Raw genomic sequence first — 57,671 nt, 5'->3', positions numbered from 1 at the left:
TTTTTTTACATCTTCAACTCTTTTACCGTCTAAATCAATAAAAGGTCCTCCTCTCATTTCCGGGTTTTTTACAGCACTTGCATGAAGCTCAGGGTATTCTACATAAGAATCCATAATGCGTACGTATCTTTCAAAAAGATTTAGTGCGGCAGTTGCAGGTGAAATTAAATGTACCCATGCAAACCATTTATTTACCAATGGTTCTATTTGTATATTTTGCTTTAAATAAATTTGTTGTTCCATGTTATTTTGAATCTGTTTTTAATGTTATTTTATAATTTTATTAGTAGATTGATTTATTGACAAATCAGGTTTAAATGGTATTCATCAGTTTTTATTAAATTTTTATTTCATCAAATTCATCGGTGTTTTCAGTGATACCGGACAGTAGCCAGAGATCATTAATTATTTTTTCAGCTAATTTTTCTATGGTTGGCTCTAGAAAAATAGTTCTCAGGTCAAGGTCAATGTCAAACTCATTTTTGATTTTGATATTTAATTTAATAGCTTTTATACTTTGCCCCCCTAAATCAAAGAAATTATCTTTGACACCTATCAGCTCGGTTCCTAATAGTTCTTGCCAAATTACTGTTAGCTTCTCTTCCGTTTCATTTCTTGGTTCCACATATTCAGCTTCGCTTGATAGTGCAACTCCCTGCATCTGCATTATCTTTTTCCTGTCTGCCTTTCCACTTGCATTCAATAGGAGTTTTTCTACCTGAATAAAATAGCTCGGAAGCATATAAGCAGGGAGCGTTCTGCTAAGCCAGGAGCGTATCTCTGATGAGCTCAGACTTTTTTTACTCACTATATAGGCTACTAGTTCTTTGGATTCGTCCGGATTAGATTTAACGACCGCAATCGCATAATCAATATCGGGATAGCTACAAATAGCGGACTCAATTTCACCAAGCTCAATTCTATATCCTTGTATTTTTATCTGCGTATCCTTTCTTCCCAAATATTCAATATTTCCTTCTGGAAGCCATTTCCCGACATCGCCTGTCTTATACATTTTTTTTCCGTGCTCAAAAGGGTTCGGGACAAAACTTGTTTGTGTCAAATCGTACTGATTTAAATAACCTCGTGCTAATCCGTCTCCGGCAATATTGATTTCACCGACAACCCCCATGGGCACTAACTCATTTCTTGAATCCGTTATATAAATCTGTGTATTCCAGATTGGTTTTCCAATAGGTATCTTGAGATCTCCTTTTTTGGTTTCATAACAAGTTACTTCTATCGAAGCTTCTGTTGGCCCATACAGATTAAATATTGGAGTGTCTAACTTGTTATACCAGCTTTTTACAGTCTCAGCAGACAATGCCTCACCACTTGCTGACACCCTTTTCAAATATTTCAGTCGACTTTTTAAGTCATCATTCTCAAATAGCGGAGAGGAGATAAAAGCATTTAACATACTCGGTACAAAATGAACACATGTAATTTTATGATTTTCAATCAAAGACAAAAGTCTGTTAGGTGAACTAACGTCTTCTTTATTACACATTACCATCTTAATTCCCCAGCATAAAGGCATGAAAAGTTCCCAAACAGATACATCAAAAGTAAACGTGGTCTTTTGCAGGATGATATCTTCTGCATTATAATCAAATTCATTCCACATCCATTCAATTCTATTGATTACCCCTTGATGCTGCACCATACATCCTTTAGGCTTGCCAGTTGAACCCGAAGTATAAATTACATAAGCTAAATCACTTGATTTACCAGCTGTTTTTATAACATCATTTGGTAAAAATGACTGCTCTTCTTCAAATTTTCTGAACTGTATTTCATCTATTAAAACTTTACAATCACTATCTTCTAAAATGTAATCAATACGTTCCTGAGGATTTTCAGGATCAATAGGAACATAGGCTGCCCCTGTTTTTAAAACTCCCAGGATTGCAACAATCAGCAATTCGCTTCTTTCTAATTTAATTCCCACTAAATCCTCAATTTTCAGATCATAATGCTTCATTAAATAATGCGCCAGCCTGTTTGATTTCTCATCCAACTCTCTGAAGGTAAATTCTTTCTCTTCAAATACAAGAGCGATACTCTCAGGTCGCTGCGTTACTTGATTTAAGAATAATTCAATAAGTGTTTTATCTTTAGGATAAGCCATTTTGCTACCGTTAAACTCGTTAAGTAGTTGGTCTTTTTCCTTAGTACTCAAATAATCCAAGTTCTCAATTGGCATTTGAGGATTTTTTAATGCCGCCGCAAGCAATTGTTCAAAATGATGTAATAGCCTTTCGATAGTCGATGCTAAATAGATATCGGTATTGTATTCGATATTAAGTTCTATTTTGTCTTCAACTTCAGTAAAAATAAGGGTTAAATCAAATTTACTTGTATGGTTTTGAACATCGTTGTAAGTGCTTACTTTTAAACCACAACTGTCGGTCTCTGCTGAAATTCCGGCATTTTGCAAAATAATCATTACATCAAACAAAGCGCTTCTACTTGTGTCACGATGAAGTTCTAAATCATCCACTAGTGCATCAAAAGGATAAATTTGATGTTCATATGCCTTTAAGGTATTTTCAATGATATTACTCAATAACGTTTCATAGCTATCACTTCCTTTAAATTGTGTTCTTAAAGCGAGGGTATTAAGATAAAAACCTATTTGTTGCTCAAGACCTATATGCTCTCTTCCGGCAATTGGACTTCCAATTATAATATCTTCCTGTCCTGTATATCGATGGAACAAAGCATTTACGATTGCCAGTAAGGACATAAAAAGAGTACTTCCCTGCTCCTGATTTAAAGCTTTTAACTCTTTAGATAACTCCCCAACAATTATCCTACTTCTATTTGCGCCATTGTATGTTTTTACTAATGGTCTTGTTTTGTCTCCACTCAACTCGAGAACTGGAAGATCTCCTTCAAATTGTTTTAACCAATACTCCTGATGTTTCTTCAAAGATTCACCTTCCAGCTGTTTCTGCTGCCAGATCACATAATCTTTGTATTGAATAAGCAAAGGTTTCATCGGAAAAACCGACTCTTTGATAGAATTATTATAAAATTGCAAAAGGTCCCTAATTAATACACTCATTGACCATCCATCACTTATAATATGATGCATGTTACAGTTAATCAAAAACTTGTCTTCATCCATCTGTACAAGAACAGCACGTATAAGTGGACCCTGGCTTAAATCAAAAGCAATATTGAATTCTTGTTGAACAATTTGCCTTAATTGTTCTTCCTTGTCTTTCTCATTTGTAATATCTATTAAAGGCAATTCAAATTCTACGTCATTAAAAGGCGTAATATACTGGTGAATTTCCCCATTTTCGTTCTCTCTGAATGTTGTTCGGAGGCTTTCATGTCTTTCTATTAATTTTTTAAAAGAATCCTCGAAAGCATGAAAATTTAAATTGCCCTCTAAAACATAAGCTCCAGGCATATTATATGCACGATTTCCTTCAGAAAACTGACTAAGAACCCATAATCTACGCTGTGCTGCAGATAAAGGATAAGACGTTTGATTGTTTACCGGCAAAATATCATGAAAATCTGTTTTCTCTTCCAAACGAATTAAATGTCCCAGGTCCTCAAGTACAGGTGTGGCAAATAATACTTTTAATGAAATTTTTACATCAAATTCCTTATGTATCTGACTTATCAAACGGGTTGCTTTCAAACTATGCCCGCCAGATTCAAAAAAGTTATCTTTTATCCCTACTTTATTCGCTCCAAGTATCTCTTTCCAAATTAATACCAGCTTTTCTTCAATTTCATTTCCTGGAGCAACATAAACTGTACCTGATGATAATCCCAAGTCGACAGGATCTGGTAAAGCTTTTTTATCTACTTTTCCATTTGTCGTCACAGGAAATTCTTCCAATTGAACAAAGTGGCTTGGAATCATATAAACCGGCAAAATTTTATTAAGCTGTTCTTTTAAATTTTGCAGCACTAAAGCTGTATCATTACTTTGTATATAAGCAACTAATTCTTTTTCGTCTGGGGAATTGGAACGGGCAACAACAACAGCAGAATTAATTTGAGGAAAACTCTTTAAAACACTTTCTATCTCCCCTAATTCAATTCTGTATCCACGGATTTTAACCTGATCATCTTTGCGTCCCATAAACTCAATATAACCATTAGCTGACCATCTTCCCAAATCACCTGTTTTATAAATTAATCCTTCTTTATTAAACGGATTAGTTACAAAACTTAATTTTGTGAGCTGTTCATTGTTAAGATAACCAACAGCCAAACCTGTTCCGGCAATGCATAATTCTCCAACGCAATTAATTCCCTGTAACTGCATCGCCTCATTAAGTATATATATTTGTTTATTATCGGCCGGATACCCTATAGGTACTCCAGGATAATTACCTTTTGAATCTAATCTAAATAAAGTACTGTTCACGGTACATTCGGAAGGACCGTATCCGTTATAGAACTTCTTAAAATCTGCATAGTAAAGAGCATCTTCAACATAAGCTGCCTCTCCCGCAGTAATTATAGTTTTTACCGTATTTAAAGGATTTTTATCTAATGCTCGTAAATAAGCTGGCGGAACAGTCATTACTGTAACATCATTTTCAGTAATATATTCAACAAACAAATCAATATCACCAATTATATTTTTGCTCAACAAAACAAGACTTCCTCCAGATAATAATGTCATGAATATATCTAGTACTGAACCATCAAAAGAAATTGACATAAACTGCAGTACATTATCAGATGGGGTTAATTCAAGTTTTCTAATATGATCAAAAGCCATATTGACAAGCCCGGAATGCTCAATTAAAACTCCCTTTATTGTACCGGTAGAACCAGAAGTATAAATTACATAAGCTAAATCAGTTTGTTTGATTGCAACATCATTTTTAACTTTAGATATTTTATAATCTTCAATGTCTTCAAGAACCAAAGATGTGCCATTAAAATAACTAAGTTCCTCAATATAATCACTTTGTGTAATTAGGGTTTTTAATTGGGTATCATTTAAAATATACTCTTTTCTTTGTTGCGGAATTTCAGGGTCAATTGGGACATAAGCTGCTCCAACTTTAAGTACTCCCAGTATAGCAATAATCATTTTCTCAGAGCGATCAAGCATTATACCAATGAAATTATTGGCTTTTACTTGCAATTTATCACCTAAATATTGAGCAAGCTGATTTGATTTCTCATTTAGTTCAAAATAAGTAAGTTTAGTTTCCTGAAAAATTACAGCAATTGCATCCGGGTTAATATTTACCTGATATTCAAACAAGTCCAATATCGTCTTATCAGATGGATAATCAATTTTAGTACTATTAAATACAGTCAGTATTTCCTTCTTTTCAATCAGGCTTAAATAATCTAATTCATTTACAGCCAACATTGGATTACCTAATACTGATTCAACCAAACTTTCAAAATGAGTAATCATTTTGGCTATTGTTTCTGACTGATAAATATCACTGTTGTATTCAATACTTGTAATAAAATCTTCACTTGTCTGAACGAAATCAAATGTTAAGTCAAATTTGCTCGTGAAGCTTTCTAAATCTTCATAAGAACGCACAGAAAGATTATTATTCTCATTATTATTAACTTCACTGAAATCAGGATCCTGAAGTGTTACCATTACATCAAATAAAGGACTTCTTCCTGGGTCACGTTGTATATTTAAAGAATCAACCAATTGATCGAAAGGATATATTTGGTGTTCAAAAGCTTCAAGCGCAACCACTTTGATAGTATCAAAAAGTTGATTAAAACTCTCCTTACCCTGAAAAATGGTTCTAAGTGCTATGGTATTTAGATAAAGACCTACCTGTTTTTCTAAATCAATATGGTCTCTTCCGGCTGTTGGAGTACCAAGAATAATATCGCTTTGATTACTATATCTGTATAGTAAAACATTAACTACTCCAAGTAATCCCATAAAAAGCGTACCGCCGCGAGCTCTACTATATTCTTTAAGTTTTATAAAATTTTCAGCTTTCATTTTTTTTGTCACAGTTCCTCCGCTGAAAGTCTTTATTTGAGGACGAGATTTATCTATTGGAAGCTCCAATACTGGCAATTCTCCTGAAAACTTATTAATCCAGTAATTTTTATGCAATTGCAAAGCATCACCTGTCACTTGTTGTAATTGCCAACTTGCATAATCTTTATACTGAATACGAAGTGGCAGTAAGTTTCTTTGTTCCCCACCCGAAGCATATAATTCAAAGAGTTCTTTGATTAATATCCCCATAGACCATCCATCACTAATAACATGATGCATTACATAGCTTAATACCCATCGAGAATCTGATAACTGATAAAGAACAACTCTCAATAATGGACCTTTTGCCAAATCAAAAGAATAAAGAGAATCTGTAATTAACCGATTTTTAATTGTCTCATCCTGATTTGAATTTTGTCTTAGATCTAAATTATTAATCTCAAAACCAATCTCATTACTAGCAAGAATATGCTGTCTTACTTCTCCTTCTAAAGTTTGTTTAAATACAGTTCTGAGAATTTCATGTCGTACGACAAGTTTATTGAAAGAACTATTTAAAATTTCATAGTTAAGATCACCTTCAAACCAATAGACACCTGGAATATTGTAGGCTGCATTACTTTCTTCAAACTGACTTAAAAGCCATAATCTTTGCTGTGCAGAAGAAACTGCGTAATCTGGTTGTTCTGCTATTTTAGGGATTGCAACAAATTTTGATTTAAGGCTTTTACTGATTAATTCGGCCTGATCCTCTAAAATGGATACTTCAAACAATTCTTTGATGCCTAAATTGACTTCAAACTCTTTGTAAATTTGGCTTAATAACTGTGAAACCTTTAAACTATGTCCTCCCGATTCAAAAAAATCATCTTTAATACTTATTTTATCATTTACCAAAATATTTTTCCAAATCTGAACTAGTTTTGATTCTGCTTCGTTTTTAGGCAAAACATACTCTTTTCCACTTTTAATAGCATTATATTCCGGAAGAGGAAGACTTTTTTTATCTATTTTTCCATTTACAGTCAATGGAAATTTTTCCAACTGTATGAAATAAGTCGGGTTCATATAAACAGGCAATGTCTTATTCAATTGCGCTGCTAAATCTACTGTAGCTGCATTTTTATCCGAAATAATATATGCAACCAGCTCTTGACTCCCCGTAGGATTTAAATAAGTAGTTACAAAAGCAGAAATAACTCCAGTACATGCGCATAACGCTCGTTCGATCTCCCCTAACTCAATACGATATCCTCTTATTTTTACCTGATCATCAATACGACCAATAAAATCAATCTCACCATTTGGCAGCCATCGCGCCAAATCTCCGGTTCTATACATCCGTTCTCCCAAACGATAAGGATTAGCAACAAATTTTTCTGAGTTTAATAAATCATTGTTCTTATATCCTCTGGCAAGGCCTCGTCCCCCAATATAGATTTCTCCAATAATTCCCTTTGTTGCAAGACGTTTCTCTTCATCAAGTATATAAACAAAAGTATTTCCTATTGGTTTTCCAATTGAAATAGAATTACTTACCTTTTGACTTCCCTTTGCAATCTTAGCAATAGAGGTACAAATACATGATTCGGTTGGACCATAAGCATTAAAATAATCAACATATTGTGCTATTTCGGCCACAGTTTCAAAATTCACAGCTTCACCACCAGTCACAAGCTTTTTTATAGAAGGCAGACGCTTAATATTTATTTGTCCTAGATAAGCAGCAGGAAGTGTAATAAAATCAATCTTATTCTTTATGACAAAATCTTCAAGTAACTCCGGATTTTTCTTATCCGAATCTTTAATTAAGTACAAAGTTGAGCCTGTAGTCAAGCTAATGAATATTTCAAAAACAGATACATCAAATGAGCAGGAAAAAAACTGAAGACACTTTTGCAAGGGCTCAATCTCAATTACTAACTGCTGAGCCTGAATTGAATTTGTTAAAGCCAGATGCTCAATCATAACTCCCTTTGGACGACCTGTCGATCCTGAAGTATAAATAACATATGCCAAATCACTACCGCTTACTCCGGCATCAAGATTTTCTTTTGCGTATAAGTCCTTAGATGATTTAAAAAGTAATAATTCCTGATCATCAATAATAAGTGCGCAGTTACTATCCTCAATCATATAATCAGTACGCTCCTTTGGATAATCCTTATCTAAAGGAAGATAGGCAGAACCTGATTTTAACACCCCAAGTATGGTGATAATCATCCAATCATTTCTCTCAAGCTGAATACCAACTAAATTATTTGGACCAGCATTATAATTTCTACGCAGATAGTCACCTAATTGATTAGATAACGCATTTAATTCCTGATAACTATATTCTTTATCTTCAAAAACCAAAGCAAGACTATCAGGACTTTTCAAAACCTGTTCTTGAAATAAATCTAAAATACTATTCTCTTTTACAAAAGATACTTCGCTTGTATTAAGTTCTATCAACAATTGATGTCTTTCACTTTTAGACAAATAATCAACTTCTGTAATAGATGCCTGTGGCTCATCAATTAATTTTGATAACAGATTTTCAAAATGAGCAAACATCCTTTCAATTAATTCCGCATCATAAATATCAGTATTATACTCTATTTTTAAATCTAATCCTTCAGATTCAGTAAACACAAAGCTTACATCAAGCTGTGAGCTACTTCCAGCAAACTCATATTGTTCAAATAAAATATTCTGTAATTTGTTTCCATCGTCAAAAGTATTTAGCTGGCCCTGATTCTGTAATATAACCATCACATCAAACAAAGCAGAGCGGCTACTATCTCTTTTTAGATTTAATTTTTCAATCAGTTTATCAAATGGATATCCCTGATGTTCATAGGCATCGAGTAAATTCTTTTTTAGCAATGCAGCAACATCCTTCAGACTATTTCTTTTGTCTAATTGAGTTCGTATAGCCAGTGTATTTAGGTACAATCCTATCTGTTGTTCCAAATCAGGATGTTCTCTTCCAGCAATAGGAGTTCCTATTATAATGTCATCTTGTCCGGAATACCTGTATAGCAAGGCGTTTATTCCAGACATAAGAGTCATAAACAAAGTGATATCTTGTTGTTTAGAAAAGTTCTTTAGCTTTTCTAAAAATTCTTTTGAAAAATGGTGCGAAATATGATTCCCTTTATGGGTCTGAATTATTGGACGTGTTTTGAAACTCGGTAAATTTAATACCGGTAAATCTCCTTTAAATTTATTTTTCCAATATTGCTGAGATCTTTTGTTTTTGCTCTCCTCAAGTCCTTCAATAAGCCACTGAGAATAATCTTTATATTGAATTCTTAACTCTGGAAGTTTTACATCTCTGTTATCTACTAATGCTTTATAAATTTGATAAATTTCGTCAATTATTAATTTTAAAGACCAACCATCACCAATAATATGATGCAGTGACAAAAAGAATATAAATTCTTCGTCATTCATTTTAATCAATGAAGCTTTTATTAAAGGGCATTGTTCTAAATCAAAAGGTATATTGTTCTTTTTTTTCAAAAAGTTAACTACCATTTCTTCTTTATTGTTTTCTCCACAAAAATCTTTTACTTCTATAACATTCCTAAAATCATTGTTAGGCAAAATAAACTGTCTCAACACCCCATTGAGATCCATTTTAAAATAGGTTCTAAGGCTTTCGTGACGCTCAATTAGTTTTTGAAAGGATAGCAAAAATTTATTCTGATCAAGCAGTCCCCTAATTTTGATACCATTATGAATATCGTATGCAGAAGTTCCTCCGTCTAAATAACTCAATATCCAAAACCTGTTTTGAGCTGGAGTTGTTAAATAAGACTCTGTTATCTTGACTTGTTTTATCGGTTCATAAATAACATTGGAGGTTATCTGGCTTTTTAAAAGCACTATAAGATTTTCCTTGTTATTTCTTATTTCTTCTAAAATTGTATTTGATATTTCATCACCATCAAATTTTAATTTTAGATTTTCATTTTCTAAAGTAATATGAATATTATTTTTTCTTAGTCTTGCTAATAATTCTCTCATTAGATCGTTATTTCATTTTTCATATTAATACTGCTGTTCAGCCAGTTCTTTTCTTCAATTAAATTGGCAATTCCCTGAATGTTTTTATTAGAGAAAAAGTCACTTATAGAAATTTCTATATTAAATTCTTTATTTATTTTTTTCAGAAAAACCATTGCTCTAAGTGAATCACCTCCAAGTTCAAAAAAATCATCCTGTACTCCAATATCAATTATTTCGAAAAAATCTTCAAAAATTAATTTTAGTTTTTTCTCAACATCTGTTTGTGCAGACAGATAATCAGTTTGCAAATCCGGCCTTTCGGTTTTTTCAGCATTAGGCTTGATCTCTTTTCCCAGCTTATGACTGGTTTTATTAAAAAGATTGAGTGTTAGATTTATATCTTCTTTAGAAACATAAATTATATTAGAGTTTTGAAGTTCCAACGTTTTTTCAAAAACTTCGATTACCTCAGAAGAACACAGAACATTTTGTTTTCTTAAAGGAAAATCTTCGTCAAAATTTATAGCTGGTAATTCAACACATTTTAAATTTCCTGATTTGCTTAATGCAAAATATTCCAAATATGTATTTGAAGAGATATAAGCTGACAATCCCATAGTACCATAAGTGGCAGAAAGACTTGAAGCTGTCCAGATAAAATCCAGACTTTTATCTTTAAATGCCGTATACAAGTTTTCTATTCCATTGACTTTTGGAGCTAGCATACTTATGGTTTTATCTGAAGACAAATAATCAATGAGATCAAGATCATTATCATCTCCTCTGGATAAATGTATTATACCATCTAAACCATCAATCAAATCATTATTTTGACTGATCGCAGTAGTAAAATTCTTTAGGCAGGAAACATCAGTGCTAATATAAGTAGTGCTTGGATTTAACTTCTTCAACTCTTTGAATCGTTTTAAACTCGCACTTTCATTATCAACAGTAGTACTTAAATCTGTACGTCCTGCCAAAATAATATTTGCCCCGTATTTATTAATTAAGTGCTTCGCAAGTACAAAGCCCATTTTCCCCAATCCTCCTGTTATTAAGTATGAGCCTTTATTTTTTATTACTTGCTGCTCATTTTCATTTGTTCTCTGAAGACTTCTTTGAAACTCCTGAACCCAACGATGTTCAAGACGAAAAGCCACAATTCGATCTGAATCTGAACCAATACTTAAGACTTCAGATATTAAATTCTTCACTAGGATTTGATCCCAATTTTCTGAAATAACATCAATATTTACTGCCGGTATTTGATTTTCAAGCGGTATAGTTTTAAGAAATCCTAGTACTAAAGAATGTCCATAATTCACCTTTTCGTTCCCTAAAACGCTATAAAGAGAATTTGTAAACAGGAAGATATTTCGGTCTATTCCGTTTTTCCATGATTTTAGAATTCTGCCTACAGCGAAATATGTCAAATTGAACTCCAGGTCTTCGTCTGCTAAAGCAATGGTTTGAGAGTCTAAATTTAAGCTCCATAGATACATGACATCAGAAATAAGCAATCCTTCGATTTCTAAATTTCGAAACAATTGATCGTATTGCTCAGTCCTTAAAGGGTCTATTGAAAATAGAACAGACGAATGTTGAAAATAATTAGTTCCTACCAATACCTGAATTATGGTATTTCCCTTTTCTTGCATTTCATCAATTATCGCTCTTGTGAAATCAGAATTATCAGAAAACACTAAAAAAATTCTATTTTTTAATTCTTTAGCTGTGTTTATATTTAGCATGGATCTTTTCCATGAAGGAAAATAGAAACTGTCTTCCAGATTATTTATGGCAATTTGATTTCCTGCATTAAACATTTTATGATGGTCGATTTCAGCAATAAATTTGGTTTGGTCAAACGCATAAGTTGGCAAAGAAATTTTGCGTCTTTTCTCATTTGAATATACTTTTTTCCAATTTAGATTAAGACCGTATTCCCACATTCGACCTAGATTCTCTAAGAAAAAAGACGCATCATTCTCCAGACTTTTTGCTGATTTTAAAATGCTTACAGTCTTAATTTTTTTATCTGATTTATGTTGCTTAATTAGTCCTGAAAGTGAACTCCCTGCGCCTACCTCAATAAAAACAACATTATCTTCCAATAGCAAATTGCTGATTCCTTTTGAAAACATAACGGTGTTTCTAAGCTGACTAGTCCAGTATTTACTTGAAGTCGCTTCATCAATGCTTATAATCTCACCTGTTATATTAGATACAAATGGTATTTGAATTTTATTAAATTTAAAATCACTAAATTCATTTTCGAATTTCTCTAAAATAGAATCTTGCATAGCGGAGTGAAATGCATGAGAGGTATACAGTTTGATATACTGCAAATCACTCTCTGTCAATCTGATGATCAATTTTTCTATTGCTTCATCATTACCAGAGAAAACAACCTGACTTGGTCCATTTATCGCAGCTAAGGAGATTTTATCACTTAAAAATTTCTGAGCTGTTAACTCGTCAATCGATACACTAATCATCGAACCTTTGGGTAGTGCTCCCATAAGTTCACCTCGTTTTACTACTAATTTTAAAGCTTGTTCGAAAGTAAAAAGACCGCTTATACAGGCTGCTGCATATTCGCCAATACTATGACCAATCATATAACTAGGCACTATTCCATAATTCATTATTAATTTTGCTAATGCATATTCAATAAGAAAAATAAAAGGTTGGGCATTTGAAGTCAAATTTATATCTGATGCATTACTTTCAGAATCCTGAGAAAATAAAATCTCTTTAAAATCAATATTTGTTATTTTACTTAAATAAAGAAATCCATTATCAAGATATTCTCGAAATTCTGAATTGGATTTGTACAAATCCAATCCCATATTTTTATATTGTGAGCCTTGACCGGGAAACACAAAAACGACAGAATTTTGGACATTTCTTACTTTCTCAAAAGTCTTCTGACTTATAACGATCTGCTCCAGTTTTTGCTGTAAATCAATTTTATTTTTAAAAGATATAGCTATTCTATTTTCAAAATTCTGCCTTGCAGTTTGAAACGTATAGCACATATCTGATACATTTAGATCTTCTTCGGTGGCTATGAATTTTATCAATTTATCAAAATAACTTCGCAATGAAGTTGGTGTTTTTGCAGATAAAACAAGAAGATTATGCTCATTTTCATCTAAATTTTTCTGAATAGCCGGAGCTTCTTCAACAATTAAATGTGCATTAGTACCTCCAACTCCAAAAGAGTTTACTGCAGCTCTCAAAGGTGACAGGTCTTTAGATTCCCATTCAGATAATTTATTATTTACATAAAATGGTCCATCCTGGAAATTTATATTGGGATCCGACTCATTAAAATGCAAACTTGCCGGGATCTTTTTATTTTTGATGCTTAGAACAGTTTTTATAAATCCCGCTACACCAGATGCGGTATCCAGATGTCCAATATTTGTTTTGACTGACCCAATTGGACAAGAAAATTCTTTATTATTATTAAACGCAATATTCAATGCCTCAATTTCAATTGAGTCTCCTAATTTTGTTCCCGTACCATGTGTTTCAACATAGCTAATACTGTCAGGTTCAACTTTTGAAAATTTTTGAGCCATTTTGATACAGGCTACTTGACCTTCAATACTAGGCGCAGTAAATCCAACTTTTTTATTTCCATCATTATTTACTGCACTTCCTTTAATAATTGCATAAATATTATCCTTGTCTTCTATTGCATCTTTTAATCGTTTTAATACAACTACACCTGTTCCCTCTCCATTGACAGTACCTGTGGAATCTTTATCAAAAGCCCTACAGTGACCATCTTTTGATACAATGGATCCTTCTTCATAAATATAGCCCTTCTCACTTGCAGTAACCAAAGAAGATGCTCCTGCCAAAGCCATTCTGGTTTCTCCAAAAATTAAGGCTTTACATGCTGTGTGAATAGCTACAAGGGAGGTGGAACAAGCAGTATTAATAGCCATTGAAGGACCTTTCAATCCTAATTTGTATGAAACTAAAGTCGACAGGTAATCTTTATTATTTATGGTGTTCAAAAAGAAGTTATTAACTTTTTGATTTTCTGAAGAAAGATTAACAAATGACTTCCAAATGATATCTTCTCCGGCACCGGCATAAATTCCAACAGGCTCATTTATATTTTCAGGAATATATCCTGCATCTTCCAAAGCTTCCCATACACACTCATGAAAAAACCTGTGCCCAGGATACATCATCTTGGCTTCGTCATTTGAATAACCAAAAAACTTTGAATCAAAACACTCTTTGTTTATTAGATCAGTGGTACAGTTAACATAATTTTTATCATTAATAACTGCCTGATCCATTCCGGCATCGATTAACTCCTTAACATTCAAAAACCTTAAAGATTCTTTTGATAAAACCAGGTTGTTCCAGAATTCTCTCCAGTTTGCAGCTCCCGAAGTTCTAATTGACATTCCTACTACTGCAATCTCAAATCCCGAATATTGATTATTTTTCATCGTTAACAAAATTTAATAAATTGTATGACTCCTCCATTACGCTGTACAGCTCTTCTATTTTACTTTCTTCGTCTAATACCAGATTATCATTGCCGTTCGAATTTATCTGCTCCGAGATAGCAAGGATATTAGGTAAATTGTATCCTTCTAATAAGGAAATATTGGTTTGAAAACTCTTATTCAGATTATTGAGCATCTTTATCATCAAGAGAGAATTTCCGCCCAGATCAAAAAAATTGTCTTTAAGCCCAATTTTTTCTACTCCCAGAACTTCCTGCCATATTGCAATTAATTTATTCTCTATTTCATTCCTTGGAGCCAAATAATCATTTGCAACTGGTATTTCTTTATTCATATCTGGTAAGCTTTTTCTATTTATTTTGCCATTTGGAGTCAATGGAAACTCCTTCAATTGAGTAAAATAGCTCGGAACCATAAAATGAGGTAATTTTCTCTTTACATAATCCCGTAATTCCATAGGATCGATTGTCTTACTGGCTATAAAATATGCAGCTAAATTTTTAATTCCGTTTTCCTTATATACAGCAATCACAACCACTTGATTTACAAAACTATAACTGGAAATAATACTTTCAATTTCTCCTAATTCTATTCGGAACCCATTAATTTTTACCTGATTATCGAGTCTCCCTAAATGTTCAAGAGTCCCATCAGGAAGCCATCGGGCTAAATCTCCAGTTTTATAAATCTTTTGATCAACTATTGAAGCAAACTGAAAGTCTAAAAATTTGTCATGAGTTAAAGTTTCTTCCTTATAATAGCCCCTTGCCAGACCTTCACCTCCAATAAATAATTCCCCTTTTACTCCTATTGGACAAATTTTTCTATTGCTGTCCAGTATATATATTTGAGTATTTTGTATTGGTTTTCCAATATTTAATAACCTGTCTTTTTGTGCTTTTTCAAAAGTTGACCAGATTGTAGTTTCTGTGGGGCCGTACATATTGTAGAATTCCGCATTTGAATTCAATCTCAGCTTAGTCAACAATTCATTCGAAAATTTCTCTCCTCCTACTATAATATTTTTCAAAGAATTAATAAATAATGCTGAGTTATCATCTTCTAATAATGTTTCTAAATATGAAGGTGTAATTTGCATAGAAGTAATAGGCCCAATTTTGGAATTTGTGACAATTCTATCTTTACTATAATTATTCTTAAGTTCAGTTAAAAAATCCAGCCCTTTAATAACCTGGTGGTCATCTATTCCAAAATCTAGTAAACAAGCAATTTCAGTAACTCCCGCTGAGTAGATTCTGGAAAGTATATTTTTACATGATTCTTTTGTCCCGAGTAAAGCTGCTGTTTGCCAATATCTTTCAAATGCGAGTTCTAATAAATCTTCCAGATCATTTTCATTAATACTTGCAGCATCTTTGCCAAAATCTTTAAAAAGGTTTTGTATCAATCCTAGACTTGATTTCAGATATGACTTAAAAGGTCCGCGTGATATACTTTTTACTTTATCCAGATCATCTCCTATAAAGGTGTGAAGCATTAACGAAATCTTTGCTTTTGAATCGTCATATCCGTTTTCTCGGAGTGCTTGTTTATAGATTTTTATATTAGAGGCAAGTACATTTATTTCCTGCCCTAAAAGATGTGTTAATATATTGGCTCCTATTTTACCTGCACTCCTAAATGTTTCAGAGTTTCCTCCAGAAGTAATGTATATATCTATTTCAGTGTTAATTGGCCTTGGAAAAACTTTTACATCTATATCCTGCTTTAGTCCATTAACTCTTTTTAAAGAACCTCCTTCCCAAAGTGTTTTAAATTCTTCAATTTGATTGTACATGATCTTTTGTCTTTCCAGATAATTTTCCGGCTGCAAAACAAAATCATCAGCATGCCAACCAGATGCGATAGAAAGAGCTGTTCTTCCATTAGATAGATTATCAACAACAGACCATTCTTCTGCTACTCTCACAACATCATGTAGCGGCAAAACAATACTACCCGAACGAATCTCAATCTTTTTTGTAATTGTAGATAATGCGGCTCCTAAAACCGATGGATTAGGAAATATTCCTCCAAATTCATGGAAATGTCTCTCCGGTAACCATACCGCAGCAAAATCATTTTTATCAGCATATACTGCAGATTCTTTTAAAAATTTATACTTATCAGTATTGGAACTTTCCTGGCTCGAAAAATAAAAAAAGCTAAAATCAAAAGATTCCTGACTGCTGTTTAAAAAATGATTAAAATTACTAAGATGACTATTATCACTTTTTAATGTAATTACTATCCCTTGTGTTAAGGTCCAAAAAAGTTCTAAAACAGAAATATCAAAAGAAATTGAAGTAATCGCTAATAAATGTTCTTTATCATTTACAGAAATAGAATTACTCATTCCATAAAGAAAATTCACTACACTTTTATTCTCGATCATTACTCCTTTAGGATTTCCTGTGGTTCCTGAGGTGTAAATAACATAGGCAAGATCATTAGCCGTGTTAATTTTTAAAGGATTGCTTTGCGAATAATTACTCTGAATCCCAAAAAAGGTTTCAAGTACTGATTCATCTATAACAACCTTGCTTTCACTGTCTTTCTCAATATAAGAAATACGCTCCTGAGGATAACCCGGATCTATTGGCACATAAGCTCCTCCTGATTTTAAGACTCCTAAAATCGTAATAAGCATCCATTCGCTTCTTTCGAGTTTTATACCCACAAGATCATCGGCCTTAATGCCATAATGATCTCGTAAATAAGAACCCAGCTGGTTGGATCTTTCATTAAGTTCTCTATAAGTTATCTCTGTATCTTCAAATATCAGGGCGATGTTATCAGGGGTGCGAATTACCTGATCCTCAAACAAATCTATTATTGTCTTATCCTGCGGATATACTCCATCGGTAGCGTTAAATGATACCAGTAACTCTGTTTTTTCTGCTGCCGTTAAATAATCAGCTTCACTGACTGCCATTTCTGGTTGTTCTAATAAAGCTGTCAGTAAATTTTCAAAATGAGAGAATACCCTCTCCACCAGATATAAGTCATATATATCTGTATTATATTCAATTGTCAGGCTCAATCCATCTTTTTCCTTAAAGGCAAAACTCAAATCAAATTTTGATGTTCTGCTCTTCAAATCATAATCCTGAACCTCGACGCTGATTAATTTCTCGTTATTAATATTATTAAGCTGCTCCTGATTCTGAAGTATTACCAAAACATCAAACAATGCTGAACGGCTTGTATCTCTTTTTAGATTCAGCTTATCTATTAAAGCATCAAAAGGATAATTCTGGTGCTCATAAGCCCCTAGCAAGGTTTGTTTCTGTGCTAAGACCAAATCAGTAAAACTGCTTCCCTGTTTGAATTGACTACGAAGGGCAAGGGTGTTTAAATATAATCCAAGCTGGTTCTCCAGATCAGGATGCTCTCTACCTGCCACGGGCGTACCCATTATTATATCATCCTGACCTGTGTAACGGTGCAGCAAGGCGTTGATACCTGCCGTAAGGGTCATAAATAATGTAGCCTCACAAGACCTGGAAAAATCTTTGAGTTTGTTTAAAAATTCTTCCGAATATTTATGCGTCAGGCTCTCTCCATTATACGTCTGAATTAAGGGACGCGTTTTAAAACTAGGAAGTTCCAGTACAGGAAGTTCTCCTGAGAACTGATCCAGCCAGTATTGTTCAGATACCTGATATTTTTGCTCGTCTTTTTTGCTGTTTATCCATAAGGCATAGTCTTTATACTGGATACCAAGCTCTATAAGTGGAGCTACTCCAGACTCAATAAGACTGTTATATACTTTTATAACCTCGGATATTAATAATTCCAGTGACCATCCGTCACCAATAATATGATGCTGGGAGAGAAAAAATATAAATTCATTGTTTTTTATCTTCAGCAAAGAGGCTCTTACCAGTGGTGCTTGTTCTAAATCAAACGGTTCTCTGTTTTTTTGTTCAAGGTAATCTGATATAATTCCATCAGAATCATTGATTTGACTAAAGTCCTTCTCTAAAATCCTAAAATCAATCTGATCAGCAGCAATAATAAACTGCGTAAGGTCTCCTTTTGAATCTGTTTTGAAACACGTTCTCAGAATCTCATGACGCTGAATCAATAACCTGAAAGATTTTTCAAGCTGTACACTGTCAATGTCCCCCACCACCTTAACAGCTCCAGGCATATTATAGGCCAAAGATCCACCTTCCAGCTGGCTAAGTACCCATAATCTGGTTTGTGATGCTGTTAAAGGATATGAGTCGGATAAATTGGCTCTTGGAATAGTTTCATAGTGGTTATCCTCAAGTATACCACTTAATTCTTCAATCGAAGGATGATTAAAAAATTCTCTAAAAGATACACTCTTACCTAGTTGTTTATGAATCCTGTTAATGACCTGAGAAATAATAAGGCTGTGTCCTCCCAATTCAAAAAAATTACTGCGTATACCAATGGTATCAATACCCAATACTTCCTGCCAGATGGCTACAAGGCTTCTTTGTGTGTCGGTTACAGGCGCTGTATAGTCCCCTAAAATAAGATCGGATCCCTGAACTGACGGAAGTAATTTTCTGTCAATCTTGCCATTGGGAGTCAGAGGCAGCTGATCCAGTTCTATGTAAAAACCTGGTACCATATACTCTGGAAGTTTCCCGGTAAGAAAAACCCGCAATTCTTTTTTGTCGATGTTTGACGAGACAATATACGCTACCAAAGATTTTTCGCCATTAACATCGCTAGCCAAAACTATAACCTGGCTTATCGAATCTGAAAAATCAGCAATCGCACTCTCTATCTCCCCAAGCTCAATCCTATATCCCCTGATCTTAACCTGATGATCTCGCCTGCCTAAAAATTCAATATTGCCATCTGGCAGCCATCTTCCTAAATCTCCGGTATCATACATGTATTGACACGATTTAAAAGGATTTTTAATAAATTTTTGTGAAGTAAGTTCCCCCTGATTTAAATATCCTCTCGCCAAAGCAACTCCGGAAATATATAGTTTTCCTGTTACACCTACAGCAACCGGATTTAAATTGTCGTCTAATAAAAGTATTTGAGTATTAGAAATAGGAAAACCAATAGCTGGACTAGTTCGTAAATTACTCCCCTGCAATACTATCGTCGTAACTACATGTGTTTCTGCCGGGCCATAGTGATTATGAAGCTTAGTATCTGACTTTTGTAATATATTTATTGCTTCATTACTTAATACTAATTGTTCTCCTGCAACAATAATATTTTTAATATTATTTAACGTTATTAAAGTATTGAAAGCCTTAACATCCATTAATATCTTAAAATAGGATGTCGGTAAAAAAACCGTATCAATACTATTTCTTTTTATAAAAGCTGATAACTCAGCAGAATCTGCTCTAACCGCTTCAGGTACAGGATATAATGTCGCACCACTTACTAATGTCGAAAATATTTCTTGAAATGAGACATCAAAACTTATACTTGTAAATTGTGATACCCTTTGAATAGAATTGGCTGGAAATTGTTTATTATGAAAAATAATCAAATTGTACATACTTATATGCTCCATCATAATTCCCTTTGGAATACCTGTAGAACCGGAAGTATAAATAAGATAAACTAGACTACTATTTTTAATACAAGCGTTACAGTTATAATGAGAATACTTTGCTTGAACCTTATCAAATCTTTCGAATTCTTTTTCATCAATAACAAATTTATTATTGCTGTCCTTTTCTATATAAGTTATTCTCTCTTGCGGATAATTGATATCTATTGGAACATACGCTGCTCCTGACTTTAGTACTCCTAAAATTGCGATGATTAATTTTTCATTTCTTTTTAACTTTATCCCTATTAAATCATCGGGTTGAATAGTGTGTTTTTCTGTCAAATAAGACGCTAATTGATTTGTTTTTTCATTAAGCTCTTTATACGTTAATGATACATCTTCAAATACAACAGCAATATTATTTGGTGTTCGCTCTACTTGCTCATAAAATAAATCAATAATGTTTTTATCATTTGCATAAAAAATATCAGTGTCATTAAACTCTAATAACACCTGATTTCTTTCAGATTCTTTTAGATAAGCTAATGAACTTATAGAATCGTCTATATTAGAAACTATACTGTCCATTAATACTTCAACATGACTTAATATATTCGCAACAAAATCTGTTGAGTAAATATCCGTATTGAAAGTAAGTGTTAAACCCAATCCTCTGTCTGTTTCTCTAAAAGCAAACTCTAAATCAAACTTACTAAGAATTTCATCTTCTAATTCAAGTTCTCTAACTACAACTTCTGGTAATTTTTGTAAGTTCTCACTAAATAAATTAGCACTTTGAAGTCTAACCATAACATCAAACAATGGATTATGGCTCATGTCCCGATTAAGTGGTAAATGCTCTACCAACTTATCAAATGGATAAATTTGATGTTCATATCCCCCAAGCACAACTTCCTTAACCTTTACTAATAATTCCTTAAAAGTGTCTTCGCCTTCAAATTGTGTTCTCAAGGCTAAAGTATTTACATAAAAACCGATTTGATTTTGTAAATCTTCATGCTCTCTTCCTGCGATAGGACTCCCTATTACAATATCCTTTTGATTGGTATATCTATAAAGCAACACTTTAACTGTTGCCAATAATCCCATAAATAATGTGCTTCCTTGAGCTTGACACAAAGCATTAAAATCTTTTAGAAGCTCCTTTTTATAAAATTTCTTGATTGATTTCCCCGCATAGGTTTTAATCGTTGGTCTTGTTTGAAATACAGGTAAATCTAATATTGGGATTTCTCCTTGAAATTGTCTCAACCAATAATTTTCATGAACCTTTATACTATCATTATTTAATTGATCTTGTTGCCATGCAGCATAATCTTTATACTGTAACTTTAATATTGGTAATGGGTTGGAATTTCCTTTTACATACGCTTGATATAATTCAAATAATTCATTGGTCATTATTTCTGATGACCAACCATCGCCAATAATATGATGCATTACACCAATAAATATATGAGTATCGTTTGATGTTCTAACTAACTTAGCTCTTAGTAAAGAATCGCTTGATAAATCAAAAGGATATTCTATTTCTTTTTTTATAATTTCTTTGATTCTTTCAATGGAATGCTTTTCATCTCTAAAATCTTCATATTGCAATTCGAATTTTATTTCTTCCAAATTCAGTATAATTTGGCTTAATTCTCCTGATTCATCTTCCTTAAACAGTGTTCTTAAAGACTCATGACGATCAATAAGAGAAAAAAAAGCATTCTGGAAAGAAATAATATCCAAATTACCTTTCAATTCATAGACACTTGGCATGTTGTATGCAACATTACCACCTTCAAATTGACTTAACAACCACAATCTGCGCTGGGAAGAAGACAAAACGTAACCCGATCGTTTTGTTACTTGAGGGATCAACATACCCTTATTCTCTTTAGATTTATGTAAAGTAATAAATTCTATTAATTCATTTTTATATAACTTAATCTCTTCCAATATCTCATCAGTCATAACTCCTTTAGGAGCTTGAATATCTAATTTTCCATTAAATAAATCAAGTCTGACATTAAGTTTATTTAACTTCTTAAGCAATGATAACATTTCTTTCGGCTTATTAAAATTTATTAATTAACAGTTCTATTTTTTTCATCTTGATTACCTGTTTCTCTCTGTATTCCCCTAATTTTTTTATTCCCAAACTTATAGGAAAGAGAAAGTTGAAAAGATTGTCTGTCAAAATAGTATCTGCTTTCTTGATAAATATTATTAACCGTAGAGTTTATATATTGGATTTCGTTTCTGAATATATCGTCCCCTTTTAAGGAAACTTTCAAATCTCTATTCAGTAAAAGATACTGAATAGCTAGAGAAAAAGAACTCATCGATTTATTATTATAAATACCATCAATACCAGGGAAACTATACCAATAACTTAAATTAAAAAGTAGCGTTTTATTTGAATTTAAAATAAAATCATTATTGGTCGACACTCTTGAATTAAAACCTTTTTGTTCTTTCACAGTAGTAGCTAAACTTGACTTAGAAATAGCATAATTCACATCAATTGAATTATTACTTGTCCACCATTTAAATTTATCAAACACATAATTTTCCGCCATTCCAAAGCGTTGTGTGTTGACATAATTCACAATTGTGGATCGAATAATATTTGTATTAGGATCAGGTATTGCAATAGGGCTAAATAAGTTCTCTTCATTACTAAAGTAGAATTTACTTTCTAATTTTTTATAAGTATAAGTGAACTCGGTATTGTCAATAAACGCAGGTTGTAAGAAAGGATTACCTTCCATAGTTTGAAAAATATTAGTATACCAGATATTAGGATTTAAATCACTAAATCTAGGTCTATCAATTCTTTTACTGTAGCCAAAGGTAAATGTAGAATTATCGTTAGGCACATAGGACAAATATGCTGTTGGGAAAAATTTGACATAATTATCTTTGACCAATAAATCTACACTATGCGTAAAGGATTTGGTTTGAGTAGATTCCATTCTTAATCCTAATTGTGATTCCCAATGATCATTAAATTTTTTATTACCAGAAATATAAACTGCTTGGACGTTTTCAGTATATTCAAATTCATTCTGTACTAAAGGCATATCTGAAACTGGAACATCCATTAGGCCACTATTGAAAGCTAATATATCATTATTCGTTTTTGAATTTGACACTTTACCACCAAAATTAAATGTTGCCCATTTTAGAGGATAATCAACGTCTAATTTACCTGATACATTTGTGATGTCTTGATTATTACTATTTATTCCTCCAAAATACTCACTTGAATATGGGTTTTCAATAACAGAAATACCTTTATATTTTCTAGTATCTGTATTATTAAAATTAAAATAATCAAAATTTAAAATGATTTTTTTTCCAATCGTGTCAATTTTGAATTCATTATAAAGATTTGCTGATTTAATGTTTGGAGAGCGCACAGTTTCTCCATTAGATTTTAAACTTCGAATAATATCACCTTTAGTATAATCATAAACAGTCGTAGTCGGACTGTCTGTTCCTGTAGGTTTGTTATTGTTAATTAAAAATTGACTCCCAACAGTCCATTTTGATGAAACTTGATAATCAATACCCAATTTTACATTTATTCTACTGTAATCAACTTTAATTGGTGAATTAGAGTGCCATAAGCCATCTGAAAAATAAGAATAATCATCACGGTTAATATACTGGGTTCCATTCTTATAATTACCTAAAGCAGAAATACTTAATCTATCCTTATTATAATTAAAATTCCCCATTAATGAACCATCACTATATTTTCTTTGAAGATAGGTAGCACCAATTAAGGCATTCCATGAATCTTTCTTACCCTTTTTTAGTATTATGTTTACTAACCCACTATTGCCTGCGGCTTCATATTTTGCAGGAGGATTTGTAATTACTTCAACACTTTTGATAGCATCAGACGGAATTGATTTTAGATAGTTGGTTAAGTCTTCACCTGAAAGCGTCACTATTTTTTCATCAATCATAACGGCTAAAGTACTTTTGCCAATCATAGAAATAATATCATTTTGAACCCTTATTCCTGGTGTCACTTTAAGTGCCTCAAATGCATCGCCTCCAGCGGCATTTATCGAATTTTCAACATTGAAAACCAATCTATCAACTTTTCTCTCTATCAGTTTCTTTCTCCCTCCAACTATAACAGATTCTAATTGGATTACATCATCAACTGTTAGATTACCCATATCCAAATCTGAATTAAATTCAATACTTCTTGATATGACAATTTTTTTCGCCTGTCGAACTTGTAATTTATACTTGCCAAATTCTGATTCCAATAAAAAATTTCCTTTTTCGTCTGTAAGTTCACTTTTAATAGCTGTGGAATCCCGAGCTATTAATATAATTTCAGCAAAAGGAACGGGATTGTTATCTTTTGTTATAACTCTTCCAGTAATTTTTCCAGTAATTTTAACCTGAGCAGACAATGTTACACTTAACAATACTAACAAAATAAGTATGAGCTTTTTCAATTTAATTTTAATTTTTAATTTATATATCTATCCTTGTTATAATGTAAGTTTTAAAAAAACTCACAAATAAAAAATTTCAGTTTCAATATTAATATCATCTTGCTTAATATCAATCTTATTAATATTTTGAATATTTTCAATCAAAAGCGCTTGATCCTCCAATACCAAATTTTTAAACAAATCATTTATTGAAATCTTTACTTTAAATTCTTTATGCACGAGACTTATTAATCTTGTGGCAATCAAACTATGCCCCCCTAATTCGAAAAAATTATCTGTAACTCCAATCTTTTCAATTCCCAATACTTCTTCCCATATTGAAACCAAACACTCTTCTATCTCATTTCTGGGCTTAAGATATTCCCTTTTTATCAGATCTTCTCCATCTACATTAGGTAACCCTTTTCTATCAATCTTCCCATTTGGAGTTAAGGGCAATTCTTTTAGTTCAATATAAAAACTAGGAACCATATAGTCTGGTAATTTTTCTAGCAAGAAACTCCTCAATTCTGATTTATCTATGTTTGTAGATACCAAATAAGCAATCAATACTTTATCTCCATTTACTACTTTTGGTTCTACTATCACCTGATTTAACGCCTCTGAGTATAGTAATATGGAATTTTCAATTTCACCAAGTTCTATTCTGTACCCTCTAATTTTTACCTGATTGTCTTTCCTTCCTAAAAATTCTATGTTTCCATCTGGTAACCAACAACCTACATCACCTGTATTATACATACGCTCTCCCTCTATGAAAGGATTTGAGATAAATTTCTCTGATGTAAGATCTACTTTCTTTAAATACCCACGCGCCACTCCAGCTCCTGAAACATATAAATTCCCCTTTGTTCCTATTGGCACTAGTTGTAATGACTCATCCAATATGGAAACCTTAGTATTGGAAATTGGTCTACCGATTGAAAAGCCTGTATTTTGATTGTATAATAACTCAATCGCAGTTACTGTAGTTTCTGTAGGTCCATATTCGTTATAAAAATAATTATACATATGCCATTTACTAGCTAATTCTATAGAGCAAACATCTCCTCCAGAAATTACACGTTTTAAAAAAGGATATTTTCCTGGTGTAAGTTTTTCTAGTACAGAAGGAACTGTATGAAAATGGGTAATCTGTTTAATAGTTATAAACTCTTCTAATTTTTTACTATCTAACATCACATCTTTACTAAGGATACTAAGACAAGCGCCATTTAAAACTGCCAAAAATATTTGTTCTACGGAAGCATCAAAGGATATATTAGAAAATTGTAAAATATTCTCGGTCTCCTTAATATTAAATTGGATTGTTTGAGAAACAATTAAATTAATTACACTCTTATTTTCCACCATTACTCCTTTCGGGTTTCCTGTCGTCCCTGAGGTATAAATAACATACGCTAAATCATGCGCTTCATTTATTTTTGCAACATTCTCTTTTGTATGTTTTTCTCGAACTTCATTAAACCTATCTAAGATAGATTCATCTATTACGAGTTTACTATCACTGTCTTTCTCTATATAAGCAATCCTCTCTTGTGGATAATTTGGATCAATCGGCACATAAGCTCCACCCGATTTCAATACCCCTAAGATCGCAATAATCATCCATTCACTTCTTTCTAGTTTTATTCCAACTAAATCATCAGCTTCAATAACATAGTACTCTCTTAAATAAGAGCCTAATTGATTTGATCTTTCATTAAGTTCCTGGTACGTTAATGCTACATCTTCAAATACAATGGCAATATTATTGGGGGTTCGCGCTACTTGATCCTCAAATAAATCTACTATTGTTTTGTCTTGCGGGTAATCCGATTTTGTATCATTAAACGATACTAATAGTTGAGTCTTTTCTTCTATTGTTAAATAATCAACTTCTTTAATAAGTATTTCCGGCTGTTCTATTGATTGCGTAATTAGATTTTCAAAATGAGAAAACATTCTTTCTATCAGACACAAATCATATATATCAGTATTATATTCAATTGTTAAGTTTAACCCTTCTGTCTCTGTAAAAGCAAGGCTTATATCAAATTTAGACGTCTTGTTTTTAAAATCGTAACCACTAACCTCAAGACTGATCAGTTCTTCATTATTGAAATTATTTAATTGTTCCTGGTTTTGTAAAATAACCAAAACATCAAACAAAGCAGAACGACTAGTATCCCTCTTTAAATTCAGTTTATCTATTAACTCATCAAAAGGATAACTTTGATTTTCATAAGCTCCTAATAAAATCTCTTTTTGTGCTGTAACCAAATCTAAAAAGCTGCTTCCTTCTTTGAGTCGACTACGTATTGCGAGCGTATTCAAATATAAACCCATCTGATTTTCCAAATCAGGATGCTCTCTTCCTGCTATAGGAGTTCCTACTATAATATCATCCTGACCTGTATACCTATGCAGCAAAGCATTTATCCCTGTCATTAAGGTCATAAATAAAGTTACATCATGCGATTTGGAAAACTCTTTTAGTTTATTTAAAAACTCTTTTGAATAGGTAAATGTCAGATTGTCCCCGTTATAAGTTTGAATTAATGGTCGTGTTTTAAAACTAGGCAAGTCTAATACTGGTAGCTCTCCTGCAAACTGCTGCAACCAATATTGTTCCGATAATTGATGTTTCTCTTGCTCTTTTTCTCCATTAGTCCATACAGCATAGTCTTTATACTGAATGCTTAACTGAGGTAAATTAGCATTTTTCCCTTGCCTTAGTGCATTATAAGTTTTTACTACCTCTGATATTAATAACTCTATTGACCATCCATCTCCAATAATATGATGCAGAGATAAGAAAAATACATACTCTCCCTTTTTCATCTTGATCAAAGAAGCTCTTACAAGTGGTACTTGCTCTAAATCAAAAGGTTCATTGCTCTTTTCTTGTAAATAATCAGCAATTACTTCTTCTTGATTTTCTACTGAACTGTAGTTTTTCTCTGAAATCCTAAAGTCTACATGTTCAATAGGCACAATAAATTGTCTAATATCCCCCTCTTCATTTGTTTTAAAATAAGTTCTTAGGATTTCATGTCGATCAATTAATAACCTAAAAGATTCTTCCAATTTATTCACTTCAATACTCCCTGTTAACTTAACAGCTGCAGGCATATTATAGGCCAATGAACCTCCTTCCAATTGACTCAGTATCCATAATCGGGCTTGAGAAGCTGTCAAAGGATAGGATTCTAATTCAGGAGCTATGGGAATAACTATATATTTATTTTCTTGCAACTCATTGCTTAAACCCGCTATAGTCGGACTTACAAAAAACGCTTTAAAGGATACTGTTTTTCCTAACTGCTTATAAATCCTATTGATTACTTGAGACACAATCAAGCTATGCCCCCCTAACTCAAAAAAATTGTTGGTTATACCTATTTTTTCTACTCCCAATACTTCTTGCCATATTCCAACTAAACTTCTTTCAATCTCATTTCTTGGTGCAACATATTCGCTTCGGATAATGTCTGCCCCATCAACACTCGGCAAAGATTTTCTGTCTATTTTTCCATTGGGAGTTAATGGCAATTCTTCCAATTCGATATAAAAATTAGGAATCATATATTCTGGCAATTTTTCTTTCAAAAAACTCCTTAATTTTGATTTGTCTATATTTCTAGATACGAAATAAGCAACCAATGATTTCTCTCCATTTACCTCACTTACTAATACTACAACTTGATTTAAATCCTCTGCATATTCTAAAATTACACTCTCTATCTCTCCAAGTTCAATCCTATAACCTCTGATCTTGATCTGGTGGTCTTTCCTTCCTAAGTACTCTAATTCACCATTTTCCAGCATCCTCACTATATCTCCAGAACGATATAACCTCTCGCCTGTTTTAAATGGACTATCAATAAATCTTTCACTTGTTAAAGAATCCCTGTTTAAATATCCTCTAGCTACTCCTTCCCCTCCTACATAAAGCTCTCCAGAGACTCCAACTGGTACTAAATTTCGATCTTGATCAACTACATAACAGGTTAACGTAGGTATAGGTTTGCCTATATTACTAATATTTTTTTCGATCTCTTCTCTTGTAATTTCTTTATAAGTCACATGTACAGTAGTTTCTGTAATACCATACATATTTACAAGTTTTGTGTTAGGATATTTTTCGTTCCAATCTCTTAACTTTCTAGGTATTAAAGCCTCGCCTCCAAATATTACATAACGCAATTGAAGATTAGCTTCCACATTTTTCAAATCTTCGCTTAAGACATTATAAAAAACGGATGGTGTCTGATTTAATACTGTTACTTTTTCTTTCTTTAGAACAAGAAGAAATGCCAAGGGATCTCTCGCTACTTTTAAAGGGATAATAATTACCTTACCACCATTAAATAATGCGCCATACATTTCCCAAACCGAAAAATCAAAACAATATGAATGAAACATACACCAAACATCATTTGAGTTAAAATCAAATAATGCCTTATCAGTCTTTAGTAATCGCACAATATTATTATGCTCTACCATGACTCCCTTCGGATTACCTGTGGTTCCCGAAGTGTATATGATGTATGCCAAATCATTAGGCTGATTGATTTTACCTATATTTTCTAGAGAATACTTCTCTTGTACCTTATTAAATCTATCTAATTCTTCCTCATCTATAACAAGCTTACTGTTGCTGTCCTCTTCTACATAAGCTACTCTTTCTTCTGGGTAATTGATATCTATCGGAATATAAGCCGCTCCTGATTTCAATATCCCTAAAATAGCAACAATCATATTCTCACTTCTATCTAACTTTATTCCGATTAAATCATCAGGCTTTATATGATAAGTTTCTATTAAGTAACGCCCTAATTTGTTAACCTTTTCATTTAGTTCTTTATAAGTTAGTCTTGATTCTTCAAATACGACAGCTATATTATTGGGCGTTTTCTCTACTTGTTCTTCAAATAAATCAATTATTGTTTTTTCTTTCGGATAAGCTACATCAGTATCATTAAAATCAACTAATAACTGATATTTTTCTCTTTCTGATAACAATGAATACTCAGATAAATAAATTTCTAGATAATTATCTAGATTAACTACAAACTGTCTAAACTGCTGAACTAAACATTCAACAACTTTTTCCTTCACAAAACCTTCTAAATAAGTAACCTCAATTTCTATATCTTCATTCTCATTTAATTTTACATCAAATAAAATACCATTACAATCTAACTTAGAGCCACAGTTGATATTTATACTATAATTAGATAAGATAATTAAATTATTAATTCCCCTTGTTTCAGATATAAGATCAGAATTATAGTCGGAATGTTTTAATGTCTCTAAAATTTCGTGTTTTGTCTTTTGAAGATATTCTTTAAATGATATTTTTAAATCTATAGGAAATGACAGAAGCAAAGAATTGTGATGATTCTTATAATTTGACACAACATAACCATCAAACTCATTGATTAGTTTCTTTAACAAAAAAGAATAAATAGCACTTATAACAGTATATTGAGCTATTGGATTTTTATCGGTAAGGCTATTAAAATAATTTAGTTCATTAGCATTAATAGTGACACAAGGCAGACTATTTTGCTTCTGATTCACTCCAAGAACTTCCTCTCTATTTAATATCTTTTTCTTCCAATATTTTGAAACCAAATTAATATTATTTGACACCGTATTTTTATTCATAAATTTAACATCCATATTTTCTGTTCACAACCGGAATTCTATTGTACAACCTTAATGCATTGACCACTTTAAAGGACTAAATAGGGCTCTTTATTTCTATTCTAAACATTTTATACAAAGTTAAAATCTCCCCCTAAATCATCTAAATATTAATTTCTAATATTTAAGCATAATCAGTTTTGAGCGAAAATAAGAGTAACGCTGATCTAAAAATTACGGCCTTTTCACATAAAAATTACGGACTTTTACTTACAATACACAAAACACTAATAATGAACCAAATAACTACATGAATTATTATATTAAAATAATTTATTCCTTTGAAACCTATAAAAAAATAACATCGCTACGTCTTATTCAATAAACACGTATGTCTATGCTGTTTCGACTCAGTTACCTTTTGAGGGCGCTGAGGCAAGGTCTTTTGAATTTTAATAAGTTTCGAGTGGTACAATACCAAAGTACGTATGCAGTTTCAACTCACTTTCCTTTGGGGTATTGAAGCGGGGTTGTATAATTTAAATTTATTTGTGTTTTTTTAATCTAACTCGAATGGAGTGAAAAATTATATTAGTCACAAAAAAGGTGACGAAATTATTTTTTAAAGAGTTGTATATTAAGGATCTAACTGGTAAGTAGAGTAAAAGTTTGATTGCAAAATTAAAAAATAAAGCATACATCGAAAATGCTATTTCTAAAAAAATTACATAAAATTGCAAAATGAATTTGAAAGACCGATTTGAAGTTTATAAATATCGAAAGAAATATCAATGAAGCGTAACGTATTGTAAATTTCTACAAAAAACCAACTTCAATCTGATCATTTTTGAATAACCCTTTTCCGAGTTACATACTTAAATAATCTGTAAATTTATAGTAAAACAAGGGTTATGGAAGCTATATTCAAGGGGGAGAATATTTTAGAGTTCTCTCAGACGTTTTTTAGTGATGAAAAGTGTAGAGAGTTTATTACACAAGAAAAGTGGAAGAATGGCTATACCTGTAAGCATTGTGGCCATAAAAAGTATTTTGAGGTCAAGAAGTATTGTTCTCGAGAATGCACAAAATGCAAATATATTGAAAGTGCGACAGCTGGAACTTTATTTCATAAGTTAAAGTTTGGATTGCAAAAGTCATTAATGATACTTTTTGAGATGAGTTGCACCACAAAAGGGATCTCAAGTCCTCAAATAGCCAAACAGTATGGAATCACTCAAAAGACAGCCTGGTTTTTTATGCAAAAAGTAAAATAGCCATGGAATCGAGTAAAAAACAACCCATGACTGGTACTGTGCATGTTGATGAATTCGTAATTGGCGGTAAGGAAACTGGAAAGCAAGGGCGAAGTTATGATAGCAAAAAGTCTAAAGTTGTTTGTGTAATTGAACTAACTGAAAAAGGCAAATTAAAAGAGGTTATGCTACAGTTATAGACGATTATTCTGCGAATTCGCTAGAACCAATCTTTAAAGAGCATATTTCATTGGATGCTTATATAAAAACAGACAAATGGACTGCTTATAAAAAGCTATCAAAATAATATTCAATAGTTCAAGAAAAGAGTAAACCCAATGAGAATTTCAAACAAATGCACACCATAATTCAGCAAATAAAATCAGGAATACGAACGATTCAAACACATGTAAATCGAGGGCATCTACAAAAGTATTTAGATGAATACTTTTTCCGCTTAAATCGTTCTATTTATAAGGAAACCATTTTCAATAAGCTATATGAACGAATGGTAAATCACAGGTTTGTTCTTGAAAAAGATTTGGTATTAACTAAGTGAGTAACTCGAACCCTTTTTAAGATAATGTCTGAAAATTAAACATAACTTCAATTTTTGTTCCTTCTCCAATTTTTGATTCGATATTAAATTGACCTTTTAAAGAATTCGCCCTTTCTTTCATATTGTTTAATCCAATGCCCCTTTTTTTATTTTTAATATCAAATCCTTCCCCGTTATCACTAATACTTAGTTTTAAAACATTGTCATTCCTCTTCTGAATTCTTATTTCACAATTTTTTGCATTTGAATATTTATTAGTATTTAAAATGGCCTCTTGAATTATACGATATAAATTTATCTTGTATATATTTTGAATAGCTGTCCATTCAAACGTTTCATCATTTAGATATTTAAACTGAGTACTACTTATATCTTTTTGATTTTCAATTAAACTTGATAGCAACACATTAAAATCATTGCCTTCCAAGAAAGAACCTCGACTTAAGTCATGTGATATCGTTCTAATCTCATTTTCAATATTTTGCAATTCAAAAATATATTCCTTTCTTTTTTCAATTATTTTTGTGTCAATTTTAGAATTGAAAAAACCTAAATTCATTCGGACACCATAAATTTTATTCATTACGCCATCATGCAATTCTTTTGCTATTTTAGCTTTCTCATTCTCTTTTGCAACATTTATTTTTTCATGTTGCTCAGTTAACAGTTGGTATATTTCTTCATTAGCTTTTTGTTGTTTCTTTAAAAACCGTAACTCATTATTTTTATATTTTAAATATCTTATAACAATAATTATTATCAATAATAAAATTAATCCAAATGAAATAATTAAAATGTAAAAGTTCTTTTTTGTCAAAACTTTATTTTCATCCTCTATCCTTGAAGTTTCATATTCAATTCTGGCATACTTATTATGAGTATTTTTTTGAACTGTATTAATACTGTCACTTACTTTAATATATTCATTTGTATAAAACAAACTTTTCTTTTTATCTACTTTGGAAAGTAATTTTAATGAAGTTAAAATTTCATTACTGCTTTTAATTTTAATTGCTAATTGATTCGCTTCTTTTAAACTTTGAATTGATTTTATAGTATCCTTCTGAGTTAAAAAATATTCTCCAATATGTATCTTTTTGTATAAAATATCAGACTCTATTCCAATACTATCAACAATTTTTAAGGATTCAAAAAACATTGACTCTACATTTTCATAATCTCCATTTCTCATCTTGGAATAAGCCAAATTGCTCAAAACATTGGCATATAATCTAGTCCATTTTTTTTTTAACTCTTCTGAAAGTAAAGCTTGCAATTTTTTTATTGACTTCGGAAATTCGCCTTTTAAATCATGTAAATTGCAAATATTAATAATAGAAGTTACATTGTAATTATTTATTCCATCTTTATCATTATCATTAATTTTCATTTTTTCTAAATCACTTAATGCCACCTTGTGATACCATAATGCCTTATCGTAATTAACCAATTTCTCTAAACAATTACCCATTAATGTATTACAAGAATAAATCAACTGGTGATTTGTAGATTTTTTTAAATACTGCAATGCTTTAGAAATTTCAACTTCGCATTCTACATAATTTCCATCATAAAATAAAACATAAGCTTTATTGAATAGCATTCTACCAACATTATCATTGTCCTGAATTTTTTCGTATACTTTTTGAGCTTTCAAATAATAAAAATAAGCTGTATCTTTTTTTGAATTTTCATAACAATCACCCACATAATATAGTGATTTTGCAATTCTAATACTATCATTAGAATCCTTTGATAATTGCAAAGATTTCAAACTTACATCTAAAGATTTTTTAGGATTATTTATATAATAATATTCAGAGGCTATCTTTAAATACAAATCTCTGACAGTAGCATCATTTTTTTTAGATTTTAATGAAACTACTAAAGAATCTAAATATTTCTCTTTTCTATTTCCAGATAAATCATCAATATGACTTTTATCAAATAAAACGGTTGTACTTTTTTTACAGGAAAAAATAAAAAAAATTAGAAATAGACAAAAAAATTTAGTTCGAGTAATCAAAATACAATTATTATTTTAAAATTTCAAATATAGTATTTTGAAATAAAGAAGACTATGTAATTCATAAATAAATCTCATAGTCTTTCTTCAATTAATTATAATTAAATAATTAGTTTCTCGGTGGTTTTGGATTACTTGGATCTCCTTCTACAGCGCTTTCCTCCATACTAAAAATCACAGTAGTTGAATCAATTGTTTTTTCATTTAATCCATTTTTAAAAACCGCTTGTGGTGTAATTTGAAAATTATTATTTTTAACTTCTGGAATCTCGTAAACATCATCATTGGAACATGAATAAGTTAATAAAGAAATAGAAACAAGTCCTGCAATATATAATTTGCTTTTCATAAAAAATTAATTTAGTTTAATATTCTCTCAAAAAAACAGCTATAATTTCTTTCAATTTTACGGTATAACCGTAATATTTAATTATTTTTGTGTGAAATTGGATAAAAATGAACATGTGCCTTAATATTTTGATAGTCGATGATCACCCTATGACAGTCGATAGTTATATTAACCTGCTATCTGATACCGATTTTCAAAAAAACGACCCGACTTTTATAAAGAGCTATAATTGTGAAGATGCTTACAACAAAATAAATTTTCAACTAAAACAAAATACAAAAATTGATTTTGCTTTATTAGATATTAGTCTTCCTCCTTATAAAGACTTTAATATTAATAATGGCATTGATTTGGCTATACTCATTAGAGAAAAATTCGCAAATTGTAAAATAGTTCTTCTTACAATGCATAGTGAACCCTTAATTGTAGATAAAATCATTAAAGAAATAAAACCTGAAGGATTCATTTCAAAAAGTGACATTAACTTTGAATTATTTCCTATTATTTGTAAAAAAATTCTTGAAGGTGATATATTCCGAAGTAATACCATAATAGAATCTCAAAGAGAATTATTTAAAAGAAACATAAATTGGGATATTCATGACAATCAAATTTTAACCTTAATTTCTCAAGGAGTTAAAACTGTTAATCTTCCTAACTACATTCCTCTTTCTATGAGTGCTATAGAAAAAAGGAAAGCAAACATAAAAGATCAACTTTTAAAAGGAAAAGGCAGTGATAAAGATTTAATTGGTAAAGCTAAAAAACTAGGATTATTATAAAACGGCTTACTAACGGTGCTGAACAGAATATTCGATTTAGGATTCCAGATTGGAAGTTATTCTCAGTCAGTTGACCTTGCTAATGGCTTATTGCTCTATGCAAATGGTGTTACTTCTAGCGTTAAAGGATATTTTAAGTGAAGTAATACGGGCGTAAACAAGCCTCTGGCCTATTCAGTAAGCTATATAGGCCAATTAAGAAAAACCAGTATTAATGGTTACTTTATATATAGGGAGCAGCGCTATGCCAATCACCCACAATGCATAAATGAAGATAAACTACTACCTGTTTTAAGTATAAAAAAATGAATAGCTACCTAAAAGAAATAGCGGATATTTGTGGCATTAAAAAAGAATTAAGCTCACATGGCCAGACATACTTTTTCAACCTCTGTAACACTTACAAATGGAGTGCTAATTAAAACCGCAAGCAAAATGTTGGGTCATAAAAATATTCAGACTACTCAACATTATGCTAAAATACTTGATAAAAAAGTGAGTGAGGATATGATGATTTTAAGAGATAAATTTGAAGCTAAAATTTTAATTTAAGTTCCAATGTAAAAATTGTATTAAGTGAATTACCTCCTAAAAACATCCCTAAACTGATACAACAATCGTTCTATTAATCTTAAATCTTCAGTGACAATTTCGGCTGAACCCTTCATTTCTTGTTGAAAAGGAATTGTCTTGTGGTAGGAAGTTTCAAGTTTTTGCGACAAGGCTACATCAATCAATAAATTACCGGCTGAGTCTGGCGTAAGTGAAATGTTTTTAATTTTTCCTTTCAACATTCCAAATTCTCTGTCAGGGAAATTTGATAATCTAATATTTACGACTTGCCCTATTTTTATTTTTCCGGAATTTAGTGCTGGGGCTTTTAATTTTCCAATATATCCTTTCTCTAATCTGGGAATTATAGAAAAAACATTGTCACCCGCATTTATGGTTTGGTTTTCTGTCCAAATTTGTAAAAACGAAACTTTACCGGAAACAGATGATTTTAATACATAAGCCAATTCCCAGTCTTTTATTACTTTCTTTAATTGATAAAAAGATTGCATTTTACTACTCTCCAGATTAACTTCTTCTTTAGTTCCTTTGATTTTTGTGCCTTTACTGGTTCTGTCATTTTCAATCAAAGATGATTTTAATTGCGAAATACTACTCAATAAGTTTTTATACCCTTTCTCGGCTTGAAGATATGCTAATTTTTTACTCTCAAAATCCTGCGCAGAGATAACACCTTTACCAAACAAAGTTTCATACCTATTTATATTACTTTTTTGCAATTGCAATTCACTTTCGTTGAGAGTTTTTTGTTGCTGCAAAAGGTTTAACCTTTCTCTAATTTGAGTATTTTCTGAATTTTGCGCATTATTTTCTACCTGAAAAGGTTGTAAATTGGTGTTTAATTCATTGGCAATATAGGCTGAATGAAAAAGAGCAAAGGCACTTTCTATATCTCCGAGTTGTACATTTTTTATCTTTTCAAAATCAAATTCATTTCCTTCCGAATGGTCTTCTAGGATGCTTTTAAGTAAAAACACATCTTTATAATCAGCCGTATTTTGAATAATAGCCAATGCTGCATTTTCTTTGACAATAGATTTGTCCTGTACCAAGATCGTTTCTATTCTTCCTGAAGTTCTAGCCACTAACTTTTCGGGGGGAATAGTCGTTGTAATGACAATTTCAGTCGACACGATATCTGGATATTTTACAAACCAGGAGACAAAACATAACATTAAGATAATCGCAAAAATCAAAACAGTTCCCCAACGTATCATCCAATGCGGGACACGGGTAAGTATATCTTGTACTTCTTCACTTCGTAATTCGAATGTAGTTTTGTTATCTGCCATCTTATTAATTTCCTAATTGCAATTGATTTCTAACCAATTCAAAATAATTTCCTTTTTGTTCCACCAATGCGCAATGATTCCCCATTTCAATAATTTTTCCTTTATCCAGTACAACAATTTGATCTGCATTCATAACCGTACTTAATCGATGAGCAATCACAACCACTGTTTTGTTTTTAAAAAAAATATCCAGTTTCCCCATAATTTCTTTTTCATTGTTAGCATCTAAAGCCGAAGTGGCTTCGTCAAAAAATAACATTTCAGGATTTTTATAGACCGATCTCGCAATCAACAAACGCTGTTTTTGTCCCGTACTCATGCCTACTCCTTCTGAGCCTATTTTGGTGTTATATCCCAAGGGCAAACTCGAAATAAAATCTTTTATGTTGGCAACATCAGCGGCATAAATCAATCTCTCTTTATTAATAATATCTACTCCCACGGCAATATTATTGGCAATGGTATCATTAAAAATAAACCCTTCCTGCATTACGGCTCCAATGTTATTTCGCCATGTCTTCTGGGAAACATTCTTTAAAGAAGTATTACCTATGCTAACTTCCCCTTTATCAGGCTCATAGAATTTAAGCAACAATTTCATTAGAGTGGTTTTACCGCTCCCGCTCACCCCGACAATTGCAGTTACTTTATGAGCAGGAATGGTCAGATTTAAATTTTCAAGTACAGGAATAATCGAACCCAAATAGCGATACGACAGATCTTTAATTACAATATCGCTATCTTTTGGAATATCATGCGTTTGATGAATTTCTTGTTGCGCTTCGTCTTCCTTGTCGTGAATTTCAGATAGACGGGTTAACGATATTTTGGCATCTTGTAGTTCCCGAACAAACTCAATAAGTTGAGTAATGGGACCATTCAAACTCCCAACGATAGAAGTTATTGCCATCATCATCCCCAAAGTAATGGATCCATCAATAACCAATTTTGCCGAAAGGAAAATAATAAAAATGTTCTTTAATTCATTAATTACAGAAGAACCAATGGTTTGTGTTTGTTCTAAAACCAATCCTTTTATAGAAACCCGAAACAATCGTGCTTGTACATATTCCCATCCCCAACGCTTTTGTTTTTCGGCATTGTGCAATTTTATTTCTTGCATCCCGTTGATGAGTTCGATGACTTTACTTTGCTCTTGGCTTACCTGTGAAAAACGTTTGTAATCCAATTCTTTTCTTCGTTTAAGAAATAGAGTAATCCATCCAAAATAAAGAATACTGCCCGAAAAAAACACAAAGAATATTTGAAGATTATAATAGGCCAGAACGCCTCCCATAATAAACATATTGATTACCGAAAACAATACGTTTAAGGAAGAAGTAGTCAATATTTTTTCTATACGATGATGATCATTAATGCGTTGCATAATATCGCCAGTCATCCTGACATCAAAAAAGGAGATCGGCAAATTCATTAATTTGATAAAGAAATCCGAAATCAGGGAGATATTTATTCTTGTCGAAAGATGTAACAATATCCAACTCCGGATGAGTTCTAACCCCGTTCTTCCAGTAAATAGAAACAATTGCGCAAACAGGATTAAATAAATAAAATGAATGTTCTGATTTTGAATCCCTACATCTACAATACTTTGTGTCAGGAAGGGAAAAATAAGCTGCAACAAACTGCTAGCTACCAAGCCAATGCTTAATTGCATTAAAAAAGATTTGTACCGCAATACATATTGGGATAATAAGCCAAATCCTAATCCTTTTTGATCTTCCTTATCAAATTCCGACTGAAAGAATTTTGGCATAGGATCAAGTAATAAGGCAATCCCTTCTTCTGTGATTTCATCTGCATTATTTCCTATCCAGAATCTTATAAAATCAGTTTGATTGTATTCAAGCAATCCAAATCCAGGATCTGAAATTTTAAATACATATTCTGTATCGACATTTGTATAATGTTTCTTCTTTTTAAAAATATTTTTTACAGTACGTTTTTTATATTTTTCAATTTCATAAAGCACCACATAATGCTCTTTATTCCAATGCAAGATACAAGGCAAAGGTGCTTCTTCTAATAGTTTCAGGCTCACTTTTACACCCAAACTACGAAAGCCTATTTTTTCAGCTGCATCACTTAGAAACAATAAATTACTTCCCTGACGAGTGGTTTCGCTAAAGTCAAGCAATTCTTGTATATTAATAACTTTGCCATAATATTTTGCAATTATTTTCAGACAAATTGGCCCGCAGTCTTTAAAGTCGCGTTGTGTATAGTGAGGAAAATCAGACATAGAATTTTATAAGGGACATAAAAACAAACTGGATAATTAGAAATCAATATTTCAGGTATTTTGATAGGTTTAATTCACGTGATTGAAAAATTATTTTATTCACAGCTTATTCAAATGAAAGAATTGAATGGGTTTCACTATCTAAAAATCTTAATAACTGGTATCCAATTCCGGAAGAACCGTTAAAAAAACCAGGCTTATAGAACCTCTCTAATTTATACCCATAATCCCAACCTTCTTTCGTGCTTTTTCTAATAAGTAATTCTAATTGATTAACGATCTCTTTGTGGTGAGATGTGTTTATCAATAAATCAATATTACCTAAATTCCCATAAATGAGTATATCTTTATTATTATCAAAATTATATTGAATAGTTTTACTAATTGACAAATTCATATCATCCAATAATAGCTTATTAAACTCTGAATCATATAGTTCACTCTTCAATAATTTATTTCGGACTAAACCTATTCCGGGAGCACCATGAGACCAGGCGACAGTATTTCCTTTCATCTCATTAGGAACGAAATCCCTGTTGTCTACCCAATTATTCGTTTCTTTATCAAATAATGTATTTTCAAAAAGAATGCTTTTTTTAACAATTTCAAGATAAACTATATTTTTTGTAATTATGTAGGCTTCGTGAAAAGCCAAAGCATATCCAGAAGATCCGTGCGCAACACCGGCAAGAGGCTTTTCATGATGCTGAGAAAACCAAAAAAGATGATTTGATGTCGATTTTGATAAAGCAATTAATTTATCACAGCAATCGTTTATTAGATTTAAATTTTTCTTTTTGTCATAACAATGTTTGTGATATTTACACAAAGAAATTACAAGCCCTGCATTTCCTCTTACTATAGAATTATATGTGTCATCAACTATTAATTTGCTTATATTTACTTTTCTTAGAAATCTCTCCAAGTCATATAAATTTTTAGAATCTAAAGTAATTTCATAAAGTATTGTCATAGAATAAATAACGCCTCCCAATCCGGTAAGAAGTCCAGTGTCTATATTTTCTAAATCAATATTTTCTAAATAGGTAAGGAAGCTTTTATATATTTTGTCGGCAAATTCGTAATATTTATCATCACTTACCTTTTTTGAAAAAGCAAAGAAAAAAATAGCATCTCCTAATACTCCATTAAGTAAGCTAAAATTTGACTCTCCTATAAATGTAAAACTCTTATCAGAATCAGACCCTGACAGAATGTTTATCCATGTTGCACTATCATTATTTTGAAATGAAATCTCAATCAAATTATCTGCTATAGTATAAATTTCATTTAAAACTATATCATTTAGGTTTTTCATTTATCGATAATTTTTAATTAATATAAGATATTATGGATGCTTTAATTATCCATATTTGCCTTTTTTTATCCTCTAGGCAAATATTTTTTACGCTTTTTTCAATATTTTCCTTTGGAGAAATGTCAAAAAAATTACCGATTTCTTTATTTTCAAAATCAAAAATACTGTTCGAATTATAAAATGTATAGAAATAAGGTATATCGAGATTTAAAAGGCTTTTTTTCTCAGAAATTATGACTTTTTCTAAATATGAGGTGCCATTAACTTCAAGCCATAAACCATCTAAATGCATTTCCAGTAAAAATCCGTTTGTCATCAGATAAGGATGATATGATTCTCGTAAAAGATGCGAAAATGTCAACGTATTACGGGTTATAAAACGAATCTTTGACATTGAAAAAAAACCATTAATGATTTCAAAAAGATCTTTTTTATTTTCTAATAAGATTTCATAAGAATCACTAAATCCATCTATAATATCATTTAAAAAATGCTGTAAATTAATATCATTCTTATACGGTAAATTTTTACTTTCATCCATATAATCATCTTCGTCCATTATTCTACCTTCTTTTATACTAATTGTGTTCTTTTTAAATGGTGATTTCTGTTTTTTGCAATTGGTTAGTCCGCCAAACTCCAAATATCTATCACCTCTAAAAAAACCAAATGGAAGTAATCCCACATCAATAACACTTTTTAAGGAAACATTTTTAGTCTTATTAATTGTTGGACTTAGAAGTGTTTCCATGTCAATTATCATTGGAGTTCTCGAAACACTTATGATATTTTCATAATGCAAATCGTTTCCATTCAAAATGTAGAATAATGAGAGATGTACGCCCGCTTTATAATAAAATTCTTTTAATTTTAAAGTATCGTCAGTTTTCTTTTGGACTATATATTCCTGCCATCCGTAATTATTCCTAACAATTACTTTTGGATGTTTTATTATATGTTTAAGTCTCTTATTTTTGTTAAATAATAACTCTATAATTCTTGAGTATGAGTCATCAATTAATAAAGAATGTGGTTTATAAAGCAATTTTAAGTTATCATTAAAAATGACTATCGTAACTGATTTTCCAAAAATATGCCTGTCTCCAAGACCAAAATTTAAATCTTCAAGAGTTTTGTTTTTTCTAACTATATCTTTTATATCCTCCCAATCATTCTCTAAAGCCGATAAAATTTCGATAAGAAAGTTATATGCTCTTTTAATCTCATCATTGACAAGCCTTATTAATAAGGGGTACTTATTATAAAAATAATATTTATAATGGCGATTGGATAGTTTTGAAATAAACACTGCTAAATCACAACCGAATTTTTCTTCAAATGACTTATACTCATGAAATATAGTTTTTTCAGATATTTTAGAGATTAATCCTAACAAATGATTTCGATAAGACTGTAAAATCTTCTCCTTATTTATAGAAAAAAAAGTATTGTAATAATTCAAGTCTTCAGCAACTTCAGCAAAGTTTTCATGTAAAAAATTATCAAAAATCAGCAGAAAATTTAATTCAAGATCATTTTCATTTCCAGCTTTCTTAATTTCAATATTTGAAATTATATTGTTTTTTGATGAGATGATAGTTTCTAATATTAACTTAAAACTTTCAATTGTAATATTTTCTTTTAATAATTTTCGTTCAAATAAGCTTGTATCACATAATAACAGCTGCTCTTTCCATTCATCAATTAGTAAATTGACCTCTTCATTGTCAATCCTTTTAGTTTCATTTTTATTAAACAAAACTTTCTCTTTAACCTCTTCAATAAATAACTGCCTCATAACTTTTTAATAAATATTTAAAAATTAAATCAAATAAAGGCTGTCAAAACTCAGACAGCCTCTATTCAAATAGGATTTAATTCTAGTATAACCACTTCCAGCAAGACTCTCCTGTACCATTACAATCTCCACTATATGTGGACCAAAATCCTTCTCCAGGGTAGCCTCCTCCAACATTAGAAAGTAATTTTTTATCCATTTCTAATTTACCGGCAAATTTTTCAAAACTTGCTTTAGAGTTTTTTACAACATTTTTTTTCTTCATAACTATAAATTTAAATATTATTACCTACTCTGTTTAAGGTTTTTCGGTTACCGCCTATAAAATTCGCATTTAATGATGCAATATATAATTTGTACACTCCTGAGTACATCAACACATAATTCCAGAAAATAAAGTTTACAGCCTATAATAACTCCGCCACCTACTTTTTCAGTAGCTTTTAATTTTATAGAGGATTATTTTTGGTTTCACGTTCCACAACAATCAACACTTCAGTGCAAGTGTATATTATCATTTAGGCTTTAAAATACTACTAAAGGCATTGCAGTAAAAATCAGTTCCTGTGATCGATTTAATCAAATTACCTTCTAGCTCATTTATCAAGGTGTCCATTTTACTTTCAAGAATTTCCAATGTACCATATAACTTCATCGCTACTTTATCTTTCATCAATTGCCCAACTTTTTCTACTCGGTCCAATTTAGGACAATAAGCAGAAAATATTATTAGTCTTATATTTGTCGGTTGCACTATGTCTTTACTTAAGTGAAATCCAGTATTATCGATTACTATTATTTTAAATCCTTTATGTTTATGCTTAATTCTTATCCATAAATTTAACATTCATATTTTCTAATCACAACCAGCATTCTATTGTATCGCTTAATTTAATCACTACTCTAAAGGACTAATAGTGCTCTTCATTTCTATTCTCAATATTTCATACAAAGTCAAAATCTTTCCTTAAATTATCTAAATATTAATTATTAACATTTAAGCATAATCGATTTTAAGCGAAAATAAGAGTAACGCTCATCTAAAAATTACGGACTTTTTAGATAAAAATTACGGGTTTTTACTTACAACACACAAAACATTAATAATGCACCAAATAACTACACGAATTATTATTTTAAAAATAATTTCTTTCTTTAAAACCTATGTAAAAATAACATCGCTATGTCTTTGTTCAATAAACATGTATTTCTATGCTGTTTCGACTCAGTTACCTTTAGAGGGCTGATGCAAGGTCTTTTGAATTTTAATAAGTTTAGAGTGGTACAACACCAAAGCACAAATGCAGTTTCAACTCCATTTCCTTTGGGGTATTGAAGCGGGCTTGTATAATTTAAATTTATTTATATTTTTTAAATCTAACTCGAATGGCGTGAAAAATTATATTATTCACAAAAAAGGTAACGAAATTATTTTTTAAAGAGTTGTATATTCCGTATCTAACTGGAAAGTAGAGTAACAGTTTGATTGGAAAATTAAAAAATAAAGCATACATCGAAAATGCTATTTCTAAAAAATTACATAAAATTGCAAAATGAATTTAAAAGACCGATTTGAAGTTTATAAATATCGAAAGAAATACCAATGAAGCATAACGTATTGTAAATTTCTACAAAAAACCAAATTCAATCTGATCATTTTTGAATAACCATTTTTAGGATAATATTTAAAAATTAAACATAACTTCAATTTTTGTTCCTTCGCCAATTTTTGATTCGATATTAAATTAACCTTTTAAAGAATTCGCCCCTTCTTTCATATTGTTTAATCCAATGCCATTTTTTTATTTTTAATCACTGTTTTCCGATAAAAAAAGAAGCCAAATTAATGGCTTCTTAGTAAAAATCGTATTTTAGTTTTGCAAAATTAAAAAGACGATGGGTAAAAATAGGTATTTTTCGACTAAATCTGTTTTCGGACAGCTGATTTCTTTACTAGACGATTCGATGATAAAAGAAGCTGTAAAGAAGCATAATTCGGATAGGTATGTTAAACGCTTCAAAAGTCAAGACCATTTATTTAGTATGATTTTTTGCAGCTTGGTGAAGTGTAATTCTTTACGTGAAGTTGCAGCAGGAATGCTTGGCCTGTCTGGGAAGGAGGGGACTTTAAAATTGAATTGCATTCCTAAAAAAAGCACTTTGGCGGATGCTAATAAGAACAGAAAGGTTGATTTTTTCGAAGAAGTCTATAATTTGTTACTCAAGAAATATAGCTATGTTTTGTCGGACAGCCGAGTTAAGGATGCCTTAGGAAAAGAAGTTAAAATTGTAGATAGTACAACAGTTAGCTTGTTTAAAGATATTTTAAAATGCGTTGGTAGGAAGCCTGCTAACGGGAAAAACAAAGGTGGAATAAAAGCACATAGCGTGATTAATGCCGATGAGAAAGTGCCGAATTTAGTTTGGTTTAGTTCTGCGGCAACACATGATCATCAGTTTTTAGAAAAGTTGAAATGCGATGAAAAAACTGTCTATGTATTCGACAAAGGCTATAATGATTACAAGGCTTTCGAGCATATTACAGAACAAAAAACAGGTTTTGTAACCCGATTAAAAGACAATGCAAAGTACGAGATAACCGAAATAAGAGCGATTTCAGAGGATATTCACAGTGGAGTTTTGTCGGATGAAATTATCGAAGTCGATGTAAAGAATGGCAAGTCCATATCGAAATTAAAATTAAGAAAAATAAGGTTTTATGATAGAGAAAATAAAAGAGCGTTTGAATTCATCACTAATTTATTTGATTTTAGAGCCGACACAATAGCTGCTCTCTATAAAATACGTTGGCAAATAGAATTGCTTTTCAAGCAAATTAAACAAAACTTTCCATTGAAATATTTTTTAGGAGACAATGAAAATGCAATTAAGATTCAAATTTATTGTGTTTTAATTGTTAATCTTTTGATGGGAGTGATAAAGAAAAGTTTGAAAAGAAAATGGGCTTTTTCTAATTTGGTTAGCTTTTGCAGAATACATTTATTCAATTATATCCATCTAACTAAATTTTTAAATAGCCCCGAAAACGACTGGGAAATGGATACAGGGGAAGATGGACAACTTAGTCTTTTTGAGGACAATTCAGAAGTTGTATTTTTGAATACGGCATAAAAAATAACTCCTGAGAATTCAGTAATCGGAAAAAAAATATGTTTTTTCTCAATTATCAAATTCTCCAAAGTGTAATAAAAAGTAAGCTACTACGAGATAAACTCTCGCTAAGCCCCTAAATATATAGGATAATTAACTTTTAATAGTTTTTTACCGGACAACAATGATTTTTAATATCAAATCCTTCCCCGTTATCACTAATACTTAGTTTTAAAAGATTGTCATTCTTCTTCTGAATTTTTATTTCACAAAACTTTGCACTTGCATATTTATTAATATTTAAAATGGGCTCTTGAACTATGCGATATAAATTTATATTATATATTTTTTAATAGTTGCCCATTCAAGTGTTTAATCATTTAGGTATTTAAAATGGGCAGGAGTAGCCTATAATTTAGAAGCGCAAGTACCAGGTAAAAAAGAAGGGATTTTAAAACCTTTTTCTGAGCTTTCAAAATCTGGTAAAGTAGTCAATGCATATATCGCCTTGTTAAAGGCAGAAGATTTTAGTGAAAAAAAAATATCTTTTTTAAATTTTTAATTTAACCTCATAGTTTTTCTTACGGTTATTACAAAATTGAAGACCACTTAATAATTAACCGATCATTTACTTTTTCTAAAGTTACTTTTCTATTAATTGAAACTAAAAATGTCACTGTTTTTTTAGTTATTTCAATTATAAACTTTGACTTGTCATGCAGGCAATTATTTAATAGATATTCAATTCTAAAACAAGTATTTTTAAGAATCTTATTTTTAATTTCAAGTTGTTGCTTTTCTTTAATTTAAAATTTTAATTTAATTGTTAAATAATATTCAGCTATTCTTAATACTACAAAGAGAATAAAAGCAATAAATAATTTTACAAAAAACTTCATTTTAGCTTGTTTAGGTTTATTTGAATTAACCAATGTTTTTATGCTTTGAATAAGTCTCTCTCTATTTAACCATAAAATAATTAAAACTAAAGATTGATATACTATAGCAGCTTTCAGTGCTGCTAAATGCACTTCGAAATATATATCCTGAAAAATAACGTTAACGAGTATAGTAGATACAAGTAAACAACCAATAATCCGTGTTTTTTTGACCAAAATCAGAATTCCACCAATTATTTCTATAAGACCTAAAGTCAAAGCATAGGATTTGGAATAACCATAAAATGCCCACATCAATTGCATTCCGGTCATTTCAGAAACAGTTTTATCAATTTCTACTGCTCCATCAAACTGATTAATTTTAGCTGCTCCATAAACGAACATAGCAAGTATTACAATCCAACTTATAGCATTTTCAAATATTTCAGTTTTGTCTTTTTTATTAAAATTCATCCTTTTGTTTTTTTAATTTGTTACCATGTCAATCTGCTTAAAAACTCAAAAAGTTTCTAAATTCGTTAGTAATTCTGTAAATGTAATTGATTTGTCTTATAAAAAAAAAGTTATCTAGAATACTTGAAATTTATTCTAAAAAAATCCTATACAGAATTATTAGCCAATAAATCCTTCTCACATTCTCCCTTAATTACCACTTCGCTTTAATAAATCTGTATTATTTTTAATCTGAGTAGTTCACATACTTTTTTACTTTACTCGAAAATTTGCGATATGCGTAAAAGTTTTAATGGTTTGTGTGGGATCGTGACTAATGAATTAGGAAGATTGGCACATAGACACCATATAATTTTTAAAAGAAATTGTCATGACAATTTCTTTTGATGTAAATTTTCATCTAAAATATCTAAATCTTCCGATACAAAAGTATTCTTGATATAATACAAAATTTCATATAGCACATTCAAATGTATAATTTGTAGGGTTTTTTAAAGATCTCATAATGCAGAAAAGACTTAGCTCCATCTTTAATTAAATGAATAATTCTAAAATATAGTATTCTAGCAGTAGTTGGAAAATAAGCGGTTGTGCTCGATTGCGTTAACAGCCCACAAAAGTATGTTCACGCAATCGAGCACAACCGCTTAGAACGCCCCGTAATTACCTGACGAAGGGAAGAGGAATTTCGGGGCGGCGGGTATCAACCCACCATAATTGGCTCTAACCTGAAGTTGGCAAGGTTGAGAAAAAATCCCCTATGTGCTGTCATACCCTCACGAAACAATTTCAAAAGTAATGATGCTTCCATGTTGGCAAGCGTTGAATTAATAAACAAATTCTGTTTTTCCAATGGCTCGGCAAGGGAACAGCTCGGCTCATTTTTATCGGCCTGTGCTTCGAGTAGTTCCTTAAATTCATCGATAACCATTGGAAGATTGGAGACAGTCCTGTATAGTTTTGAATTCGGCTGTTTGATTTCTCCTATTGTGGGGAGCAGGGCTTGTCCTATATTTCTAGCGTTGCCTATGTCGAGCCAATATAAGGATTTGGAGCATTCCCAATTGATAAGTCCTGCATAATCCTTTAAGAAACTTGCAATATCGAACCGCGCCGATACGGTATCTACACAACTAATGTAAATGTTTGACCTGCCACGATTGGGAAGGGATTTCAGATTGGGAGTACTTAACTGTTCCGTGACAGCTTTACAGTAGTCTGCCTGCTGTACCGCTTCGGGTAAGTTGGTAACGGTTATGTTTTTTCTGTCTTTATCTTCTATTTGTATCATGGTGCAAGAATTTAAAAGAACAGGCAGGTTACTGCCTGTCCCAGTTAGTTAATTAAGAATTAAAGCGTCCGAACCTTTATTGGCAAACTCCAAACAAAGATTAAAAGCCGACTGTGTACGTATCTGACCTGTACCACCCATCAAAAGTGAGGTTAACTTGGCTTCATCATTTTTATAATTTCTAACATTTTGAAAATACCCCGTCACGGCATTGTACGCTCCGAATACCGTTCCTTTTGTCGTATCCATTAATTGTGTAGGGTCGCTCATGGCATATTCGTAGGCACTGTCTACCATGTTAGTAAAACAGGTTGAGAGTTCCTCCTCCCTACCCTCCTGTATGGATTTCAATACTTCCTTATTGGGAACTAGAGCAGACTGTATCAATTTTTTTACTTCGCCGTCCGTAATGGGCACTTTTGTCCAATGATTGAAAATGGTTTCCAACTGTGCCGATAACATGTCGGATATCCCCATAACTTTGTGAGCCTGTTCCAAACGTTGTTTAGCATTAGAGGTATGACGAATGCGCACCGTATTGGTTTTGTTATTCATTGCTGCATTAAGGGTATTGGCGCATACGATGCGAATTGGTGTAAATGCGGCGGTTATGCTTCCGCTTCCATCATGTGAGGTAGAAAGGAAAAGATATTTTTCAATTAAATCGTCATTCCCCACCCGAATGTAATCAGGTAATTTTGCGGTTATAAAGATGCGTTCTCCTTTCCCCAAAGCTCCTGCAGTCTCATATAGGATTCCGTCACCGCCTACTATGCTGTCGAAAAAAGAAAAGGCATCTCTGTTTTGTACGATTTGATAGTCTTTGCCCACCACACCCAATACCGTATTGTTGTCCGTGCGTATGGTACTAAAGTAATTAGGTACTTCGATTTTGCTGTCCATGGTTTCATTGGTCAAATTGATTCCCTCTGAACTAGACGTAAACAACTTGCGTTTTTCTACTTCATAATCCAATCCTGCGAATTTAATTGCTTCTGCACTTTTGGGATAGTCCGAAATTATTTGCCCTAGATTGTGCCAAGCTTTTTCCTTAACGCTGAAAAAACTGTGTTTCTCTGTTTGCTCGTTGTAATTTATATTATGTGCCATGATGTTAAAAATTTAAGTGATTAGATTATTGTTTGGATTAAAAAGACAAATCGTCTGCTGTTTCAGATTTCTTCCTCTTTGCTATGGAAGACATCACACCGTTTTCTATTAGCTCGGTTTTTTTTGCAAAAGTCAAAATTTTGATGTTATTGGTGTGAAACGTGAGGCTACTTATTGGTTTACCTTCATGGTTACAATACACATTCAACCCGATAAGCCCAAACAATTGTACGAGTACTCCTTTTTTTAGCCACTCCGCTGTCTTTGCATTAAACCAATAAGAACAATTGATATAGGTAACGACTCCCTTTACCTCGGTACTCCCTCTGGGTTTATAATTGTCATTGATGGCAATACTAAAATTGACCACCTGTTTGTCGTTGCTCACTTTGTGAACAGTTGAATTTGCTGTAATTCTGCCTGTAATTTCCATAAATTTTAATTTTTAACGATTGCTATTATTTACTTTGTCTTTAACCCTCCGCTCTGCAAAAAATCTTTTCAAAACGAAAAAACTGGAAAAAAGAAAGCAAGAAATAAGTGGACTAAGGATGCGGAGCGCTATAAGTCCCAAAGGGTGGCGCAGCCATTATGCGCGTGCAGCATACGACGGACACTATCTTAGCTGCCCTTTTAATCTGTTTCGAGTGGAAATTTGATTAAAACTTCTTAATAGAATTTAATTGGAATGGAATTCTACTGCAAGTATGAAACGGCGAAAAAACATAAGGCAGTCTTTGGTGTTCCTTGATTTAAGGCAAAGTGCTAACGGAGCCAACCCCGATGACTGTGCGAAGAGCGACACCGCTGAAAAAATAAAGGGCGACAGACATCATACGGCTGGAATGCAGTGGAGCGTAGCCTGTGGAGTAAAACGGAATGAAGCGGTATTGTGGATGTAGTAGCCCTGCCGAACTTAGGGTAGAGAACGGGTGAAGATGAGGAACGAAGCGGCGCAATGAAAATAACTGCTTATTTTCAAGCTGCTATTTTCATTGTGCTGCGTAGTGTCTGCGTAATGGAGGGAGGAGGCTTTTTCTGCCGACGACCGCCTGGAGCTGCCGAACGGAACAAAGAGAACGACCGAAGAGAGACCGCTTGATTGACCGTGTTGATTATTAACTGAAAGTTGTTTTAAAACTAATTTCACTTTAATGAGGCAATTTATTAAACTCATAAAAAGTACTCGAGCCATTTGATCCAAAGATTTTTAAAACCACTAATTCTGTTAACACTTTAAAATCTCTACTCGTGTTGCATCTGATTCTAATTTTTATTCTGTAAATTTTATTGTCTAAACTTTTCAAAGGCTTTATAGATATTGGAATACGAAGGGCTTTCATCTCCAAAACTTTTTGATCTCAGAATAGCTGTTTCTAATTTGTTGTCGGAACATAGGTCAGACACCCATTTTTCTTTTTCAAGAAACATGGTCTTTTTGTCATAATTTTCCATAAACGCTTTCAACCCTTTTTCAACATCTTTCGAATTATTAAAGTGTCTGTTTGTGTTTTGATAATGGAGTAAAAACCAAAACTCAATTGAGGGTAAACTATCACAAAAAATAACATTTTTTTTCTTTTCGTGTTTTTTGAGTAAAGCAGTAAATTTCTTCTTTTCAGCTTCTACACGTTCTGAAACATCAGTGTCAAAAACACATATTGCAATACCATTGCCATCAATTACTTCCGATATTTTACGATCCATATCTTGCAATGAAGTCGTACCGAAAAAATACGGTTTCAAAGTATATCGATAACCATACAAAGTACGAATATGCTTGAAATAATATTGTTCTGTGATGCCTTCTCCAATCAAAGTGATAATTGGTGCTTTTTGAGGTCTCTTTCCTATGCTTCTACTCATTCCTTGACTTTATAGATTTATTTTAGGAACACCACCAAATCTACCACTTCGATAGGCTTTTTGTAAAGATGCAATTCTATTCAATCCCGTAAACTCAACCAACGAATAGAGTTCAGTTGCTCCTGATTCGTTTTTTTCTGTAAACCAAACTGAATCTTTTCGGAATAGCTGATCTATTTCATTCAACAAAGGGTCGTAATGAGTTGTTATTAATAATTGTGAACGATTGTCTTTTTTTTCAAGAAATTTTTTAAGTACAAACTCTATCAGATTTGGATGAAGAGACGATTCAATTTCATCAATTACCATTAGTGATTCTTCTTGTAGTGCAGAGTAAATAACCGATTCCAGACCTGTAATACGACGTGTTCCTTCAGATTGCAAACTTTCTGATAGATAATACTTTTCTATACCTCTATCATTTGTGACTGTATGTTCAAAATCAGTTTTTAGATGGGTTATGTTTTTTTCTTTTTTCAAACGTTCTTTTTCATCATCAGGTAATCTATCTGACTTTAAAATCATGTCTAAGAATTCTTCTGGAATATCTTTTTTTATAGATGTAGTTTCAATATTAGAGATATTGAAATCTGCCTCTTTTATAAATTCTAAAAGATGTCCTTTTAAATCATTGTCTTTAAGAATTGTATGTTCGGCATAATCGAATAGGCTTGAATTTGGAGTTACTACATTCATGACGCTTTGTTTCAGCCATTCACGAGCTTCATCAACAATAGGAAGAGCCACATTTACCTGATTTCGGGCCGCAAAAAAGGACATGTTAGGTAAACATTTTAGGTTTATCTCCTCTCTTGCCACAGCACTTATTTTTACTGCTGGTGTATTAAAATTAACAACTGATACGTTTTTTACTATTGTACGATCGAAAAGTAAAGTAGGTTGTACGCTGCTGTAATAATACAATTTCTCGGAAATGACCTTGTGCTCATCAAGTTCCAATAGATACCAATATTTTACATCTTTCACGTAAAATTTTAGCGAAAAATTAGAGGGTTGCTTTGGAGTAATTTTATCGAATTTAAAAGGAACAACACCTGTTTCTGCGGTGACATCATTCTTTCTATCAAACCAGAAGTCATGGAGAAACTCAATAGCATTCAATAAATTAGATTTTCCAGAAGCATTTGCTCCATATACCATCGCAAACCGTAAAAGTCGTACATCGGGAGCTACTTCTACAACTTGATATTCTTCAAAGGTTTTATCTTTGGTTGCTTCGAAACTAAATGTAACTTCCTCTTTGAACGAGAGGAAGTTACTTATTTTTAATTCTTGAATCATTTATAAAAGGAATTGTAATTTAATGCAAAAGTATGGATAAATCCTGTAACTATTTAGGTTTAAATTGGTTTTTTGACAAAAACACGCAATACTTAAAAATAAAACTACAAATAATCAATTATTATATTATCATCATAAGCTCCATTTTTGCTAATGAGTGTTTCAAGTGTTCCTTTAAAATTTCGAAGCTCATGTTGAATCCATTCAACTTTTTCAATATTTATACCCAATTCAGAAGATGGAACAAAATAATCCATTAAATTGTCAATCGTCTGTAGTGTGGTTGGGATATCCCAATATTTGTTCTGTTCATTTTTATATTGAAAAGCTATTGGTCTATCTCCCGTAGTTTGAATGCTTTCATTTTCAGTTTTATATTTCGTAATTTTAGCATTAACGTCAGAAATATTTTTTGGTATTAATATTTTGATTTGAAATGTAGGAGACAGTTGATAATGTTTTTTAGCGAAAGGCATTATAAAGCTTTGAAAATATCCTAAAGCAAGCGCAGCTGATGGAACTGGTTTTAAATTAAAACTTTCTTTCGTTTTTTTTATTTCCGAGATTACATTAGCTATTGTAGTAGAGATGTTTTTATCATTATATTTCACTACAGTTACACCGTTAAAATCCGAAGGAAGTGAAGTCCTATCATGTGTAATTAAAAATGCTCTTTGTAATCCTAAACTCCCTAAGAACAACCCCATTTCAAACAAAACATTATCTCGCATTACATTGAATATTTTCATGCGTTTGATAAGAACATCGTCTTTTGATGCTAGCATAATACCATAGTCATACTTGCGCGATGCTTTTACTAAACTTTCTAATGTGCCACCATTCAGTGAAAAAACTTTACCATCTCCCCATGTTTCACATTCAATCCAATCTCCTAATTCTATGTTAATTTGATCTTTAACTTGATTTGCAATTTTAATTCCCTCTGCTGATGATCCAATAAATATTTTTCGTTTCATGTTGTAATTGTTTTAATATCTGTTAATACTTTATCTCTCCCTAGAATTTGTAATTTATCTTCAACTGGAAGATGACAATTTTTAAATTTTTGTCCGCTGTTACAATAGCATTTGTCATTACGTCTTGCTTTGCATTTTATAAAAGTACTTTCACAGCATTTTAACCACAATGAAACGTCATCACCTTTGAAAAGGCCCACATAAAATACTTTAAATCCTTCTAATCCGTGAGGATATTCATTTAAGAACCTTCCTTCTCTCTTTCGGTAAAGTTGATTTGCAAAATAAGGTTTTGCAATGTCTTCAATAAATTGTAAAATGGTAATGCCGTACTTACATTTGATAATTTCATCTTGTTCAACCGTCAAACAACAAGAGGTATCATTGTATTTATGCCAATCTGGATGATTCGGTATATCACCACCAACCTCATATAATTTAGGAAACCGGTAGGGAAATTTTTCTGTTGGATAAATCTCAACAGAAAAACTCCCTACAATATCCCCATTTTCATCTGAGACATCCAATATTCCTTTCAAAAAATCTCTTCCGTTTTTGTTCCGGATATTTAGATTAGGATATTTTTTTAATACAATTGGTATCTCATTTTGGAATGACTGATTCATTTTACAACTTGAAGTATGGCATTGAAGTACCAATAGCGGCTTTTAAACTTGCACTATTTGTCGTTTCCTCGTCTTCATCTTTTCCTTCAGGGAATCTATTACCTAGATGTTTCTTCCATAAACGACTTGCAGTTAGTTTATTCTTTTCGTCTATAGCCTTTTTTGCATCATCAATAAATTTTGACAAATTGCTCATAAAGTTTGTTTTCTTTGTTTCAGAATAATTCCCGAATAAGTCATCTTTAGGAGTCGTTGGCATTATACAACTGAACTTTGCTTTTAAGTCTGTTTCAATTTCAATTAAAAGGAACTTTAGAGCAATATCATCTCTTAAATTGGATTGAAAATTTTTCATCGTAAGTACAGTCATGGATAATCCGCTCGGCATATCTTGTCGCTTATAATCACACCATGATTTAAGATACTTAACCATACGAACCATTTGGTCTGATTTTTCTTCATTGAATTTAGTCATAAATTCTTTAGGATCATCTATTTGAAATCCAGAATCTTTTACCGCCAAATTAGGATGAGAGTCTTTTTCTTCATTAAAAACCAAAACAGGTAAATCAATATTGTATCCTGCTTTGTAATCAATTGTAATGCATTTTTTTCTGTGTTGAGGAGTTGCATCGGTTGTTCCATCTACAGCTTTCTTTACCCAGCTTTGGAGAGTAGTCCCAGTAACATTATCTGGATTTTCTTTGAAATAAACACCATCATCTAAATCGCAAGTATCATCTTTTGTTCTGATTAATGTTTTTAATTTGTACGAACCTTGGATATAAAATGTTGGTTTGTAGTTTGGATGATTTACTGAAAAATAATCTTTGATTTTGATTCGAAGATTATCTTTTGAAGTCATTAAAGCTTTTTTCTTGCTTGCAGTAATGTTCAGTTCACTGTCGAACTGTTTGAATAAATGATCTAAATTTGCCACAGGCGTTTTTTTTTTGAATTAATAATTGTTTTTTAAAGGTTTTTAATGAGAACCTTTTTTAAAACTCCCTTTGATTACTTCTTGTTAAAAGGACTAGCACCTTTCGATGTGTTCGGTGTTGATCTATAATGAGCAGGTACTTTAGTACCATCATCCTTTTTGTGAGGATGTACATAGACCTTCTTTTTACCATCCTCTGTTTGAGCCATAATATAAGATTTAGCGAATAATATTCAGGAGAACCTCAGATCTCTCTCTTGATCTTTTTGTTGTTTTATATTCTAAATCAACATTTTTTATGCAAATATAAGAAATAAAACATATAAAACAATTTTATTTCCAAAAAATGCTTTTTTTATGTAAAATTTAAACATAAAAATAATAAGTAATATGTTTTTATGTTTAAAACAAACAATTATGTGCTGGATCTAGGACTATTCATTGCTAATTTTTTTTTTCCTCTTGATTAATTCTTAAACAAATCTTCCTTACCATTCTTATCCGCATAAAATGCTTTAACTTTTTCAATTTCCAAACCATTTATTAATTCATCAATTTCCTGTGCTGAATTGAAAACAAAACGGAAGCCGTCACTTTTAATATATTGGTTTGAACTGGATTGCAAGGCATCGCTATCAATAATCAACAAGTATTTATCGTTTATTATTCTAAAGCGTGCTGAAATGTTAACTGAATAATCAAAATTCCATTTGCCATAAAGGAATGCACCTCTGTAATTCAAATTCTTGTATTCAATTTTCTTGTCAAGTTCAGTTACTTTATTTTCTATCGCAGTTTGTTTCCATTTTAAAAAATTATCTTTTATACTTGAAAGAAATTCAATGAATTCCGGAACTTCTTTATTTTTTAGCATTAACGATGCTTTGCTACTTGAAGTGTCTGAAGAGAAGCAATCAATATAATAATCAAAATCTCCTTTCTCGTTAGGTTTACCAGCTTGTATTTCAAAGTTTTTTGACAAAAATGTCGAATTATAGGTGGCAATTTTTTCCTGTCCAAATACATTTCCATTAAACATAAAAGTCAAAATCCCTGCGATAATCATAATTTTCTTGTACATACTATTTTCTTTTTAAATTAGATTACAAAACTATTTGCTATTGGTGCAGTCTATTTGCATAGTTTAGTTTTAAATTTACCCTATCAAATTTTTCAACTATGGCTATCAACAAAAATGCTCTTATTCGTTTTCACGCTTTGGACAAATGCTTTAGCAATTTCAGTAAGAAATTTTATTTAGAAGATTTGCTTGAAAAATGTAATGATGCTTTGCATGAACTCAATCCTGAAGGGGATGGTATAAAAAAGCGACAACTTTTTGAAGATATTAAGTTTATGGAAAGTAGTCAGGGTTGGTCTGTTCCGTTAGATCGAATTAAAGAAGGTCGGAAAGTATACTACCGTTATGAGACTTCCGATTTTTCTATTAACAAACAACCGATGAATGAATTGGAGGCCGAAAAATTGAAATCGGCTTTATTGGTTTTGTCCCGTTTTAAGGGAATGCCACAATTTGAGTGGGTTAATGAATTGATTTTAAAATTACAAGAAGCTTTCAAACTGCAATCGCACGAAAGGGAGATTATTAGTTTTGATGCCAATGAATACCTTAAAAACATTCACTTTCTAGGTGATTTATTCAATGCTATTTTGTACAAAAAAGTATTGCATGTGGATTATCAATCCTTCAAAAGCGATGTGATAACTACATTAGAAATTCATCCTCATTATCTGAAACAATATAATAATCGCTGGTTTTTGATTGGAAATAATCCGGAATTTGAGAATTTAACCAATTTAGCTTTGGATAGAATTGTTTCTTTTACGGAAATAGACAAAAAGTATCAGGTTTCCTCAATTGATTTTAATGCCTATTTTGATGATGTCATTGGGGTTTCTATTTCGCCAAATGCGGTAATTTCAAAAATCATCATACAGGCAACCGCTGATTTAGCACCTTACATTATAACCAAACCGCTGCATGGTTCACAGAAAAGAATTAGTATTGATAACGACGGTTTTACTTTTTCTATTGAAGTGATTCCCAATCATGAATTGGAAAAACTAATTTTATCTTTTGGAGAGGGATTGAAAGTGATTACGCCCGACTTTTTTAAAAACGCCATAAAGCTACGGTTAGTTAACAGTTTGGCAAATTATTAGGCAAACATAGCATTTTCATTGACCTGATTGATGACTTGAATCACTTTCATGACTTTATCTTCTTCTGGGAATATCCCAAAAACCCCTTGATCGTGTTGCTCATTAAAAGGGGCTTGTGTCAGTAATTGTTTTTCTATTACTCCTTTTTGGTTGAGGTAATTGATTATTTTTTGGATGAACGTAATTTGGTTGGCATTCAAATTCCCTTTAGAGATAAAGTCGGCAAATAATTGATTGGCGACCTCGATGTCTAAACCAATAATGTTTCGAACAAATTTACCTAATGGTTGTTCACCGTATTCTTTAATAAAACGATCTTTGCTTTCCAAAGCTTCTCTCAACAGAAATTGTTCCAATGCCTCCAATTCATTTACTGTAATAGGTAAATTTTTATACAATTTATCAATTACCAAATGGGATTTGTTTTTTCTAATAAAAGCTTCTACACGGTCTTTATAACTTTGTAAACTGGTGTAAGTAGCCAAAAGATCTACTTCTTCAACGCCATCTTGTGAAAGTTCATCTGTGAATGAAGTATAAACAGGATCGAGTTTCTTTTCATCTTTTAGGAATTGGATTAAATCACGA

28 protein-coding genes and 2 pseudogenes (1 of these 30 running past the window's edge) are annotated in these 57,671 nt (G+C 31.7%); 5 read left to right on the top strand and 25 right to left on the bottom strand.

Annotated elements, in window-relative coordinates; translation table 11 throughout:
* From QLS65_RS13980 to QLS65_RS13955, 6 genes are all read right to left on the bottom strand, one after another.
* On the bottom strand, nucleotides 1-243 hold the 5' end (the start) of the coding sequence (locus QLS65_RS13980; protein WP_282712748.1) for an MBL fold metallo-hydrolase. Its footprint begins 1,383 nt before the window's first position; the window shows 243 of its 1,626 coding nt (coding positions 1-243); its start codon is at nucleotides 241-243; the stop codon falls past the left edge of the window.
* 94 nt (nucleotides 244-337) lie between these two features.
* Entirely contained in the window at nucleotides 338-9,994 is a 9,657-nt protein-coding gene (locus tag QLS65_RS13975) for a non-ribosomal peptide synthetase (RefSeq protein ID WP_282718430.1), read from the bottom strand.
* Entirely contained in the window at nucleotides 9,994-14,457 is a 4,464-nt protein-coding gene (locus QLS65_RS13970) for a type I polyketide synthase (protein WP_282718429.1), read from the bottom strand. Before QLS65_RS13970 ends, QLS65_RS13975 begins: the two co-directional genes overlap by 1 nt.
* Nucleotides 14,447-22,054 (bottom strand): non-ribosomal peptide synthetase, encoded by a 7,608-nt coding sequence (locus QLS65_RS13965; protein ID WP_282718428.1) that lies wholly within the window; start codon nucleotides 22,052-22,054, stop codon nucleotides 14,447-14,449. The genes QLS65_RS13970 and QLS65_RS13965 overlap by 11 nt, the downstream gene beginning before the upstream one ends.
* A gap of 23 nt (nucleotides 22,055-22,077) precedes the next feature.
* Nucleotides 22,078-24,477 carry a TonB-dependent receptor domain-containing protein gene (locus tag QLS65_RS13960; RefSeq protein ID WP_282718427.1) on the bottom strand — a complete coding sequence of 800 codons (2,400 nt, stop codon included), beginning with the start codon at nucleotides 24,475-24,477 and terminating at the stop codon, nucleotides 22,078-22,080.
* 60 nt (nucleotides 24,478-24,537) lie between these two features.
* Entirely contained in the window at nucleotides 24,538-30,132 is a 5,595-nt protein-coding gene (locus QLS65_RS13955; RefSeq protein WP_282718426.1) for a non-ribosomal peptide synthetase, read from the bottom strand.
* An 890-nt stretch (nucleotides 30,133-31,022) separates the two neighbouring features.
* On the opposite strand from QLS65_RS13955, the pseudogene QLS65_RS13950 reads away from it, so the two are divergent.
* Nucleotides 31,023-31,923 (top strand): annotated as a pseudogene (locus QLS65_RS13950) (IS1595 family transposase).
* Nucleotides 31,924-31,939: 16 nt separating this feature from the next.
* Here QLS65_RS13950 and QLS65_RS13945 read toward each other — a convergent pair.
* Both QLS65_RS13945 and QLS65_RS13940 read right to left on the bottom strand, forming a co-directional pair.
* The gene (locus QLS65_RS13945; RefSeq protein ID WP_282718425.1) at nucleotides 31,940-33,949 is read right to left on the bottom strand and encodes a tetratricopeptide repeat-containing sensor histidine kinase; all 2,010 of its coding nucleotides are present in this window, start codon (nucleotides 33,947-33,949) and stop codon (nucleotides 31,940-31,942) included.
* A 109-nt stretch (nucleotides 33,950-34,058) separates the two neighbouring features.
* On the bottom strand, nucleotides 34,059-34,298 hold the full coding sequence (locus QLS65_RS13940) for a hypothetical protein (RefSeq protein ID WP_282718424.1): 240 nt from the start codon (nucleotides 34,296-34,298) through the stop codon (nucleotides 34,059-34,061).
* Between the two features lie 107 nt (nucleotides 34,299-34,405).
* Here QLS65_RS13940 and QLS65_RS13935 point away from each other — a divergent pair, with 107 nt between their 5' ends.
* On the top strand, nucleotides 34,406-35,080 hold the full coding sequence (locus QLS65_RS13935) for a response regulator (RefSeq protein ID WP_282712756.1): 675 nt from the start codon (nucleotides 34,406-34,408) through the stop codon (nucleotides 35,078-35,080).
* Between the two features lie 240 nt (nucleotides 35,081-35,320).
* Nucleotides 35,321-35,632, top strand: a pseudogene (locus QLS65_RS13930) (tyrosine-type recombinase/integrase); the annotation flags it as partial.
* A 29-nt stretch (nucleotides 35,633-35,661) separates the two neighbouring features.
* On the opposite strand, the gene QLS65_RS13925 reads toward QLS65_RS13930, so the two are convergent.
* From QLS65_RS13925 to QLS65_RS13900, 6 genes are all read right to left on the bottom strand, one after another.
* Complete coding sequence (locus QLS65_RS13925; protein ID WP_282718423.1) at nucleotides 35,662-36,945, bottom strand: HlyD family secretion protein; 1,284 nt, start codon at nucleotides 36,943-36,945, stop codon at nucleotides 35,662-35,664.
* Nucleotides 36,946-36,949: 4 nt separating this feature from the next.
* Nucleotides 36,950-39,208 carry a peptidase domain-containing ABC transporter gene (locus QLS65_RS13920; protein WP_282718422.1) on the bottom strand — a complete coding sequence of 753 codons (2,259 nt, stop codon included), beginning with the start codon at nucleotides 39,206-39,208 and terminating at the stop codon, nucleotides 36,950-36,952.
* Between the two features lie 106 nt (nucleotides 39,209-39,314).
* On the bottom strand, nucleotides 39,315-40,526 hold the full coding sequence (locus QLS65_RS13915) for a lanthionine synthetase LanC family protein (protein ID WP_282718421.1): 1,212 nt from the start codon (nucleotides 40,524-40,526) through the stop codon (nucleotides 39,315-39,317).
* 13 nt (nucleotides 40,527-40,539) lie between these two features.
* The gene (lanM, locus tag QLS65_RS13910) at nucleotides 40,540-42,324 is read right to left on the bottom strand and encodes a type 2 lanthipeptide synthetase LanM (protein WP_282718420.1); all 1,785 of its coding nucleotides are present in this window, start codon (nucleotides 42,322-42,324) and stop codon (nucleotides 40,540-40,542) included.
* 82 nt (nucleotides 42,325-42,406) lie between these two features.
* Nucleotides 42,407-42,589 (bottom strand): hypothetical protein, encoded by a 183-nt coding sequence (locus tag QLS65_RS13905; RefSeq protein ID WP_282712761.1) that lies wholly within the window; start codon nucleotides 42,587-42,589, stop codon nucleotides 42,407-42,409.
* Between the two features lie 249 nt (nucleotides 42,590-42,838).
* A complete protein-coding gene (locus QLS65_RS13900; RefSeq protein WP_282718419.1) occupies nucleotides 42,839-43,027 on the bottom strand; it encodes a hypothetical protein in 189 nt (62 codons plus the stop codon).
* A 1,193-nt stretch (nucleotides 43,028-44,220) separates the two neighbouring features.
* On the opposite strand from QLS65_RS13900, the gene QLS65_RS13895 reads away from it, so the two are divergent.
* On the top strand, nucleotides 44,221-45,456 hold the full coding sequence (locus QLS65_RS13895; RefSeq protein ID WP_282718418.1) for an IS4 family transposase: 1,236 nt from the start codon (nucleotides 44,221-44,223) through the stop codon (nucleotides 45,454-45,456).
* A gap of 785 nt (nucleotides 45,457-46,241) precedes the next feature.
* Here QLS65_RS13895 and QLS65_RS13890 read toward each other — a convergent pair.
* From QLS65_RS13890 to QLS65_RS13845, 10 genes are all read right to left on the bottom strand, one after another.
* A complete protein-coding gene (locus QLS65_RS13890) occupies nucleotides 46,242-46,787 on the bottom strand; it encodes a MauE/DoxX family redox-associated membrane protein (RefSeq protein WP_282712763.1) in 546 nt (181 codons plus the stop codon).
* A 703-nt stretch (nucleotides 46,788-47,490) separates the two neighbouring features.
* Complete coding sequence (locus QLS65_RS13885; protein WP_282718417.1) at nucleotides 47,491-48,078, bottom strand: ubiquitin-activating E1 family protein; 588 nt, start codon at nucleotides 48,076-48,078, stop codon at nucleotides 47,491-47,493.
* 48 nt (nucleotides 48,079-48,126) lie between these two features.
* The gene (locus QLS65_RS13880) at nucleotides 48,127-49,188 is read right to left on the bottom strand and encodes a DUF932 domain-containing protein (RefSeq protein WP_282712765.1); all 1,062 of its coding nucleotides are present in this window, start codon (nucleotides 49,186-49,188) and stop codon (nucleotides 48,127-48,129) included.
* A 37-nt stretch (nucleotides 49,189-49,225) separates the two neighbouring features.
* Nucleotides 49,226-49,621 carry a single-stranded DNA-binding protein gene (locus tag QLS65_RS13875; RefSeq protein WP_282712766.1) on the bottom strand — a complete coding sequence of 132 codons (396 nt, stop codon included), beginning with the start codon at nucleotides 49,619-49,621 and terminating at the stop codon, nucleotides 49,226-49,228.
* Between the two features lie 854 nt (nucleotides 49,622-50,475).
* Nucleotides 50,476-51,054: an RloB family protein gene (locus tag QLS65_RS13870; protein WP_282718416.1), complete on the bottom strand. Its 579-nt coding sequence runs from the start codon at nucleotides 51,052-51,054 to the stop codon at nucleotides 50,476-50,478.
* Nucleotides 51,055-51,063: 9 nt separating this feature from the next.
* Nucleotides 51,064-52,356, bottom strand: a complete 1,293-nt coding sequence (locus QLS65_RS13865; RefSeq protein ID WP_282718415.1) for an AAA family ATPase — start codon at nucleotides 52,354-52,356, stop codon at nucleotides 51,064-51,066.
* A 104-nt stretch (nucleotides 52,357-52,460) separates the two neighbouring features.
* A complete protein-coding gene (locus QLS65_RS13860) occupies nucleotides 52,461-53,333 on the bottom strand; it encodes a TIR domain-containing protein (protein WP_282718414.1) in 873 nt (290 codons plus the stop codon).
* Nucleotides 53,330-53,959, bottom strand: a complete 630-nt coding sequence (locus QLS65_RS13855) for an SEC-C metal-binding domain-containing protein (RefSeq protein WP_282718413.1) — start codon at nucleotides 53,957-53,959, stop codon at nucleotides 53,330-53,332. Before QLS65_RS13855 ends, QLS65_RS13860 begins: the two co-directional genes overlap by 4 nt.
* A gap of 1 nt (nucleotide 53,960) precedes the next feature.
* Nucleotides 53,961-54,899, bottom strand: a complete 939-nt coding sequence (locus QLS65_RS13850) for a CBASS cGAMP synthase (protein ID WP_282718412.1) — start codon at nucleotides 54,897-54,899, stop codon at nucleotides 53,961-53,963.
* A gap of 466 nt (nucleotides 54,900-55,365) precedes the next feature.
* Complete coding sequence (locus QLS65_RS13845; RefSeq protein ID WP_282718411.1) at nucleotides 55,366-55,980, bottom strand: hypothetical protein; 615 nt, start codon at nucleotides 55,978-55,980, stop codon at nucleotides 55,366-55,368.
* 98 nt (nucleotides 55,981-56,078) lie between these two features.
* On the opposite strand from QLS65_RS13845, the gene QLS65_RS13840 reads away from it, so the two are divergent.
* On the top strand, nucleotides 56,079-57,083 hold the full coding sequence (locus QLS65_RS13840; RefSeq protein WP_282718410.1) for a helix-turn-helix transcriptional regulator: 1,005 nt from the start codon (nucleotides 56,079-56,081) through the stop codon (nucleotides 57,081-57,083).
* Here QLS65_RS13840 and QLS65_RS13835 read toward each other — a convergent pair.
* Nucleotides 57,080-57,671: type I restriction-modification enzyme R subunit C-terminal domain-containing protein (locus QLS65_RS13835; protein WP_282718409.1), on the bottom strand; the 592-nt coding region annotated here is incomplete at its 5' end. The genes QLS65_RS13840 and QLS65_RS13835 overlap by 4 nt on opposite strands.

This window comes from Flavobacterium algoritolerans (assembly GCF_030010385.1).
GTDB classification, from domain to species: Bacteria; Bacteroidota; Bacteroidia; order Flavobacteriales; family Flavobacteriaceae; genus Flavobacterium; species Flavobacterium algoritolerans.
The sequence above is the reverse complement of the archived record's forward strand: the minus strand, read 5'-3'. Positions and strand labels throughout refer to the sequence as shown.

Bases quoted from the DNA above. Each gene is read 5' to 3' on its own strand.
- lanM (WP_282718420.1), bottom strand. From the start codon at position 42,324: ATGAGGCAGTTATTTATTGAAGAGGTTAAAGAGAAAGTTTTGTTTAAT.
- QLS65_RS13925 (WP_282718423.1), bottom strand. From the start codon at position 36,945: ATGGCAGATAACAAAACTACATTCGAATTACGAAGTGAAGAAGTACAA.
- QLS65_RS13880 (WP_282712765.1), bottom strand. From the start codon at position 49,188: ATGGCACATAATATAAATTACAACGAGCAAACAGAGAAACACAGTTTT.
- QLS65_RS13865 (WP_282718415.1), bottom strand. From the start codon at position 52,356: ATGATTCAAGAATTAAAAATAAGTAACTTCCTCTCGTTCAAAGAGGAA.
- QLS65_RS13860 (WP_282718414.1), bottom strand. From the start codon at position 53,333: ATGAAACGAAAAATATTTATTGGATCATCAGCAGAGGGAATTAAAATT.
- QLS65_RS13890 (WP_282712763.1), bottom strand. From the start codon at position 46,787: ATGAATTTTAATAAAAAAGACAAAACTGAAATATTTGAAAATGCTATA.
- QLS65_RS13885 (WP_282718417.1), bottom strand. From the start codon at position 48,078: ATGATACAAATAGAAGATAAAGACAGAAAAAACATAACCGTTACCAAC.
- QLS65_RS13875 (WP_282712766.1), bottom strand. From the start codon at position 49,621: ATGGAAATTACAGGCAGAATTACAGCAAATTCAACTGTTCACAAAGTG.
- QLS65_RS13855 (WP_282718413.1), bottom strand. From the start codon at position 53,959: ATGAATCAGTCATTCCAAAATGAGATACCAATTGTATTAAAAAAATAT.
- QLS65_RS13915 (WP_282718421.1), bottom strand. From the start codon at position 40,526: ATGAAAAACCTAAATGATATAGTTTTAAATGAAATTTATACTATAGCA.
- QLS65_RS13955 (WP_282718426.1), bottom strand. From the start codon at position 30,132: ATGAATAAAAATACGGTGTCAAATAATATTAATTTGGTTTCAAAATAT.
- QLS65_RS13840 (WP_282718410.1), top strand. From the start codon at position 56,079: ATGGCTATCAACAAAAATGCTCTTATTCGTTTTCACGCTTTGGACAAA.
- QLS65_RS13975 (WP_282718430.1), bottom strand. From the start codon at position 9,994: ATGAGAGAATTATTAGCAAGACTAAGAAAAAATAATATTCATATTACT.
- QLS65_RS13935 (WP_282712756.1), top strand. From the start codon at position 34,406: ATGAACATGTGCCTTAATATTTTGATAGTCGATGATCACCCTATGACA.
- QLS65_RS13940 (WP_282718424.1), bottom strand. From the start codon at position 34,298: ATGAAAAGCAAATTATATATTGCAGGACTTGTTTCTATTTCTTTATTA.
- QLS65_RS13905 (WP_282712761.1), bottom strand. From the start codon at position 42,589: ATGAAGAAAAAAAATGTTGTAAAAAACTCTAAAGCAAGTTTTGAAAAA.
- QLS65_RS13845 (WP_282718411.1), bottom strand. From the start codon at position 55,980: ATGTACAAGAAAATTATGATTATCGCAGGGATTTTGACTTTTATGTTT.
- QLS65_RS13965 (WP_282718428.1), bottom strand. From the start codon at position 22,054: ATGTTATCATTGCTTAAGAAGTTAAATAAACTTAATGTCAGACTTGAT.
- QLS65_RS13870 (WP_282718416.1), bottom strand. From the start codon at position 51,054: ATGAGTAGAAGCATAGGAAAGAGACCTCAAAAAGCACCAATTATCACT.
- QLS65_RS13920 (WP_282718422.1), bottom strand. From the start codon at position 39,208: ATGTCTGATTTTCCTCACTATACACAACGCGACTTTAAAGACTGCGGG.
- QLS65_RS13970 (WP_282718429.1), bottom strand. From the start codon at position 14,457: ATGAAAAATAATCAATATTCGGGATTTGAGATTGCAGTAGTAGGAATG.
- QLS65_RS13895 (WP_282718418.1), top strand. From the start codon at position 44,221: ATGGGTAAAAATAGGTATTTTTCGACTAAATCTGTTTTCGGACAGCTG.